The 41,863-nt window shown below is 53.4% G+C and carries 52 protein-coding genes, 1 tRNA gene and 2 rRNA genes; 40 read left to right on the top strand and 15 right to left on the bottom strand.

Annotated features, from left to right (window positions below; translation table 11 throughout):
- The 20 genes from G461_RS0113025 to rplQ all read left to right on the top strand — a co-directional run.
- A 23S ribosomal RNA gene (locus G461_RS0113025) occupies positions 1 to 109 on the top strand; the annotation flags it as partial.
- Positions 110 to 215: 106 nt separating this feature from the next.
- Positions 216 to 331, top strand: a 5S ribosomal RNA gene (gene rrf / locus G461_RS0113030).
- A 51-nt stretch (positions 332 to 382) separates the two neighbouring features.
- Positions 383 to 458, top strand: a tRNA-Thr gene (locus G461_RS0113035).
- Between the two features lie 297 nt (positions 459 to 755).
- Positions 756 to 1,124: a 50S ribosomal protein L14 gene (gene rplN / locus G461_RS0113040; RefSeq protein WP_026959568.1), complete on the top strand. Its 369-nt coding sequence runs from the start codon at positions 756 to 758 to the stop codon at positions 1,122 to 1,124.
- A gap of 10 nt (positions 1,125 to 1,134) precedes the next feature.
- On the top strand, positions 1,135 to 1,449 hold the full coding sequence (gene rplX / locus G461_RS0113045; RefSeq protein WP_026959569.1) for a 50S ribosomal protein L24: 315 nt from the start codon (positions 1,135 to 1,137) through the stop codon (positions 1,447 to 1,449).
- A 12-nt stretch (positions 1,450 to 1,461) separates the two neighbouring features.
- Entirely contained in the window at positions 1,462 to 2,001 is a 540-nt protein-coding gene (gene rplE / locus G461_RS0113050; protein ID WP_026959570.1) for a 50S ribosomal protein L5, read from the top strand.
- An 11-nt stretch (positions 2,002 to 2,012) separates the two neighbouring features.
- Positions 2,013 to 2,318 carry a 30S ribosomal protein S14 gene (gene rpsN, locus G461_RS0113055; protein WP_026959571.1) on the top strand — a complete coding sequence of 102 codons (306 nt, stop codon included), beginning with the start codon at positions 2,013 to 2,015 and terminating at the stop codon, positions 2,316 to 2,318.
- Positions 2,319 to 2,344: 26 nt separating this feature from the next.
- Positions 2,345 to 2,737: a 30S ribosomal protein S8 gene (gene rpsH / locus G461_RS0113060; RefSeq protein WP_026959572.1), complete on the top strand. Its 393-nt coding sequence runs from the start codon at positions 2,345 to 2,347 to the stop codon at positions 2,735 to 2,737.
- A gap of 14 nt (positions 2,738 to 2,751) precedes the next feature.
- A complete protein-coding gene (gene rplF / locus G461_RS0113065) occupies positions 2,752 to 3,279 on the top strand; it encodes a 50S ribosomal protein L6 (RefSeq protein WP_026959573.1) in 528 nt (175 codons plus the stop codon).
- 9 nt (positions 3,280 to 3,288) lie between these two features.
- Entirely contained in the window at positions 3,289 to 3,639 is a 351-nt protein-coding gene (gene rplR, locus G461_RS0113070; RefSeq protein ID WP_026959574.1) for a 50S ribosomal protein L18, read from the top strand.
- Positions 3,640 to 3,649: 10 nt separating this feature from the next.
- On the top strand, positions 3,650 to 4,144 hold the full coding sequence (gene rpsE / locus G461_RS0113075) for a 30S ribosomal protein S5 (protein WP_026972175.1): 495 nt from the start codon (positions 3,650 to 3,652) through the stop codon (positions 4,142 to 4,144).
- A 6-nt stretch (positions 4,145 to 4,150) separates the two neighbouring features.
- Positions 4,151 to 4,333, top strand: a complete 183-nt coding sequence (rpmD, locus tag G461_RS0113080; protein WP_026959576.1) for a 50S ribosomal protein L30 — start codon at positions 4,151 to 4,153, stop codon at positions 4,331 to 4,333.
- A 2-nt stretch (positions 4,334 to 4,335) separates the two neighbouring features.
- Entirely contained in the window at positions 4,336 to 4,770 is a 435-nt protein-coding gene (gene rplO / locus G461_RS0113085) for a 50S ribosomal protein L15 (protein WP_026959577.1), read from the top strand.
- A gap of 8 nt (positions 4,771 to 4,778) precedes the next feature.
- Complete coding sequence (secY, locus tag G461_RS0113090; protein ID WP_026972176.1) at positions 4,779 to 6,104, top strand: preprotein translocase subunit SecY; 1,326 nt, start codon at positions 4,779 to 4,781, stop codon at positions 6,102 to 6,104.
- Between the two features lie 36 nt (positions 6,105 to 6,140).
- Positions 6,141 to 6,254 carry a 50S ribosomal protein L36 gene (gene rpmJ, locus G461_RS0113095; RefSeq protein WP_000868186.1) on the top strand — a complete coding sequence of 38 codons (114 nt, stop codon included), beginning with the start codon at positions 6,141 to 6,143 and terminating at the stop codon, positions 6,252 to 6,254.
- Between the two features lie 110 nt (positions 6,255 to 6,364).
- Positions 6,365 to 6,721, top strand: a complete 357-nt coding sequence (gene rpsM / locus G461_RS0113100; protein ID WP_026959579.1) for a 30S ribosomal protein S13 — start codon at positions 6,365 to 6,367, stop codon at positions 6,719 to 6,721.
- 12 nt (positions 6,722 to 6,733) lie between these two features.
- Positions 6,734 to 7,123, top strand: coding sequence for a 30S ribosomal protein S11 (rpsK, locus tag G461_RS0113105; protein ID WP_026959580.1), 390 nt, complete (start codon positions 6,734 to 6,736; stop codon positions 7,121 to 7,123).
- 26 nt (positions 7,124 to 7,149) lie between these two features.
- A complete protein-coding gene (gene rpsD / locus G461_RS0113110; RefSeq protein ID WP_026959581.1) occupies positions 7,150 to 7,770 on the top strand; it encodes a 30S ribosomal protein S4 in 621 nt (206 codons plus the stop codon).
- A gap of 24 nt (positions 7,771 to 7,794) precedes the next feature.
- Complete coding sequence (locus G461_RS0113115) at positions 7,795 to 8,781, top strand: DNA-directed RNA polymerase subunit alpha (RefSeq protein ID WP_026959582.1); 987 nt, start codon at positions 7,795 to 7,797, stop codon at positions 8,779 to 8,781.
- 40 nt (positions 8,782 to 8,821) lie between these two features.
- Positions 8,822 to 9,217, top strand: coding sequence for a 50S ribosomal protein L17 (gene rplQ / locus G461_RS0113120; protein ID WP_026959583.1), 396 nt, complete (start codon positions 8,822 to 8,824; stop codon positions 9,215 to 9,217).
- Between the two features lie 84 nt (positions 9,218 to 9,301).
- Here the strand turns inward: rplQ and G461_RS0113125 are convergent, their stop codons facing one another.
- Positions 9,302 to 10,558, bottom strand: coding sequence for a cyclic di-GMP phosphodiesterase (locus G461_RS0113125; protein ID WP_026972177.1), 1,257 nt, complete (start codon positions 10,556 to 10,558; stop codon positions 9,302 to 9,304).
- A gap of 144 nt (positions 10,559 to 10,702) precedes the next feature.
- Between G461_RS0113125 and metA the strand changes: the two genes are divergently transcribed.
- From metA to mgtE, 3 genes are all read left to right on the top strand, one after another.
- Positions 10,703 to 11,644 (top strand): homoserine O-acetyltransferase MetA, encoded by a 942-nt coding sequence (gene metA / locus G461_RS0113130; protein ID WP_026959585.1) that lies wholly within the window; start codon positions 10,703 to 10,705, stop codon positions 11,642 to 11,644.
- Between the two features lie 81 nt (positions 11,645 to 11,725).
- The gene (gene metH, locus G461_RS0113135; RefSeq protein WP_051333564.1) at positions 11,726 to 15,388 is read left to right on the top strand and encodes a methionine synthase; all 3,663 of its coding nucleotides are present in this window, start codon (positions 11,726 to 11,728) and stop codon (positions 15,386 to 15,388) included.
- A gap of 229 nt (positions 15,389 to 15,617) precedes the next feature.
- Positions 15,618 to 16,955, top strand: coding sequence for a magnesium transporter (gene mgtE, locus G461_RS0113140; RefSeq protein ID WP_026972179.1), 1,338 nt, complete (start codon positions 15,618 to 15,620; stop codon positions 16,953 to 16,955).
- A gap of 5 nt (positions 16,956 to 16,960) precedes the next feature.
- Here the strand turns inward: mgtE and G461_RS0113145 are convergent, their stop codons facing one another.
- Both G461_RS0113145 and G461_RS0113150 read right to left on the bottom strand, forming a co-directional pair.
- The gene (locus G461_RS0113145) at positions 16,961 to 17,308 is read right to left on the bottom strand and encodes a hypothetical protein (RefSeq protein ID WP_026959588.1); all 348 of its coding nucleotides are present in this window, start codon (positions 17,306 to 17,308) and stop codon (positions 16,961 to 16,963) included.
- 329 nt (positions 17,309 to 17,637) lie between these two features.
- The gene (locus tag G461_RS0113150) at positions 17,638 to 19,557 is read right to left on the bottom strand and encodes an ABC transporter ATP-binding protein (RefSeq protein ID WP_026972180.1); all 1,920 of its coding nucleotides are present in this window, start codon (positions 19,555 to 19,557) and stop codon (positions 17,638 to 17,640) included.
- A gap of 79 nt (positions 19,558 to 19,636) precedes the next feature.
- Between G461_RS0113150 and G461_RS0113155 the strand changes: the two genes are divergently transcribed.
- Complete coding sequence (locus tag G461_RS0113155; RefSeq protein WP_026972181.1) at positions 19,637 to 19,819, top strand: YheV family putative zinc ribbon protein; 183 nt, start codon at positions 19,637 to 19,639, stop codon at positions 19,817 to 19,819.
- Between the two features lie 30 nt (positions 19,820 to 19,849).
- Here the strand turns inward: G461_RS0113155 and G461_RS0113160 are convergent, their stop codons facing one another.
- Both G461_RS0113160 and G461_RS0113165 read right to left on the bottom strand, forming a co-directional pair.
- On the bottom strand, positions 19,850 to 20,053 hold the full coding sequence (locus G461_RS0113160) for a SlyX family protein (RefSeq protein WP_245579575.1): 204 nt from the start codon (positions 20,051 to 20,053) through the stop codon (positions 19,850 to 19,852).
- A gap of 8 nt (positions 20,054 to 20,061) precedes the next feature.
- Positions 20,062 to 21,042: a WD40 repeat domain-containing protein gene (locus tag G461_RS0113165; protein WP_051333565.1), complete on the bottom strand. Its 981-nt coding sequence runs from the start codon at positions 21,040 to 21,042 to the stop codon at positions 20,062 to 20,064.
- A gap of 126 nt (positions 21,043 to 21,168) precedes the next feature.
- On the opposite strand from G461_RS0113165, the gene bamJ reads away from it, so the two are divergent.
- On the top strand, positions 21,169 to 21,924 hold the full coding sequence (bamJ, locus tag G461_RS0113170; RefSeq protein WP_026972183.1) for a BamJ family beta-barrel-assembly machinery protein: 756 nt from the start codon (positions 21,169 to 21,171) through the stop codon (positions 21,922 to 21,924).
- A 60-nt stretch (positions 21,925 to 21,984) separates the two neighbouring features.
- Here bamJ and G461_RS0113175 read toward each other — a convergent pair whose 3' ends face one another.
- A complete protein-coding gene (locus G461_RS0113175; protein ID WP_026972184.1) occupies positions 21,985 to 22,449 on the bottom strand; it encodes an Rsd/AlgQ family anti-sigma factor in 465 nt (154 codons plus the stop codon).
- Positions 22,450 to 22,668: 219 nt separating this feature from the next.
- Between G461_RS0113175 and nudC the strand changes: the two genes are divergently transcribed.
- The 7 genes from nudC (at position 22,669) to G461_RS0113210 (ending at position 26,750) form a co-directional block, all read left to right on the top strand.
- Positions 22,669 to 23,439 (top strand): NAD(+) diphosphatase, encoded by a 771-nt coding sequence (gene nudC, locus G461_RS0113180; protein WP_245587179.1) that lies wholly within the window; start codon positions 22,669 to 22,671, stop codon positions 23,437 to 23,439.
- Positions 23,440 to 23,663: 224 nt separating this feature from the next.
- A complete protein-coding gene (hemE, locus tag G461_RS0113185) occupies positions 23,664 to 24,728 on the top strand; it encodes a uroporphyrinogen decarboxylase (protein WP_026972186.1) in 1,065 nt (354 codons plus the stop codon).
- Positions 24,729 to 24,851: 123 nt separating this feature from the next.
- A complete protein-coding gene (locus G461_RS26125; RefSeq protein WP_157360314.1) occupies positions 24,852 to 24,992 on the top strand; it encodes a hypothetical protein in 141 nt (46 codons plus the stop codon).
- A 5-nt stretch (positions 24,993 to 24,997) separates the two neighbouring features.
- Positions 24,998 to 25,786: a sulfite exporter TauE/SafE family protein gene (locus G461_RS0113195; RefSeq protein WP_026972187.1), complete on the top strand. Its 789-nt coding sequence runs from the start codon at positions 24,998 to 25,000 to the stop codon at positions 25,784 to 25,786.
- 2 nt (positions 25,787 to 25,788) lie between these two features.
- Positions 25,789 to 26,139 carry a hypothetical protein gene (locus tag G461_RS0113200; RefSeq protein ID WP_157360315.1) on the top strand — a complete coding sequence of 117 codons (351 nt, stop codon included), beginning with the start codon at positions 25,789 to 25,791 and terminating at the stop codon, positions 26,137 to 26,139.
- 28 nt (positions 26,140 to 26,167) lie between these two features.
- On the top strand, positions 26,168 to 26,335 hold the full coding sequence (locus G461_RS25920; RefSeq protein WP_084405077.1) for a PLDc N-terminal domain-containing protein: 168 nt from the start codon (positions 26,168 to 26,170) through the stop codon (positions 26,333 to 26,335).
- 178 nt (positions 26,336 to 26,513) lie between these two features.
- Positions 26,514 to 26,750 carry a TIGR02922 family protein gene (locus G461_RS0113210; protein WP_026959599.1) on the top strand — a complete coding sequence of 79 codons (237 nt, stop codon included), beginning with the start codon at positions 26,514 to 26,516 and terminating at the stop codon, positions 26,748 to 26,750.
- Here G461_RS0113210 and G461_RS0113215 read toward each other — a convergent pair whose 3' ends face one another.
- On the bottom strand, positions 26,751 to 27,686 hold the full coding sequence (locus G461_RS0113215; protein ID WP_035480291.1) for a D-2-hydroxyacid dehydrogenase: 936 nt from the start codon (positions 27,684 to 27,686) through the stop codon (positions 26,751 to 26,753). It abuts the gene before it with no gap.
- Positions 27,687 to 27,787: 101 nt separating this feature from the next.
- Here G461_RS0113215 and G461_RS0113220 point away from each other — a divergent pair, with 101 nt between their 5' ends.
- The 4 genes from G461_RS0113220 to G461_RS0113235 all read left to right on the top strand — a co-directional run bounded on the left by G461_RS0113220 (position 27,788) and on the right by G461_RS0113235 (position 29,890).
- Positions 27,788 to 28,366, top strand: coding sequence for a DUF416 family protein (locus G461_RS0113220; protein WP_026972190.1), 579 nt, complete (start codon positions 27,788 to 27,790; stop codon positions 28,364 to 28,366).
- Between the two features lie 162 nt (positions 28,367 to 28,528).
- Positions 28,529 to 28,801: a nucleoid-associated protein HU-alpha gene (gene hupA / locus G461_RS0113225; RefSeq protein ID WP_026959602.1), complete on the top strand. Its 273-nt coding sequence runs from the start codon at positions 28,529 to 28,531 to the stop codon at positions 28,799 to 28,801.
- Positions 28,802 to 28,863: 62 nt separating this feature from the next.
- Positions 28,864 to 29,529 carry a Dph6-related ATP pyrophosphatase gene (locus tag G461_RS0113230; protein ID WP_026972191.1) on the top strand — a complete coding sequence of 222 codons (666 nt, stop codon included), beginning with the start codon at positions 28,864 to 28,866 and terminating at the stop codon, positions 29,527 to 29,529.
- A complete protein-coding gene (locus G461_RS0113235) occupies positions 29,522 to 29,890 on the top strand; it encodes a sirohydrochlorin chelatase (RefSeq protein ID WP_026972192.1) in 369 nt (122 codons plus the stop codon). Before G461_RS0113230 ends, G461_RS0113235 begins: the two co-directional genes overlap by 8 nt.
- Before the next feature lie 23 nt (positions 29,891 to 29,913).
- Here the strand turns inward: G461_RS0113235 and leuA are convergent, their stop codons facing one another.
- From leuA to G461_RS0113275, 8 genes are all read right to left on the bottom strand, one after another.
- On the bottom strand, positions 29,914 to 31,581 hold the full coding sequence (gene leuA / locus G461_RS0113240) for a 2-isopropylmalate synthase (RefSeq protein WP_026972193.1): 1,668 nt from the start codon (positions 31,579 to 31,581) through the stop codon (positions 29,914 to 29,916).
- Positions 31,582 to 31,783: 202 nt separating this feature from the next.
- On the bottom strand, positions 31,784 to 32,320 hold the full coding sequence (locus G461_RS0113245; RefSeq protein ID WP_026959605.1) for a YfaZ family outer membrane protein: 537 nt from the start codon (positions 32,318 to 32,320) through the stop codon (positions 31,784 to 31,786).
- A gap of 139 nt (positions 32,321 to 32,459) precedes the next feature.
- Entirely contained in the window at positions 32,460 to 33,398 is a 939-nt protein-coding gene (locus G461_RS0113250) for a 2Fe-2S iron-sulfur cluster-binding protein (protein ID WP_026972194.1), read from the bottom strand.
- A 27-nt stretch (positions 33,399 to 33,425) separates the two neighbouring features.
- Complete coding sequence (locus G461_RS0113255; RefSeq protein ID WP_026972195.1) at positions 33,426 to 33,782, bottom strand: group I truncated hemoglobin; 357 nt, start codon at positions 33,780 to 33,782, stop codon at positions 33,426 to 33,428.
- Positions 33,783 to 33,811: 29 nt separating this feature from the next.
- Positions 33,812 to 34,114, bottom strand: coding sequence for a c-type cytochrome (locus G461_RS24240; protein WP_035480293.1), 303 nt, complete (start codon positions 34,112 to 34,114; stop codon positions 33,812 to 33,814).
- 4 nt (positions 34,115 to 34,118) lie between these two features.
- Positions 34,119 to 34,700 carry a Tll0287-like domain-containing protein gene (locus G461_RS0113265; protein WP_035480296.1) on the bottom strand — a complete coding sequence of 194 codons (582 nt, stop codon included), beginning with the start codon at positions 34,698 to 34,700 and terminating at the stop codon, positions 34,119 to 34,121.
- Positions 34,700 to 36,043 carry a cytochrome c3 family protein gene (locus G461_RS0113270; RefSeq protein WP_026972197.1) on the bottom strand — a complete coding sequence of 448 codons (1,344 nt, stop codon included), beginning with the start codon at positions 36,041 to 36,043 and terminating at the stop codon, positions 34,700 to 34,702. The genes G461_RS0113265 and G461_RS0113270 overlap by 1 nt, the downstream gene beginning before the upstream one ends.
- A 10-nt stretch (positions 36,044 to 36,053) precedes the next feature.
- A complete protein-coding gene (locus tag G461_RS0113275) occupies positions 36,054 to 38,015 on the bottom strand; it encodes an FAD-dependent oxidoreductase (protein ID WP_157360316.1) in 1,962 nt (653 codons plus the stop codon).
- Positions 38,016 to 38,288: 273 nt separating this feature from the next.
- Between G461_RS0113275 and G461_RS0113280 the strand changes: the two genes are divergently transcribed.
- The 4 genes from G461_RS0113280 to tnpA all read left to right on the top strand — a co-directional run.
- Positions 38,289 to 39,362: a TRAP transporter substrate-binding protein gene (locus G461_RS0113280; RefSeq protein ID WP_026972199.1), complete on the top strand. Its 1,074-nt coding sequence runs from the start codon at positions 38,289 to 38,291 to the stop codon at positions 39,360 to 39,362.
- A gap of 87 nt (positions 39,363 to 39,449) precedes the next feature.
- Positions 39,450 to 40,391, top strand: a complete 942-nt coding sequence (locus tag G461_RS0113285) for a LysR family transcriptional regulator (RefSeq protein ID WP_026972200.1) — start codon at positions 39,450 to 39,452, stop codon at positions 40,389 to 40,391.
- A 115-nt stretch (positions 40,392 to 40,506) separates the two neighbouring features.
- Entirely contained in the window at positions 40,507 to 41,490 is a 984-nt protein-coding gene (gene acuI, locus G461_RS0113290; RefSeq protein WP_026972201.1) for an acrylyl-CoA reductase (NADPH), read from the top strand.
- A 166-nt stretch (positions 41,491 to 41,656) separates the two neighbouring features.
- A partial coding sequence (gene tnpA / locus G461_RS25925) for an IS200/IS605 family transposase (RefSeq protein WP_157360220.1) occupies positions 41,657 to 41,863 on the top strand: 207 nt, incomplete at its 3' end.

The raw sequence follows: 41,863 nt of genomic DNA on the forward strand, positions 1-41,863 counted from the left end.
TTTAAGGTCTCTGAAGGGCCGTCGAAGACTACGACGTTGATAGGCAGGGTGTGTAAGCGTTGTGAGGCGTTGAGCTAACCTGTACTAATTACCCGTGAGGCTTAACCATACAACACCTAAGGGGTGTTGTTGTTCACCTAGACAAGAAATGCTTGTTTGAACTCCAGATTTAAAGTTTTATCCTTATCCGAATTGCTTAAAGACACCGTTTTTTGCCTGGTGGCAATAGCGTTGTGGAACCACCTGACTCCATGCCGAACTCAGAAGTGAAACGCAACTGCGCCGATGATAGTGTGGGGCTTCCCCATGTGAAAGTAGGTCACTGCCAGGCTCCCAATTTCGTGTTTACCTGTATATAGGATATAGGTGAAGACAAGAGTCCGCTGATATAGCTCAGTTGGTAGAGCGCACCCTTGGTAAGGGTGAGGTCGGCAGTTCAAATCTGCCTATCAGCACCAGTATCGAGAAAGCCCGGCTAACGCCGGGCTTTTTTGTTTGTATTTCACGCTAAATGGAGGAGGCTGCATCCCTTAGCGTGAACGGTGGAGGCCGAAATAGCACCTCTTCGCTTCGAAAGTGCTCTGTTCAAAATTGTTAAGCTACTGTTTTTTATATAAAAACAAATTAAATTAAACAAATTTTAGACAGTTCTACCATTTCCAAAATCGGGGTGGTATAATTTCGCGCCTTTTAAGGGCAGCCAGAGCTTTTGACAGCGTGTCAAAGGCAGTTTTAGTAAAAAGCGGAGCATTCAAATGATCCAAATGCAATCTACTATGGACGTAGCGGATAACTCCGGTGCGCGCCGTGTACAGTGTATTAAGGTCTTAGGTGGTTCGCACCGCCGCTACGCGCGCATTGGCGACATCGTTAAAGTTACCGTTAAGGAAGCAATTCCTCGCGGTAAAGTTAAAAAAGGTGACGTGATGAACGCAGTGGTTGTGCGCACTCGTAAAGGCGTTCGTCGTCCTGATGGTTCGGTAATTCGTTTTGACCGCAATGCAGCGGTTATCCTGAATGCCAACAACCAGCCAGTGGGAACTCGTATCTTCGGCCCAGTGACTCGTGAATTGCGTAATGAGCAGTTCATGAAGATCGTTTCTCTAGCGCCAGAAGTACTGTAAGGGGTTCATAATGGCTAACAAAATCAGAAAAGGCGATGAAGTAATCGTACTTGCAGGTAAAGACAAAGGTAAGCGCGGTAGCGTGACCAAAGTTCTTCCTACCGGCAAGGTTTTCGTTGAAGGCGTTAACTTAGTCAAGAAGCATCAAAAGCCTAACCCACACCTGGGTCAAGCTGGCGGCATCATTGAAAAAGAAGCGGCTATCGACGTATCTAACGTTGCGTTGTTCAACTCTGCCACTGGCAAAGCTGATCGCGTAGGTTTCCGATTTGAAGACGGCAAAAAAGTTCGTTTCTTCAAATCTAACAATGAACTAGTTAAGTAATTGGAGTAAACGATGGCGAAACTGCATGACCTATACAAGGAAACTGTGACGCCTGAGCTCGCTAAAGAGTTCGGTTACAAATCCATCATGCAAGTCCCTCGGATTGAGAAAATCACCCTGAACATGGGTGTTGGCGAAGCGATCAACGACAAGAAGGTTCTAGAGCACGCTATTGCAGATCTTACTGCAATCTCTGGCCAGAAGCCGTTGACCACTAAAGCCCGTAAATCTGTAGCAGGCTTCAAAATCCGTGAAGGATACCCTATTGGTTGTAAAGTAACTCTGCGCGGCGAGCGCATGTGGGAGTTCTTGGAGCGCTTGATTTCAATCGCAATCCCCCGTGTACGTGACTTCCGTGGTCTGAGCGCTAAGTCGTTCGACGGCCGTGGTAACTACAGCATGGGTGTGCGTGAGCAAATCATCTTCCCAGAAATCGACTACGACAAAGTCGATAAAGTACGTGGTCTGGATATTACCATCACCACTACTGCTCAAACTGACGAAGAAGGCCGCGCTCTGCTGGCTGCCTTTAACTTCCCATTTCGCAAGTAAGGTGAAGAGTTATGGCTAAACAATCAATGAAAGCTCGCGAAGCGAAGCGTACTAAATTAGTTGCTCGTTACGCCGAGAAGCGCGCTGCGCTTAAAACTGTTATTAACGACGTTAACTCTTCTGAAGAAGAGCGTTGGGATGCAGTGCTCAAGCTACAATCGTTGCCTCGTGATTCATCACGTAGCCGTCAGCGTAACCGTTGTAACGTAACTGGCCGTCCACACGGCTACCTACGTAAATTCGGTGTTAGCCGCATCAAACTGCGTGAAGCGATGATGCGTGGTGAGGTTCCTGGCCTTAAGAAAGCCAGTTGGTAATCCACTTTATTTCGGAGTAAACGATTATGAGCATGCAAGATCCTATTGCGGACATGTTGACTCGCATCCGCAACGGTCAAGCGGCAAGTAAGGTGTCTGTAGTTATGCCTTCGTCAAAAGTTAAAGTGGCTATTGCTAACTTGCTTAAAGAAGAAGGTTACATCACCGACTATGCCGTTTCTGGTGACACTAAGAAATCACTGGAAGTTACCCTGAAGTATTTCGAGGGTAAAAAAGTTATTGAGAAGATTGAACGTGTAAGCCGTCCTGGTCTGCGTATCTATAAAGGTGCTAAAGACCTACCTAAAGTAATGGGTGGCCTAGGCGTTGCAATCGTGTCTACTTCAAAAGGCGTTATGACCGACCGTGCAGCACGTAAAGCTGGCATGGGCGGTGAGATCGTCTGTTACGTAGCTTAATTGGAGGTAGGAAAATGTCTCGAGTAGCAAAAGCTCCCGTAGCGATTCCTGCCGGCGTTGAGGTTAACCTTAACGGCCAAGAGCTAACGGTAAAAGGTAGCAACGGTGCACTGACTCGCGTTTTCAACGACGCAGTTGTTGTAACCAAAGAAGAAAACGAACTTAAGTTCGCCGTAGTTGAAGGTGGCGCTACTGCTCAAGCAGGTACTGCACGCGCTCTTACCAACAACATGGTACTTGGTGTAACTAAAGGCTTTGAGAAGAAACTTGTACTGCAAGGTGTAGGTTACCGTGCTGCTGTTAAAGGCAAGGTAGTTGACCTGACTCTAGGTTTCTCACACCCAGTAAACTACAACCTTCCTGAAGGTGTAACTGCTGAGTGTCCTTCACAGACTGAGATCGTGCTGAAAAGTGCTGATAAGCAGTTGTTGGGTCAAGTTGCCGCTGACATTCGTGCTTACCGTCGTCCGGAGCCTTACAAAGGTAAGGGTATCCGTTACGCTGATGAGTACGTGCGTCGTAAAGAGGCTAAGAAGAAGTAAGGTAACACTATGGATAAGAAAATTGCTCGTCTACGTCGCGCGACTCGCGTACGTAAAGCTATGCAAGAGTTGGCTAAGACTCGCCTGGTGATTCACCGTACTCCGCGCCACATTTACGCGCAGGTGATCGCAGCTGACGCTTCAGTAGTTGCTACTGCATCTACTGTTGATAAAGCGATTCGCGAACAGGTTGGTACTACCAGCAATGTTGACGCTGCTAAAGCGGTAGGTAAGGCAATTGCCGAGCGTGCTGCTGAGAAAGGCGTAACCACTGTTGCATTTGACCGCTCTGGTTTTAAATACCACGGCCGTGTTGCTGCATTAGCTGATGCTGCACGCGAAGCTGGTCTTCAGTTCTAAGGGGTGACTCATGTCTAAATTTGAAGCACAAACCGGTAGTGATCTGAACGAAAAGCTTATCGCTGTAAACCGCGTTTCTAAAGTAGTTAAAGGTGGTCGTATCTTCAGCTTCACTGTAGTGGGTGACGGTAACGGTCGCGTAGGTTTTGGTTACGGTAAAGCTCGTGAAGTTCCAGCTGCTATTCAAAAAGCAATGGAAAAAGCACGCCGCAACCTGGTTAACGTTCGTCTGAACGGTAGCACTCTGCAGCACCCTATTAAGGGCCGTCACTCAGGTTCGCGTGTTTACATGCAGCCTGCCTCTGAAGGTACCGGTATTATTGCCGGTGGTGCGATGCGTGCTGTTCTGGAAGTTGCAGGCGTACAAAACGTACTGTCTAAAGCTTACGGTTCAACCAACCCAATTAACATCGTTCGCGCTACCATCGACGCTCTAGAGAATATGCATTCTCCTCAGGACGTAGCTGCTAAGCGTGGCCTAAGCGTAGAAGAAATTCTGGGGTAATAAGCCATGGCGAACAAAATTAAAGTAACTCAGACCAAAAGTGCAATCGGCCGTCTGCCTAAGCACAAAGCGACCTTAACTGGCCTTGGTCTACGTAAGATCAACCACACTGTAGAGCTGGAAGACACTCCTGCTGTACGTGGCATGATCAACAAAGTTTCTTACATGGTTAAGGTAGAGGGAGAATAATCATGCGTTTGAATACTCTTTCTCCAGCGGCTGGTTCTAAGCCTGCTGCGAAACGTGTAGGACGTGGTATCGGTTCTGGTTTGGGCAAAACCGGTGGTCGTGGTCACAAAGGTCAGAAGTCTCGTTCTGGCGGTGGCGTACGCCCAGGTTTCGAAGGCGGTCAAATGCCTTTGAAACAGCGTTTGCCTAAATTTGGTTTTACTTCTCGTAAATCACTTGTTTCTGCTGAAGTTCGCACTAGCGAGCTAGCAAAAGTGAAGGCTGACGTGGTAGATTTGAACGCTTTGAAGGAAGCTGGCATCATCTCTCGCAACATTAAGTTCGCGAAAGTTGTTCTGTCTGGCGATGTTAAAGCGGCTGTAACCCTGAAAGGCATTAAAGCCACCAAGGGTGCTATCGCAGCAATTGAAGCCGCTGGCGGTAAAATCGAGGAATAGTACAAACCATGGCTAAGAATCCAGGAATAGCATCAGCAAATGCGCAAGGTGGCTTGAGTGAACTCAAGAGCCGTTTACTCTTTGTGTTCGGAGCACTTATCGTGTTTCGAGCGGGCTCCTTCGTGCCGCTTCCTGGTATTGATGCCGCTGTACTAGCTGCGTTGTTCGAGCAACAGCAGGGCACCATCCTAGAGATGTTTAACATGTTCTCGGGTGGTGCGATGGAGCGTGCTTCCATCTTTGCACTAGGTATCATGCCGTATATCTCGGCATCGATTATCGTGCAGCTTCTGTCTGTTGTTCATCCGACTCTTGCTGAATTGAAAAAAGAAGGCGAGTCAGGGCGACGTAAACTAAACCAATACACCCGTTGGGGGACCTTAGGTCTAGCTACCGTACAAGCGTTCGGTATCGCGACTGGTCTGCCTAACATGATGGAAGGCTTGGTGGTTAATACCGGCCTCGCATTTACTTTCACTGCTATGGTAAGCCTGGTAACCGGAACAATGTTCCTGATGTGGCTGGGTGAACAAATTACCGAGCGTGGTATTGGTAACGGGATTTCGATCCTAATTTTTGCTGGTATTGTAGCGGGATTGCCTTCTGCTATTGGTCAAACAGCTGAGCAGGCTCGCCAAGGCGAACTGCATCTGTTGTTGCTGTTGTTCATCGTTGCATTGGTATTCGCGGTGACCTTCTTTGTGGTGTTTGTTGAACGTGGTCAACGTCGTATCGTCGTTAACTACGCTAAACGCCAGCAGGGTCGTAAAGTGTTTGCAGCGCAAAGTACACATTTACCACTTAAAGTGAACATGGCGGGTGTAATCCCTGCGATCTTCGCTTCAAGTATTATTCTGTTCCCTGGCACGCTTGCTCAGTGGTTCGGACAAAATGAGAGTCTCTCATTCTTGTCTGATATTTCTCTGACATTGCAGCCCGGACAGCCACTTTATGTGTTACTATACGCCGCTGCCATCATCTTCTTCTGCTTCTTCTATACTGCGTTGGTGTTTAACCCTCGCGAAACAGCAGATAACCTGAAGAAGAGTGGTGCGTTCATTCCGGGTATTCGCCCTGGTGAACAAACCTCGCGCTACATTGACAAAGTGATGACTCGATTGACCTTAGCTGGTGCTTTGTACATCACGTTTGTATGTTTAATTCCTGAGTTCATGATGATCGGAATGAACGTCCAGTTCTATTTCGGTGGCACCTCACTGCTTATCGTAGTGGTGGTTATCATGGACTTTATGGCTCAGGTCCAGACCCATTTGATGTCTCATCAATATGAGTCGGTTCTGAAAAAAGCTAACCTCAAGAGCTACGGCCGCTAGGTCCGCTCTGGTTAGTCAACAACTACGGAGATAGCAATGAAAGTTCGTGCTTCCGTTAAGAAAATCTGCCGTAACTGTAAAGTTATCAAGCGCAACGGTGTTGTGCGCGTAATTTGCAGTGAGCCAAAGCACAAACAGCGCCAAGGCTAATCTAGTAGATTTCAAGACATAGTATTTGCAAACCGGTCATCTGTTGAGTATCCTTACGGGCTTTTCGCAGATGGCCTTCGTTTTACGAAAAAATTATAGGAGTGTGCCTAATGGCCCGTATAGCCGGCATTAACATTCCTGATCAGAAACACGCAGTTATCGCATTGACTGCCATCTACGGCATCGGTAAGACCCGTTCACAAGAAATTTGTGCGGCTGCTGGTATCGCAGAAGATGTGAAGATCAGAGAACTTGACGAAACACAAATTGATAAGCTTCGTGACGAAGTAGCTAAATTCACCGTTGAAGGTGATCTACGTCGTGAAGTATCTATGAACATTAAGCGTTTGATGGACCTCGGTTGTTACCGTGGTTTGCGCCATCGTCGCAGTTTGCCCCTTCGCGGTCAGCGTACTAAAACCAACGCTCGTACCCGCAAAGGTCCACGCAAACCTATTAAGAAATAGAGGTGAGCAGAAATGGCTAAAACTCCGACTCGCGCTCGTAAACGCGTTAAAAAGCAAGTTGTCGATGGCATGGCCCACATCCATGCGTCTTTCAACAATACTATCGTGACTATCACCGACCGCCAAGGTAACGCTCTTTCTTGGGCAACTGCCGGTGGTTCAGGCTTCCGTGGTTCACGTAAATCTACTCCGTTCGCAGCTCAGGTTGCAGCAGAGCGTGCAGCTGAAGCTGCCAAAGATTACGGCGTGAAAAACGTTGAAGTATTTGTGAACGGACCTGGTCCAGGTCGTGAGTCTTCAATCCGCGCGCTTAACGCAGCGGGTTTCAAAGTGACTAACATCACTGACGTGACTCCGATCCCTCACAATGGTTGTCGTCCACCTAAGAAACGCCGCGTGTAGTTTCTGGATAGATTGGAGAAAGAATAATGGCAAGATATTTAGGTCCTAAGCTTAAACTTAGCCGTCGTGAAGGTACCGATCTTTTCCTAAAGAGCGGTGTTCGTGCGATTGATTCTAAGTGTAAGCTAGAAACTGCCCCTGGTCAGCACGGTGCGCGTAAGCCACGTCTGTCTGACTACGGTCTACAGCTTCGCGAGAAGCAAAAAGTACGTCGTTTGTACGGCATTTTGGAAAAGCAATTCCGCAACTACTACAAAGCCGCTGCTCGCCTGAAAGGCAACACCGGTGAGAACTTGCTGCAATTGCTTGAAAGCCGTCTGGATAACGTTGTTTATCGTCTAGGTTTCGGTGCTACCCGCGCTGAAGCTCGCCAGCTGGTTAGCCACAAAGCTATCCTGGTTAACGGTAAAGTGGTAAACATTCCTTCTTATAAGGTTTTACCAGAAGATGTTATCAGCGTTCGTGAAAAGTCTAAGAAGCAAGCACGTATTTCTGCTGCTCTTGAGATTGCTGCTCAACGTGAAGCGGCTAGCTGGATTGAAGTTGATGCGTCTAAAATGGAAGGTGTGTTCAAGCGCCTGCCTGAGCGCAGCGACTTGTCTGCAGACATTAACGAACAGCTGATCGTCGAGCTTTACTCTAAGTAAGGCTTAATATAAAGAGAGGACACAATGCAGGGTTCTGTAACAGAGTTTCTAAAACCACGGCTAGTTGAAATTGAACAAGTTAGCCCAACTCGTGCAAAGGTAACGTTAGAGCCTCTAGAGCGTGGCTTCGGTCATACTTTGGGTAATGCTCTTCGTCGCATTTTGCTGTCATCTATGCCTGGTTGCGCTGTAACCGAAGTAGAGATTGACGGTGTATTGCACGAGTACAGCAGCAAAGAAGGTGTACAAGAAGACATCCTTGAGATCCTTCTTAACCTGAAAGGCATCGCTGTTAAATTAGAAGGTAAGGACGAGGTCACTCTAAATCTTACTAAATCTGGCGCAGGTCCTGTTGTTGCAGGCGACATCGTCCACGACGGCGATGTCGAAATCGCTAACCCTGAACACGTTATTTGTCACCTAAGTGCCGGTGCTGACATCAGCATGCGCATTAAGGTTGAACGTGGTCGCGGTTACGTTCCAGCTTCTGTTCGCGTTCACGCCGAAGATGAAGAGCGTCCAATTGGTCGTCTGCTTGTCGATGCAGCTTACAGCCCAGTAGCGCGTATTGCCTACAACGTTGAAGCTGCTCGTGTTGAGCAACGTACTGACCTGGACAAGTTGGTTATCGATATGGAAACCAACGGCACTCTAGACCCTGAAGAAGCAATCCGTCGCTCTGCCACTATCCTGGCTGAGCAACTAGATGCCTTCGTGGATCTTCGTGATGTAAGTGAGCCTGAAGAGAAAGAAGAGAAGCCAGAGTTTGATCCAATCCTGCTTCGTCCTGTCGATGATCTCGAGTTGACTGTTCGCTCTGCTAACTGTTTGAAGGCAGAAGCGATTCACTACATTGGTGACTTGGTACAGCGTACTGAGGTTGAGCTACTTAAAACCCCTAACCTGGGTAAAAAGTCGCTTACCGAAATCAAAGACGTACTGGCGTCACGTGGACTGTCTCTGGGCATGCGCCTAGAAAACTGGCCACCTGCGAGTATTGCTGAGAAGTAAGAGTCATCGGTTTTAACGACTAAATTAGAAGGATAAGGTCATGCGCCATCGTAAGAGTGGTCGTCAATTGAACCGGAACAGCAGCCACCGTCAGGCTATGTTCCGCAATATGGCCAGTTCATTGGTTCGCCATGAAGTTATCAAGACAACACTGCCCAAAGCTAAAGAGCTTCGTCGCGTTGTTGAGCCTCTGATCACCTTGGCTAAGAATGACAGCGTAGCTAACCGTCGTCTAGCTTTTGCTCGCACCCGCGACGCAGAAGTAGTGGCTAAGCTATTTGCTGAGCTGGGCCCACGTTTCCAAGAGCGCGCCGGTGGTTACACCCGCATTCTTAAGTGTGGTTTCCGTGCTGGCGATAACGCTCCAATGGCTTACATCGAGCTGTTGGATCGTCCAGAAGTTGAAGAAGTTGCTGAAGAAGCAGCTGCTGAGTAAGCTTCTGAATGATGAAAGAACCGGGCTTCTAGCCCGGTTTTTTTATGCCTGAATTTCGTATATCGCGTTGAGAAAGCGAAGCGCTTAGAGTGCTTTACTGTGATCGTAGTAAAACGAGATACGAGTGCGGGGGTTTAGGTATTCAAATACTTCTGGCGGCAGCGCCTTCGGCTTGAGCGCCCGTTCGATAGTGATCTGAGCCGCTTCCAAATCGATGATCGGCGCTTCATTTCGGGGAATAGCAGGGTCATATACCTGCACCGCTGGAAACAACAAACGTTCCGAGTTGACCGACATTACCAAACCAATCTGACCGTTACTCAACTGAACCACACTTCCCGGAGGATAGATCCCCAGTAAGCGGATCAGCACACCAAGGTGCTGCGAGTTAAGCTGCTTCTTGCGCTGTTTGTACAGGTAGGAGATCACCGTAAACGGGATACGGGTTTGCTTAGGGTCGGGCGGATGGCAAAGTGAGTCATAGTCGTTGACCAAAGTAATCACCTGGGTAAGCGGGTCAATCTGGTCACCCTTTAGGCCCGCCGGATAGCCCGACCCATCCAGATATTCATGGTGTTGAGCGGCGATGGTCTTAACTTGTTCTGGAACTGTCTCCGAGAGATTTAAGAACTTCTCCCCGTACTTGGTATGCATCTTTAACAGATTGCTTTCTTGCTGGGTCAGCTTACCCGTCTTACGTAGGATAGGGTCGGGGATCTGCATCTTGCCCACATCATGGAATAGTCCACCAAGGCCTAGGGTTTTGATATCACGCTCAGAAAGGCCAACCGCCTTACCCAGCATCATTGCCAGAATCGAGACGTTGAGGCTGTGGTAGTAAAAGTTGTCAGCTTCTTTACCATCACCCATCAAATGAAGTACCACGTTCTCGCCATTGATCATGTCATCGGCGATGGTGGAAATCAGGGTAGTCGCGTCTTGCAGTGCGTTTAATGGTCGGCTCTTTATCTTGCTCATCACCGCACGCACCTGCGCTACGGAGCGACCGAACTCTTTCTCGATCTTTTGTAGGTTACGACGATATTGCTTGAGCTCTTCGATGCGTTGACGCTTTTCATCCCACAGCTTGTCTTCGATCTTTGCATCCGGTGTTTCTTGTGGTGCAGGAGCATCGCCGTTGGTAGGAGGCAATGGTGCTGAGGTGCTCTTATCTGGAACGACGATGACGTGCTTAAGCCCGAGGCTGCGGATGACCGCGATTTGCTCGTTGCTCTTGATCTTAAAGCTGGTGAACATAAAGGGGTGCTCGCCCCACTTCACCGGGAGCTTAACGAAAACCCCTGGCTGCAAGCGCTCAACGCTCAATTTTAACTCGGCCATACTTCCTTTTGGTGGCTGGGTAAACCCTTTGATTATGAATAAGCTACGGGTGATCTCCAAGTGATTTTTATCAGATCTAGACTTGTCGCAACAACCAACTAAAATAGACCTCTAGATGTCTAAATGGATTAGTTAGGTCAGAACATGCCAATTCGTATACCCGACCAATTGCCTGCAGCGGAAGTTCTGCGCAATGAAAATATCTTCGTCATGCCTGAGTCGCGCGCAGTTAATCAGGATATTCGCCCACTGCAGGTGGTGCTCCTCAATCTAATGCCCAAGAAGATCGAGACCGAAAACCAGCTGCTACGTTTGCTCTCTAACTCCCCCTTGCAGGTGAATGTGGAACTGCTGCGCATCGATCATCGACCGTCTAAGAACACGCCGCAGGAGCATATCGACAGCTTCTATGCCGACTTCGAGAAGATCCGTGAGCGTAACTTCGATGGGCTGATCATCACCGGTGCGCCATTGGGGCAGGTGCCGTTTGAGGATGTGTACTATTGGGAGCAAATCAAGGAGATCATCGACTGGTCGACGACCCATGTGAACTCCACCTTGTTCTTGTGTTGGGCAGCGCAAGCAGCGCTCTACCACTTGTACGGTTTGCAGCGCCAAACTCGGGAAGACAAGTTATCCGGCGTGTACTGGCATCAAACCAAGCATCGCCATAACCCGCTGGTGCGCGGATTTGATGATCGATTCCTGGCCCCGTTGTCCCGCTATGCCCATTTCGATAGCAAGCTGATCGAGCAGGAAACCGACCTGTTGGTGCTGGGCGACAGCAAACATGCCGGCAGCTACCTGTTGTGTAGCGAGGACTTCCGTCAGGTGTTTATCACCGGCCACCCGGAATATGACGCCTGCACCCTGCACAACGAATATCAACGGGACTTGGCGGAAGGAATGGAGCCCCAGCTACCGAGTAACTACTATCCCGACGACGATATCGAGCAGATGCCGTGTGCAACCTGGCGCAGCCACGGTCACCTACTTTACAGCAATTGGCTGAACTACTGCGTGTACCAGACCACGCCGTACGATCTGCAAAAACTGCAGCCTAAATCAGACAATATATTGAAATAATTTCATACAGGGGAGGCTTGGCGATTCCCTGAACAAGGCTATGCTAAACTGCCCGCTCGCAAGACCTAGAAGGAAATAAAGGTGTCACAGATCCAGCAACAACTCGCCGAACGCATTTTGATCATCGATGGCGGTATGGGAACGATGATCCAAGGCCACAAGCTGCAAGAGCAGGACTACCGTGGAGAACGCTTCGCCGATTGGCATTGTGACGTAAAGGGAAACAATGACCTGTTGTCGCTGACTCAGCCCAAGCTTATCAAAGATATCCATCGCGAGTATCTGCAAGCGGGTGCCGATATCATCGAGACCAACACCTTTAACGCCACCACCATTGCGATGGCCGATTACGATATGCAGGAACTCTCTGCTGAGATTAACCTGCAATCGGCACGCATCGCCAAACAGGTCGCGCAGGAGCTTAGCGACGCTGAGCCCCATAAGCCACGCTACGTTGCCGGTGTGTTAGGGCCTACTAACCGCACCTGTTCCATCTCGCCGGACGTTAACGATCCTGGCTACCGGAATGTCACTTTTAATGAGCTAGTTGAAGCCTACAAAGAGTCCACCAATGCCTTGATTGAAGGCGGCGCCGATCTGATTTTGATTGAAACCATCTTCGATACCCTCAACGCCAAAGCAGCGGTGTTTGCGGTTAAAACTGTGTTCGAGGAGATTGGCCGTGAGTTGCCCATTATGATCTCCGGCACCATTACCGACGCATCCGGCCGAACCCTGAGTGGCCAGACGACGGAAGCGTTTTACAACTCGCTGCGCCATGCCGAGCCACTGAGCATGGGCCTGAACTGTGCTCTCGGCCCCGATGAGCTGCGCCAGTATGTTGAAGAGATGAGCCGCATCTCCGAGGGCTTTGTTAGCGTACACCCCAACGCCGGTCTGCCTAATGCCTTCGGTGAGTATGACTTGGGCGCCGAAGAGATGGCCGCACAAATGAAGGAGTGGGCGGAATCTGGCTTCGTTAACCTGATTGGTGGCTGCTGTGGTACTACCCCTGCGCACATTAAAGCGATGGCCGATGCGGTGGCCGAACTGCCACCCCGTAAGCTGCCTGAGATTGAGGTGGCCTGTCGCCTTTCTGGTCTTGAGCCTTTGAACATTCACGATGATACGCTGTTCGTGAACGTCGGTGAGCGTAACAATGTGACCGGCTCAGCTATCTTCAAGCGCTTAATTAAAGAAGAGAACTACGACAAAGCCATCGAGATCGCCCTGCAGCAAGTGGAGAACGGCGCTCAGATCATCGATATCAACATGGATGAGGGGATGCTCGATTCAAAGGCGGCGATGGTACGCTTCTTGAACCTGATTGCCTCAGAGCCGGATATTGCCAAGGTGCCGGTGATGATCGACTCCTCCAAGTGGGACATCCTGGAAGCCGGCCTGCAATGTGTGCAGGGTAAGCCCATCGTTAACTCTATCTCGATGAAAGAGGGCGTTGAGCCGTTTATCCAGCAAGCTAAGTTGCTGCGTCGCTATGGTGCGGCGGTGATCGTGATGGCCTTCGACGAGGTGGGCCAAGCCGATACACGCGAGCGTAAGTTCGAGATCTGTAGCAAATCCTACGACATCTTGGTCAATCAAGTGGGCTTCCCACCGGAAGACATTATCTTCGACCCGAACATCTTCGCGGTTGCCACCGGGATTGATGAGCACAACAACTACGCTGTCGACTTTATCGAGGCGGTGAAAGACATTAAAGACAACCTGCCCCATGCGATGATCTCCGGCGGTGTGTCTAACGTGAGCTTCTCGTTCCGTGGTAACAACCCAGTGCGAGAAGCCATTCACGCGGTATTCCTCTACCACGCCATTAAAAACGGCATGGATATGGGGATCGTGAATGCCGGGCAGCTGGCGATCTATGAAGATATCCCGAGTGAGCTCAAAGAGAAGGTGGAAGCGGTGGTGCTGAACAGCCACGCCGATGCCACCGATGACCTGCTGGCCATCGCCGAAGACTACCGCGGCGACGGCAAGGCCCAGGAAAACACCCAAGACTTGGAATGGCGCAGCTGGCCGGTGGCCAAGCGTCTTGAGCACGCCTTGGTCAAAGGTATTACCGAGTTTATCGAGGATGATACCGAGCTGGCCCGCCAAGAAGCCGACCGTCCGCTGCACGTGATTGAAGGCCCGTTGATGGACGGCATGAATGTGGTGGGTGACTTGTTCGGCGACGGCAAGATGTTCCTGCCACAGGTGGTGAAATCGGCGCGAGTAATGAAGCGCGCGGTGGCCTACCTGCAGCCTTACATCGAAGAAGAGAAAGACGCTGACCAAAAATCCAACGGCAAGATCGTGATGGCCACCGTGAAAGGCGATGTGCACGATATCGGCAAGAACATCGTGGGCGTGGTGCTGCAGTGTAACAACTTCGAGGTGATCGATTTAGGCGTGATGGTGCCTTGCGATCAGATCCTCAAGGTGGCCAAGGAAGAAGGCGCCGATATGATTGGTCTGTCGGGCCTGATTACCCCATCGCTCGATGAAATGGTACATGTGGCCAAGGAGATGCAGCGACTGGAGATGGACTTGCCACTGCTAATCGGCGGTGCCACTACCTCTAAAGCGCACACTGCGGTGAAGATCGAGCAAAACTATCAAGAGCCGGTGGTTTACGTGCCAAACGCATCGCGGGCGGTGGGCGTCTGCCAAAGCCTGCTGTCTAAAGAGCTCAAGCCTGCCTTTGTTGAGAAGCTGCAGAAAGACTACGACATCGTGCGTGAGCAACATGCCCGTAAGCGCCCGCGCTCAGCACCCGTTACCTTGGAGCAGGCGCGCGCCAATGCCTTTGCCACCGACTGGCAGAGCTACCAGCCGCCGGTACCCAATCAGCTTGGCGTGATCCAGTTCGACGACGTGGCGATTGAAGAGATCGAGCCTTACATCGATTGGACCCCATTCTTTATGACTTGGTCGCTGGCCGGTAAGTACCCACGCATCTTGGAAGACAAGGTGGTGGGTGAAGAGGCCAAGCGCCTGTTTGCCGATGCCAAAGCGATGCTCGATAGCCTCAAGCAGAGTAAGAAGATCAAGGTATCCGGGGTCTGCGGCCTGTTCCCAGCCAATAGCGTGGGCGACGATATCCAGATCTATCAGGACGAGTCACGCGAGCAGGTAATTCAAACCAGCTGCCAGCTTCGCCAACAGACCGAAAAAACCAAAGGTGCCAATTACTGCTTGGCTGACTTTGTTGCACCAAAAGACAGTGGCGTGGCTGATTACATTGGCGCCTTTGCGGTCACTGGCGGTATCGGCGAAGACGAGATAGCCACGGCCTATAAAGAAGCGGGCGATGATTACAACGCCATCATGGTGCAGGCGGTGGCCGATCGTCTGGCCGAGGGCTTTGCTGAGTACCTGCATGCGCAGGTGCGCAAACAATTCTGGGGTTACGCCGCAGATGAAAAGCTCAACAACGACGAGCTGATCCGCGAGAAGTATCAAGGGATCCGCCCGGCTCCGGGTTATCCAGCCTGCCCCGAGCACACCGAGAAAGGCGTTATCTGGGAGCTGTTGGATGTGGAAGCGCGCATCGGTATGCAGCTTACCTCTAGCTACGCGATGTGGCCGGGGGCGGCGGTATCGGGTTGGTACTTCTCCCACCCTGAGAGTCGCTACTTTGCGGTTGCAACCATCCAACATGACCAACTGGAAGATTATGCTGTGCGTAAGGGCATGACCTTGAGCGATGCCGAGCGCTGGCTGGCGCCTAACGTAAACTAGCCTAAGCGTCTGTATTCTAATTGGTAAAAAAAGGGGAGCTGAGCTCCCCTTGCTTTTGCCCTATCTGCTTGAGATTCAACCGCTTTGGGCCTATAATCGCGGCGTTTTATTCTTAGGAAACAATAATGGACCCGGACAGTAGAAACTTTCTTAGTCTCCTTCTCATCTCAATATTTTAATCTCGCGGGTCGTCCATACTGAGTGTTGGCGCTTCCGTGTAGGAGGGTCAATGCTGACACTAGCTGAAAAACTAGAAAAGGGCTTGGTCACGCTCGACAAAGTCGAAGTGCGCGCCACGCTCGAAGATAATCACCATGCCGACGTAGGCAGCACCATTGCCGACTTCGCGGCAAAAGAAGCCCAGCAGCTTCTGGCCTTATTCTCCCTTAATGATCGCGCCGAGCTGTTCGCTTATCTTCCGCCCTATATGCAAGCCGATGTAGCGGCACTTATGTCGCGCACCAAGCTGGCTGCCTTGTTCTCTCGAATGGACGCGGATGAGCGCGCCGATTTATACAACGATCTGGATGAAAGCCACCGGGCGATGATCCTGCCGGGCCTTGCTCAGGCTGAGCGTGAAGATCTACGTCGCTTGGCCAGCTACCCAGAAGGCTCTGCCGGGGCGATCATGACCTCGGACTACGCCACCATTAAGGCCCACTGGTTGGTTAGCCGCGCCATTAAGCAACTGCGTTTGGAAGCGCCAGACAAAGAGACCATCTATCAAACCTATGTGATCGATCCGCAGCGTAAGCTGTTGGGTACCGTGTCGCTACGGGAGTTGATCCTGGCCTCACCGGATGCACTGATCGCCGACATCATGCGAACCGATGTGGTTTCGGTCCACGTAGACGAAAGCCAGGAACATGCCGCTGAACAAATCCGTCACTATGACTTGCTGGCGATGCCGGTGACCGACGAGCAAGACAGCCTGGTCGGTATTATTACCTACGATGATGCGATGGACGCTGTGGTTGAAGAGGCCACCGAGGATGCCCAGAAGAGTGCATCGGTAGGAGTGTTGGAAGAGACGGTGGACCGAGTGAGCCTGCGCGAGCTTTACCGCAAACGGATCTTCTGGTTGATACTGCTGGTATTCGGTGCGATGTTCTCAGGTGCCGGTATTGCTCATTACGAAGACACCATCTCGACCCACGTGGCCTTGGTCTTCTTCCTGCCTCTGCTGATTGGTAGCGGCGGTAACGCAGGCTCCCAGGCAGCGGCGCTGATGGTGCGGGCATTGGCCACCGGCGAGGTGGACAAAAGCGACTGGGCCAAGCTGTTTTCTCGGGAAATGCTGGTAGGCGCTGCGCTCGGTGGCACCATGGCGATCGCGGTGTTTAGCCTGGCGGTGTTCCGTGGCGGTTTTGAGGTGGGCCTGATTGTCGCCATCTCGATGATCGTGATCGTGTTGGCCAGCTCGTTGATTGGCCTGAGCCTGCCGTTTATCCTCAACAAATTCAAGATGGACCCCGCCACCGCCTCGGGGCCGCTGGTTGCAACCATCGCCGACGTGGCAGGTGTCTTGATCTACTTCGGATTGGCGAGCTCGATTCTAACGCTCTAGAGCGTTTATTCTTTGCTTTTCTTGGCAGGGGTAGGGCGTAACAGCTTTACCCCTTCGCGGATAATCATCAAGCCGATAGCCACCAGCTTGAGGCAAGCATAAAGAAATACTAGCAGTACGATGACCTTAACAAAGGTCTGAAATATCTCGAAAAACTCTTCGCCAGCAGAGGCCTGTAGCGCCTCGGTATCGGCCAGTAGCCAGGCGACAAAATCACCCATAAACGGCGCTTCGCTGGGTAGGCTAAGGATCCCCAAGGCGTGGGGGAGTACCAAGGCGATGACACCAATGCCGACCACGATCAACACCAACGACAGAGCTAAAATCCCAAGGTGTGGCTTTTGCTGTTCCATAATCCTTCCTGAAGCAATGATGAGAGAAGCCCGCTGCATGTGTACGGGCTTGCATCGGTATACCCGAACCGCCTCAAGATGCAGGATTCAGAGTAACTCAATGTCCATAGGGCGAGGCGAAAATACGCGGGAATGATGACCCATTTCGAGTGTTTTCAACGAAGAACTATGGACATTGAGTTCCTCCCAAAGGGCGAGTTTTCCAGTCCCTCATACTGCGTTACTGCTGCTTGATTTAGATCACTAGATCGGCGCAGCAGTGCCTTGCCTGAGGGACTGGAAATCTCGCTGAACAAGCATCTTGAGGCGGTTCGGGTATATTAGCCCATTTAGTCGGCGAATTGGGCAGAAAATTGCTGGTTAAGGGCATCAATTTCCTCTTCTAATTCAAACCACTGGCCTTCTGCTTGTTCGAGTTTCTGCTTGGCTTCACGCTGGCGCTCGAGGCATTGCTGTAACTGCGCCTTATTTTCCGCCTCGTAGAGGCTGCTATCCGCCAGCTGTTGTTCCACCTCTTCCAGCGCAGTTTGCCAGCGTTCCATCTCAGCTTCGGCCTTATTAAGCTGTTTGCGCAAAGGTGCGAGTGTTTGGCGATGCTCAGCTTCCAGGCGTTTTAACTCTTTGCGGGAGGGGGCCTCGTTGGCGGCTTTGCTCTCGCTGCCGCTGTTGGCGGTATTCGCTTGCGCTTGGCTTAACCAGCGCTGGTAGTCATCCAGATCGCCATTGAAGGGGCTGAGTTGCCCGTCGCTCACCAGATAAAACTCATCGGTGGTCGCGCGCAGCAGTGCCCGGTCGTGGCTGACCACCACCATCGCGCCTTCAAAGTTTTGCAGGGCCATGGTCAGCGCATGGCGCATGTCCAAATCCAGGTGGTTGGTGGGCTCATCGAGCAGCAATAGGTTGGGCTTTTGCCAGGTTATCAGCGCCAATACCAAGCGGGCTTTCTCGCCACCGCTAAACGGTGCCACCTTGTCCAGTGCTTTGTCGCCATGAAAGCCAAAGCTACCCAAGTAGTTACGCAGCTCTTGCTCGGTGTTGTCGGGGGCTAGTCGCTGTAGGTGCTGCAGTGGGCTGTCATCGAGGCGCAGGGTCTCCAGCTGATGCTGGGCGAAGTAGCCAACTTGCGCCTTGGGGTTGATATCTAGCTCACCGCCTTGCGGTGCCAGGTCTTTGGAGAGCAGCTTGATAAAGGTCGACTTACCTGCGCCATTGCGGCCCAGCAGGCCGATGCGGCTGCCTGGCACCAAGTTAAACTGCAGCTTGCTTAAGATCTGCTTATCGCCATAGCCGGCGGTCACCTCATCCATGGTCAGCAACGGCAGAGGCAGACTGTCGGGCTCGCGAAAGCTAAAGCTGAACTGGGAGTCGACGTGGGCTTCGCCAATCAGCGTCATCTTCTCCAGCGCCTTTAAGCGGCTTTGCGCTTGCTTGGCCTTGCTGGCCTTGTAGCGGAAGCGGTCGACGAACTTTTGCATATGCGCCCGCTCACGTACCTGCTTCTCATGCAGGGCTTGTTGTTGAGCCAGCTTTTCGGCGCGCTGTTTCTCAAAGTCGCTGTAGTTGCCGGTGTAATCGTTTAGAGTGGCCTGCTCGATATGTACGATCCGGCCAACGATGTTGTCGAGGAAGTCGCGGTCGTGGGAGATCAGCACCAAGGTGCCGGGGTAGCGGCGCAGCCACTGCTCCAGCCACACCACGGTGTCTAAGTCCAAGTGGTTGGTCGGTTCATCGAGTAGCAGCAGATCTGAGCGGCACAGCAGCGCTTGCGCTAGATTCAGGCGCATCCGCCAACCACCCGAAAACGAGCGCACCGGGCTGGCTTGAGCAGGCTCATCAAAGCCTAAGCCGGCCAGAAGTTCAGCGGCGCGTGCGCGGATCTGGTAGCCGCCAATGGCGTCCAGCTGGCCGTGTAGCAGTGCAATCGCTTCGCCTTCACCTTGCTGTTCGGCGCGGGCCAGCTTGGCTTGTAACTCGCAGTACTCAACGTCCCCCTCAATCACATAGTCGATTGCTGGAGTATCAAGGGCGGGTGTTTCCTGAGCCACGCTGGCGATCTGCCAGTTACTGGGGAGGTAGAGCTCGCCTCCGTCCACCTGCAGCTCATTGCGTAGTAACGAGAATAGGCTGGATTTGCCACAGCCGTTCTGACCCACCAGGCCGAGCTTTTGGCCCGGGTGAATAGTGAGGCTGGTTGAATCGAGCAGAACCTTGGTTCCGCGCTGCAGGGTGATACTACTGGCTGTAATCATTGGGGCTGGTGCTAAATTTTCGCTCTGTGCAATAATGGCGCAATCATACCTCAGAGGCGTAGTCCAAGGAACAAAGCACATGCCAAAGTACCGTTTTATCGCAGGCGCGCAGTGTCCAAAATGTCAGGAGCAGGATAGTTTGCGGGTAGTCACCGAAGGGGAACGGCGCTGGGTGGAATGTGTCTGCTGCGACTACCAAGACCATGAGCCGGAGGCAGCCAAGCAGGAAGAGTGGGGGATTATTGGGCGCTTTAAACCTTAACCTCGTTTAGAAAAACGCCCTTAGAGGCGCTTAGTAGTGCGGTGGTGGGGTCTCTTCGCTTTGTGAGGCGACGGGGCTGGAGCCGCCTTCGCGGATCTTCGCCGCTAACAGTTTGAGCTGCTGCTGCACGATATCCAGCTGCAGCTGTTGGCTCTGCAGGGCCTGATTTAGCTGCTCAATGGTATCTTCCTGGAAGGCCAGTTTGGTTTCCAGTTCTTCGATTTGACGCTGCATTTGTTCACTCATTGCTCGATGGGCCACACTTCTACAAAACCCGAGGAGCTTGCGCTCACCACCCCCTGCTTGTCAAGCAGATTGGCGCTATACACCACCGCGCTTTGCGGCCCGGCATTCTGGCTTGGCTTGACCTTCCAGTGTTGTAGTGGCTGTCCGCTGTCGACGTGCCACAGACTGAGTTTACGGGCGGCCGAACCGGTTAGTAGCCACTGGCCGTCGTTAACAAAGCGAACATGAGAGAAGATATTCTGGCGGGCAGTGAATTTTAGCTTGCTGTGTTGCTCGCCCGAGGGAATGCGCCACAGCTTGGCTTGATCGCCGCTATCTGCGGTAAATGCCAGGTTACCCTCTGGTGCCAGTGCGACCATTGAGATGCGGCCTTGATGGGGAAAGCGTTGGATGATCTGCGCGCTCTGGGTATCCCACAGCAAGGCTTGGTGGTCGTTGCCGCCGGTGAGGGCAAAACGGCCATTGGCTGACATCGCCACCGCATTGATGCGTTCGCTGTGGCCCTGAAACTCGAGTCGGCGCCCGGTGCGCAGGTCGAGGTGGATGACCTTGCCATCCCCCATGCCCAATAACACGTAACGCGCCCCTTTGGAGAGGGCGACATCACGAATGCTGGAGTCGCTAATAAGCCAGTAGCCGATGGGGTCGCCGCTGTTTACATCCCAGATACCGAAGGCGTCGCGGCTGGCGGCAATGGCAAAATCATGTCCTTCGGCAAACTTGGTGATAAACACCTGATCATCGAACTCATCGCCGAGATCCCAGCGATGGATTGGTGCTTGTTGCTCAAGATCCCACAAGCTTAGCCCACGGCTGATATCGGAAATCAGCGCCAGTTTGCCATTGTCGGAGATATCGGCGGCATAGGCGCCGTCTTTGGCGGGCTGCCACTGCACCAGCGGTTTTTGCTCACCGGTGCAGGCGCTAATCAGGAAAAAGCTGCACGAGATTAATAAAAAACGACTCAACAATCTCATATTCGTGAGAACTCTTGCTAGTTTGTGGTGACTAAATACGGTTAGTATAAGTCTTTCATTGTAAGTCATTCACTTACATAAGACTTGGGGTTCTCCCCAGGTTTCATCCCAAAATGGAGAAATTGAATGAAAAAGTATTTCGCGTTTTCACTATTGGCCGCATCTGTTGCACTGGCGGGTTGTCAGCAGCAAGCCCAAGAAGAAGTGAAGCCGGTAAGTTTGGACACGCCTGAGCAGCAACAAGCCTATGCTATTGGTGCTTCAGTTTCCCGTTACATCGGTCGCTCTCTGGAACAGCAACAAGAACTTGGCCTGGAGTTAGATAACGCGTTGGTACTACGCGGTATGCAAGATGGTTTGGATGGCGAAGTTGCAATGTCTGAAGAGCAGATGCAAGAAGCGCTACAAGCTTTGGACGCAACCCTGGCTGGTCTGGCTCAAGAGAAAGCGGCCGAAGAAGCAGCGGCAATGCTTGCCGAGAACGAGAAGTTCCTGGCTGAAAACGCCGAGCGTGAAGAAGTGAGCGTGACCGAATCTGGCCTGCAATACGAAGTATTGACCGCCGCCAAGGGCGATAAGCCAGCGGCAGAAGACATGGTGACCGTACACTATGTGGGCAGCCTACTAGATGGCACCGAGTTCGATAGCTCAATTGCCCGTGGCGAGCCTACCAGCTTCCCACTGAACCGCGTAATCCCTGGCTGGACCGAAGGCGTACAGCTGATGTCTGTAGGTTCTAAGTACAAATTCTACATCCCGTCTGAGCTGGGTTACGGCGAGATGGGCGCAGGTTCAATCCCACCAAACTCGGTATTGGTGTTCGAAGTAGAACTACTTGAGTTCGAAAAAGCCGAAGCAGTTGCCGAAACGCAGCCTGAGTAAGCGGATCTCGCAACAAAAAAGCGATGCCTCGGCATCGCTTTTTTTATGGGTGAAAACTGCTTATTCGCTAGTTTGCTGGGCTTGCTGGTAGAGAGCGTCGAGCAGCTTGTCTTCGATGGCGAAGCGCTCTTCCATGGTTTGTCCGAGCGCCGACAGGTCTCGGTCCAGGTTGGCTAGCTCTAGCTCTTGGTCATCCACCTCGGCATAGCGGTCATTGAAGGCTAGCGCAGTATCGGTGGTGGCAGTGATTTTTGAGATTAAGGCTTCGCTACTACCCGCTTCGCAACGCTCGGCGATCTGGTCATAGACCTCAAAATGGCCGGTTGAGGCGTAATCAACCAGTTGCTCACAAAAACTGACTATTTTGTCATTTTCAGGAAGGCCACGATCCGCCGACTCATAAGGTGGAAGTCCGGCAATCTCGCAGTAGGAGATAAGTAGTTCTTTGCGAGCTTCTAACCAGTTATCAATCACTTGACTGGCCCCGCCCCATTTGGCTTTGGCTTGCTCTAATCGGGTTAACATAAGCGGCATCCTCAACCGTCTTCTTTACCTCTAATAAGTAAATAAAAAGCGCACAGGGGTCAACTGCTATTTGGTCTAATTTCCCGATAACTTTGAGTTTAAGCGCTTTCTACGGCGCTTTGAGGCTAACTCGATATGATGTCAATAGTTGCACTCTTGTTACCTATCACGCATCCTGTGTTGCAGATGGCGACCCAGATTGTTAAGGGAGATTCAGCTTTGGGATTCGGTTGGTGGTTTTTTACCTGTGGTGACAAGGTGTTAGTGATTCCACAAGGGCAAGGCTTGCCCTTTGGTGAGGTGCAAGAGCTACCATTTCCAGCGTTGGATTTCGATACTGCAGAAGAGTTTGCTGAGTATCAAGGCGAGCCTTGCCGGCGGATGGAGCTGGCCGAGCCCATCGATATGGGGATCGGCGAGTGGCTGACGCTACGTGAGTCGATGTTCCGTTTGGAGCCGGGCCTGTTTGACTTGGTTGGACGGGCCCAGCAGATCGAGCTGTTTCTGAATACCCATCGCTTTTGTGGTCGCTGCGCCGAGCCCATGCAGCGGGTCGATTGGGAGCTGGCGGTGGCCTGCCCAGAGTGTGGTTTTCGCGCCTACCCGCGTATCTCCCCCAGTATCATCGTGTTGGTTACCAAGGGCGATGAAGTGCTGTTAGCCAGCCATCGTCGCCATAAACATGGTTTTTATACCGCGGTGGCGGGCTTTGTCGAGGCCGGTGAAACGCTAGAGAATGCGGTGGTGCGTGAGGTGGAGGAAGAGACCGGGATCCGCTGTCACAAGCTGCGGTATTGGAAGAGCCAGCCTTGGGCCTTTCCCCATTCGTTGATGGCGGCGTATTTCGCTGAGTATCAGGAAGGGGATATTGAGGCTGACCGGCGCGAGCTATTAGATGCGCGTTGGTTTAAGCGCGATAAGCTGCCGGACTTGCCACCCCATGGCACCATTGCCCGGGCAATGATTGAGCGCTGGCGAGAGGGCAAATAAAAAGGCCCGTCGGTAAACCGGCGGGCCAGAAACAGATTGGGCTCTTATTACTGCCTTCTTGTAAAGCGGGCGGAGAGCGCTGGAATTTGTATCAAATGCGCCAAGGGGCAGCAAACACTTGCTTTCTCTGGGGGCAAAATTTGTGACTGGCTTCTAAGTTAGTCGTAACGATAGACGATTTACTGCTCAAGTGAGCGGTAAGAGGAATAGGAATCAAGGAATTCATGACTGAGCTGAAAAACGACAGCTACCTTCGCGCGCTACTTAAGCAGCCTGTTGACTACACCCCGGTATGGATGATGCGTCAAGCCGGGCGCTACCTTCCAGAGTACCGTGAGGTGCGCTCGCAAGCGGGCGACTTTATGAGTCTTTGCCGCAACCCCGAGCTGGCTTGTGAGGTGACGCTACAGCCACTGCGCCGTTTTCCGCTGGATGCTGCAATCCTGTTCTCCGATATTCTGACCATTCCTGATGCAATGGGCTTGGGGCTGTACTTTTCTGCTGGCGAAGGTCCGCGCTTTGAGCGCCCCATCGAGAGTGCCAAGCAGGTTGAGCAGCTGCCGATCCCCGATCCCGAAGGCGAGCTGGGCTATGTGATGGATGCGGTGCGCACCATTCGTCGCGAGTTAAAAGGCGAGGTGCCGCTGATTGGCTTTTCTGGTAGCCCGTGGACGCTGGCGACCTATATGGTCGAGGGCGGAACGACCAAGTCATTTTCCAAGATCAAGGCGATGGCCTTTTCCCAGCCACAGGTGATGCATCAGCTTTTGGACAAGCTGGCCGACTCGGTCACCAGCTACCTGAATGCGCAGGTTGCCGCCGGGGCGCAATCGTTGATGATCTTCGATACCTGGGGCGGTGTGCTGAGCGAGCGCGACTATCTCGAGTTCTCGCTGCGCTACATGCAGAAAATCGTATCGGGCCTGACCCGCGAGGCCGATGGACGACGGGTGCCGGTGACGCTGTTTACCAAGAACGGTGGCCAATGGCTGGAGCATATCGCGGCGACCGGCTGTGATGCGCTGGGACTGGATTGGACCACCAATCTAGATGATGCCCGTCGCCGGGTCGGCGATAAGGTGGCGCTGCAGGGCAATATGGACCCGAGCATGCTGTATGCACCGATCTCTCGGATCGAGCAGGAAGTGGACGCCTTGTTGGCGAGATATGGTGAGGGCAGCGGTCATGTGTTTAATCTGGGCCACGGTATCCACCCGGATGTGAACCCAGAGCACGCTGGGGCCTTTATTGAGTCCGTGCACAGTTTGAGCAAAAAATATCACAAATAGTTGTTGATTTGGTTTAAGGTATGGCATAAAACTAGGGGGTCAGAATTATATCTGGCTTCCTATCGGTATTTCTCTTTACGGATGAAGTGTTAGGCAGTAGCCGTAACAGAGGAGACTTAAACCATGTTCAGCCACCTTCAATGGGGCGTAATCGCAGTGCTGTTAGTCTTAGCCATTGCAACCAGTAAGATCCGCGAATTCGGCGAGGCCGATGACCGAGGCTTCCTTCGACAGTCCATTAGTACCTATCAGTCGAGCTCCTAGTTCTTATGCTAGTCATTGCTATCTACTTGTTGGCCGGTGCCATCTCCGGGTTTCTTTCTGGCCTATTTGGTGTGGGCGGCGGTTTGGTGCTGATCCCGGTGTTCCTGGCCAGCTTTGAGGTACTCGGCGTTGAGCCGAGCGTGCACATGCACCTAGCCTTAGGCACCTCTTTATCGGCGATCGTATTTAACTCCGCCAGCGCCAGTTGGCGCCATTGGCAGCTTGGTAATCTGGATATCGGCACGGTACTGCAGCTATTAGTGGGTATCTTGCTCGGTACCATACTGGGCGGCTCGGTGGCTGCCGCGATGGACAGCGAGCTACTACGACGCGTCTTCAGTGGCTTTATCCTGGTGATTGCCGTGTACATGGCCAGTGGTTGGAAGCCCGGTAGTGGCAACTGGCAACCGGGCAAGCTTGCTCTGACTGCGGCTGGCAGCGGTATTGGCTTTATGTCGGCGCTGTTTGGGGTCGGTGGTGGCACCCTTACCGTGCCGCTGATGACCATTATGGGGCGCACCCCACAACGGGCTGTGGCCATTTCATCGGGCTGTGGTGTACCGATTGGGCTGATTGGCGCGCTCACCTATGTGGCGCATGGTTGGGATAACCCGCAGCTCCCCGCTGGCAGCCTGGGTTACGTTTATCTACCGGCACTCGCTGGCATCGTCTTGGCGAGCTGGTGGTTTACCGGGTTTGGGGCGAACCTAGCGAATCGTATCCCGCCACGTCGCCTTCGCATCGGCTTTTCGATATTCTTGCTGGTAATGTTTTTGAACATGCTGCGAGGATAGCAATGCGAGTAATACGACAGCGAGTGTTAGTCTGTAGCTTATTGACCTTCACCTTGCTGGCTTGCCAAAATACCCAGCCGGATGCCGAGCTGCGAATTGGCTACCCTGAAGTGGCAGGCTTGGGCGAGTCGCTGGTGGCGGCTAAGCAAGCCTTGTACAGTGAGCAGCCTGACTACGACTACAGCGAACTGATTGAGTATGGTCTGGACACCCGCTATGGGGTGTTTGTCAGGGCCTGGCTGGATCACGAGTTACTGATGATTGCCCAATACCAGCAACTGCGGGATGCGCCTGAGCTGGAGGCAAGAGAGCGCCAGCTACGCACACTCAAACGCGCCATCGATCTGGAATAACACTACAAAAAATTATTAAGGAAGTTGCATGTCTCTTTGGTTAGGAATGCTGATTCTTACCGTGAACTTTATCGCGATCTACAAAACCCTGCGCAGCAGCGCCGAGATTGGCCGCAAGTATCTGTGGGTGTTCTTGATCTGTTTGCTGCCGCTGCTAGGCGCGCTGTTATGGCTATTCAAAGGGCCTAAAGTTTAGTTATTAACAACTCAATAAGAAGGTTTCAGGAGCAAGCTCTGAAACTCAGTGAAATTAGCTGGTATCAACCAAACATTATGCTAAGTTTACTGGAAGGCTGAACTGAGCCGGGCCGATAGGCGGCCCTGTTGGCAGTCCACTGTGGCTGAGTTAGGCCGACCGAACACAAGGATGTGAAATGAAAGTAACCATGCTGTATTACGATGAGCAAAACCCATTACTGCTGCAACAGCAGGTACTGTCGGGCTTGAAAATGAGCGAACAGGGACGGGTTATCATTCCGGTTGGTGAAAAGCTCGGCAAGATCATCATCGCCATATTGGAAGGCGAAGTGCGGGTGCTCAACTCGCTAGGCGATCGGGCGTTCAATGCCTTTGACTTAGATGACCAAGTTTCTTATCAAGACCCCACCTGATCAATACCCCCGGTCAAACTCCACCACATGCTCCAATGCTTCATTTGTTAAGTAATGTTGAAGATTGCGCTGAAAAAGCCCTGCGATATCGGCTACCCGGCTAGGGGCAGCAATATGCGGGGTAATGGTGATGTTTGCCTGCGCCCATAGCGGGGAATCTTCCGCTAACGGTTCTTGCTCAAACACATCCAAAGTTAGCCGCGCTTGCGGGTTAGCTTGAGCAAAGCGCAGCATGGCTTGCTGATCAACCGTTGCGCCGCGCCCGACGTTAAAAAACCAAGCATGCTGGGATAGCGCATCAAACACGTGCTGGTCGATCAACTTGTCAGTTTGTTGGGTGTGAGGCAGCACCGCGACTACGATGTCGGCCTTGGCCAGCTGTTCGAGCTGGTCGTCAAAACGAAACACCTGTTCAAAGTGAGGGCGCGCGCTGCCACTGGCGCTCAGTGCAAAGCTGTGCATACCAAAATGCCGCGCAGTGCCCGCCAGATGCTGGGCAATACTGCCACTGCCGAGGGTAAACAGCGTTAGACCTTGCAGGCTGCGCCCGCCTATTGGTTGCCACTTCGCTTGCCGCTGGGCCGCTGCGTAGTGATGGTGCTGTTGAAAATGGGCGAGTAGATGGGAGAACACATACTCACTCATCAGTGGGCCGAAACTGCCACGGCTGTTGGTCAGCTGGTAGTGGCGGGGGAGCAAAGGGGCCAATAGCGCATCGACGCCGGCGAAGGTGGAGTGGCACCACCGCAGCTTGGGCATCTTGGCGACCAGTTGAGCAGCATCTTGCGGAGCGGCCAGTAAAATCTCGGCGTTCAGCCCCACCAATGAGAGTTGCTCGGGTGACTGAGCTAGTTGCCACTGTAGTGTGGGGAAATGCGGCGCCAGATGCTGGTGATAATCTGCGGCAAACTCGCTTACAATAGCCACCTTGCACATATTTGGTTCTCCCTCTTCTCCCTGCCCGCTGGTTGAACAGGATATTACGGTCTAGTCTTGATGCTGTCGAGAGCCCCCCACGATACACCCTTGGAGTTACTATGCTTGACGACACGTTCCTTGAACGCCTCTCTCAACTCAGCAAACGGCAGCAGAGTTTGTTTTGTGTTGCTATCTTGCAGCGGATGAGCCCGAACTACCTATTGTTCTGCGAATCTACCGAGTTTGCTGGCGCTGAAGGCTTTGATAAGTACCTGCGTCTGTTTTGGGAAGCCTTGCTCTACCCGAAAACCAAGTTCAATGCCCCGGTTCATCAAGAACGCTTCCAGGAGCTGATCCCCGATCCTGAGCAGTTCGACAGCTACGGGGTTTATCCAGCGTTGGATTGCTGTGTGGTGGCCGAGTGTCTGTTTGCCAGCTTATCGGAAGCCACCGGTGAGGAAGCGGAGCAGGCAAGCCAAACCTCGATGGGGGCAGTTTTGGGCTTTTTGTCGCTGCTGCACGAGGAGGAGGATGAGAGCAAATTGCTCGACGAAGAACTGGTGCTGGAAGAGCAGGCTTTTCAGCGTCAATTACTGGATGATCTAGAGCACCTAGTTGATAATTTGGATAACTTAAAGGAATTGCGGAATTTTGCTCTCAATCAAGGCGTTAGCAACCTTGGTATCAGCCTTGATTAGTCGGGCTTAACGATATGCGGCCAATTTGTGACTTTTCGCCCATAAATTGGTTAAAGCCGCGCCAAATAAGGGCTCAAGGCCAAAAAATACTTTGCGCCGCTATTTTTTTTCTCTTAAAGTGGATGCGGCTAATTTAATACTGACATAAAGGATTTATTACTTATGAACAAAACTGAGCTGATTGACGCTATTGCTGAGAAGGCTGACCTTTCTAAAGCACAAGCTAAAGCCGCCCTTGAAACGACTCTGACTGCTATCAGTGATGCACTTAAAGAAGGCGATCAAGTTCAGCTAATTGGTTTCGGTACTTTTAAAGTTAACCACCGTGCAGCTCGCACTGGCCGTAACCCACAAACTGGCGCAGAAATCCAAATCGCTGCTGCCAACGTACCAGCTTTCGTAGCCGGTAAAGCGCTTAAAGACGCTGTAAAATAATCTCGCCAGGCCCTCGTAATGAGGGCCTTTCAATACCCTCTCCCAAAAAAACAAGGATTCCCGTGCGCCGGGTTGTTGTTAGTTGGTCGTCTGGAAAAGACGCCACCCTTACCTTATTGCGCTTGCTAGAGCGCGACGATATTCACGTTGTTGGCCTATTCACTACTCATGTTGATCGTTATGTGCCATTTCAGGGTACTCCGATTGAAGTGGCTGAGTTACAGGCGAAACGCTGTGGTTTGCCACTGATTACGATCGCTCTTCCCGAGGTGTTTCCTGCCAATAAGGTCTACCAACGCTTGGTGGTGGAAGGTCTGGCAAATAGCGGCATCGAGTTCGATAGCCTCGCCTTTGGCGATATCTACTGCAATGGCATCGCCGAGTACCGCCAAGCCTATGTTGAAGCTGCCGGTTGGCAGTGTTTGTTTCCCTTGTTAGGGGAGTCCAGTGAGTCGCTGGCCAATGATTTGCTAGCGCGTGGCGTCGATACCGTGCTGATGTGCGTTGACAGTGAGCGCTTAGGGGATGAGTTCCTCGGCCGCCACTACAGCAAGGCCTTGCTTGAGGCGCTGCCTGAAGGCGTGGACTTGTGCGGTGAGGAAGGTGAGTTTCACTCTCTGGTGCTGAATGCACCTTACTTTGACCGGGCGATTGCGATCGAATTAGCCGATATTGATACACAAGGACGATTTCATATGCAGCGTTACCGGGTGGTGGATAATGACTAAGGCTTTACTGGTGGTGGCTCATGGCAGCCGCAGAGCGCAGTCAAATCAAGAGGTGCTGGGGCTGGCAGAGTCTCTGGCCCGGCAGCTAAAACAGCAGAGCAGTGATGTGGCTCTTGTTGAAGCTGCGTTTCTGGAGCTGGCGGAGCCGCTGGTACCCAGCGCAATAGAGAAACTGTATGCCCAAGGCTGTCGCGAGTTGGTGTTCTATCCACATTTTCTTGCGGCCGGTACTCACGTGGTAAACGATCTGCCGCGCTTAACCGAGCAGGCTAAGCAACGTTTTCCAGACCTTGAGGTTCACAGCGTTAGCCACTTGGGTGGCATGCCGGGTTTGGCGGGGTTTATTGTGGGTCAGCTATAGCCAACCCGCTCGCAAATAACTAGCTAGGCCGATATCGCCAGTACGTGTTGAGCTTGGTTCACCGCACTGATGCAGGCGCGCAGGCTGGCGCTGAGGATGTCGGTATCGATGGCCACACCCAGATAGCGCTTGCCTTCGATTCTCGCCTCGATGTAACACACTGCCAGCGCTTTTACCCCGCGGCTTAGCGCATGTTCGCAGTAATCGGTAATCTCAATCTCCCAGCCCAACTGCTGACGTAGCCCTTGATGCAAGGCATCCAGTGCCCCTTCGCCTTGGCCATGCACCAGGGTTTGCTGCCCGGCTTCTTTGATCACCGCTTTAAGCTGGTGCTGGTCGTCGCGCTGCACCACATCGAACTGCTCCAAGCTGTAGTGACCCGCTTGCAGGTAGTGTTTGCGGAACAGCTGCCAGATCCGCTCGGAGTTGATCTCCTCGCCACTGTCTTCGGCATCGGCCTGCACCTGTTGGCTGAACTCGATCAGTGCCCAACGCGGCAGCTTGATGCCGTAGTCGCGCTCTAAGATATAGGCAACCCCACCCTTACCACTCTGGCTGTTGATGCGGATCACCTCTTGGTAGTCTCGGCCCAGATCAGTTGGGTCGATGGGCAGGTAGGCCACATCCCAATGGGCATCGCTGCTTTGCTGGTCGAGGCATTTCTTGATGGCGTCCTGATGGCTGCCAGAGAAAGCGGTGAACACCAGCTCGCCCACGTAAGGGTGGCGAGGGTGGACCTTCAGCTGGGTGCAATCTTCTACCACCTGAACAATCTCATCCACGTTGGCTAATTCAAGTTGCGGGTCGATGCCCTGGCTGTACAGGTTCATCGCCATGGTGACGATGTCCATGTTGCCGGTACGCTCGCCGTTACCCAGCAAGGTACCTTCAACCCGGTCGGCACCGGCTAACAGCCCTAATTCAGCGGCGGCAATGCCACAGCCGCGGTCGTTATGGGTATGCTGGCTGATAACCACGTGCTCGCGTTGAGCGATATGCTGGCAGAACCATTCAATCTGATCGGCGTAGACGTTGGGCGTCGACATCTCCACGGTCGCGGGCAGGTTCAGAATGGTCGGATGGGCCGACAAGCCTTGCCACTCTGCGACTACCGCATTACAGATGGCAACCGCGAACTCCAACTCGGTGCCGGTAAAGCTCTCGGGCGAGTACTGGAACTGCCAATCGGTGTCGGGGTTGGCCTCGGCGTGCTGCTTGATCCAACGTGCGCCTTGCAGGGCGATGTCGATGATTCCGTCTTGGTCTAAGCCGAACACCTTGTTGCGCTGCACCGGCGAGGTGGAGTTATACAGGTGGACGATAGCCTGCTTGCAGCCTTTGAGTGACTCAAAGGTTTTGTCGATCAAGGCCTCGCGCGCCTGCACCAGCACCTGGATAGTGACATCTTCGGGGATCTGCTGCTCTTCAATCAACCAGCGGACAAAGTCGTAGTCCGGCTTGGAAGCGGCTGGAAAACCGACTTCAATCTCTTTAAAGCCCAGTTTAACCAATAGCTTAAACAGTCGTTGTTTTTGCTCCACAGACATCGGTTCGATCAGTGCCTGGTTGCCATCGCGAAGATCAACGCTACACCAGCGCGGTGCTTGCTCGATTTGCTTTTCCGGCCAAGTCCGCTGAGCGATCTGCACCTGAGGAAAAGGGCGATATTTGCCGTGGTTGAACTGTGACATGGAGCGTTCCCTATATTTCAACGTCGTTTAGTAGTGATGATTGAAATTATAAGAAGCAAGAAGGGGCTATTGTGTGCAAAGATAGCGCATATGCCGATTATATGTGCAATAACTCTCTCGCTATCGCCACTATTCGAGCAATTGTTGCTTAGCTACAAAAAAGCCAGGCGCGATGGCCTGGCTCTTGGGTGTTAGCTGCGGCTTAGAAGCGGAAGCGGGCACCCAGGTAAACGCGGTTGTCGAACTTAAGATGATCGGCGCGCTCGTAGTTGAAGCGGCTTAGCTTGTAACCGGTGTACAGGTCCAGGTTGTCCATCATCGCGTAAGAGGCTTTTACGTCCCAATCGTAGTAGCTGTCGATGCTGCTGCTTAGCAATACTGACGGCGCGTAGTGCGCGCTGGTGGCAACGCTTACTTTCGGTGCGATGAAGGTTGAGTAGTTCACACCAAAGGCTGCGCCATTGGCGTTGTCGCCGTGCCGGGCATCCAGACCAACGTACTTCATGCCCACACCAAAGTTGTGCTGATCGACGGTTTTGATCGCGCGTAGCCCGGCATTGATTAGGTTGCCGTGACGTTCGTTGTAGGTGTAATCAGCGAAAAACTGCGCGTTTGGCCCAAGCTGAGCCACCAGACCGGTAGCAACCGAGCGGTTGTTCAACTCAAGGCTAAGTTGTGAAGCATTCGCCGCGCCAGACAGAGCAACGGCGCCGGCGATCATCAGAGCGCGTTTAAACATGGGTACCTCTAAATAATTATATGGGGTTATCGATTTATCGCAGCATAACAAGCCGCTAAATCGTTAGATTCGGGGATAATAACCTAACAGTGGGGGATCGGGCAATAATTGCCCAGTTTCATCTCGTGAAGCTGCGGGTTTATCTCGCGGCGGTAAAGCGATCGCAGTGGATGCGATTCATGGCAGCTCCCGCCAAGAAGCATTGCTTACGCATCTTTTGCACGAAGCTGTCGGCGCCGCAGATAAACAGCTCCTTAGAGGCCAGATCGCTGAGCTGTTGCGTGACATAGCGGTAGATATCCTCGCCATCTTGTTGGCTGCAGGGGTGATAGCTGAGCTGCGGATACTGCTGGCTCAGAGTGCTTAAATAGTCATGCAGATAGATATCTTGCCGCTGGCGCGCCCCCAGCACGATATCGATGTGGCCTTGGTGTTGTTGGCTCAACGCTTCACGCAAGATCCCATAAAGCGGCGAGGCGCCGGTGCCAATGCCAACCAGCAGCAAGTCTTGCTCGGGGGCCTGCGGGTTATAGCTGCATTCGCCAAAGGGGCCGGTGACGGTGATTTGATCGCCCACCTGCAACTGTTCCAACAGATAAGGGCTGAGCTGGCCGTCGGCAAGGGTTTTGATCTGCAGCTCCAGATGCTGATGCTGGCCGGGGCTGCTGGCCAGTGAATAGCTACGGGTGCAGTCGTTGGCGTGCAGGTTGATAAACTGGCCAGCCTGATAATCGAAGGGGCGGCTGAGGCTTAAGCCCAGTACTTGTTGCGAGAGCTGCTGCTTGCCCAGCACGGTTACCGAGTAGTGTGCACTGCGTTGTTCAGCGGGCATTACGTGAAGCCCTGCGTCGCTTGGGCACTGGCAGCTGAGCACATAACCGCGCTGCTTTTGCTGCGGGCTAAGCCCTTGCTGGGCCTTGGCCGGGATCTCCCCTTCCACCACCTGCATCAGACAGCTTTGGCATTGGCCACTGCGACAGCCATGGTCGATGCCATGGCCGTGGCGCAGCAGGGTATCCAGTACGCTCTCATCTTGCTGGCTTTCGTGGGCGTGTTGCTGGTAGTAGATGTGAGCCATGCTGGATCCCTCCTGGTGCCGGTTTACTTAACGGTTTAACACGTCGTCTTTCACTGTGTCGGCGATGGCTGCCACTTCACCGATCTTCTCTTCGCTAACACCGAGTTCGGTGAGGGTGGCAGCCAGATTCTCCACCACCGCGATATAGTGCTCCTCGGTGAGGTTCATGTGCTTATGGGCCTCACGCATATCCTTGCCGGTGTAGCCATTGGGGCCACCAAAGGCCATGGTCAGGAAGGCCTTTTGCTTCTTCGCTTGGTTGTCCATATCCACGGTATCGAAGAAATGGCTGATCCGGTCATCCATCAATACCTTGCGATAGAAGATATCGACGGCGGCATCGACGGCTTCCTGGCCGCCTAGTTGGTCAAATAGTGATGTCATACTCTGCTCCTTGTACTTAGTAGTCGTTATCAGTCGGGAAGTTGCTTCAGCATATAGCGAATCACTTGCTCGATCTGCTGGTCATTGAGCTGGCTGCCGCCACGGGCGGGCATCAAGCCGTAACCCTCGATGGCGTGTTTGGCTAGCGTCTCAAGACCTTGCTGTTGTCTGCTCTGCCACATCTTACTATTGCCGACAATCGGGGCTCCATTGATCCCTTGGGCGTGGCAGGTTTTGCAGTTCTGTTGGTAGTCGACGGCGGCCTGTTCTAGCGCGTCATCGCCGCAAGCGATGAGCGCGCCGGCCAGCACGCTTAGGCTGACAAGTCTCATAGGCCTATCCCAGTGGCACTCGGATCACCACACCGCCCATCACCTCACCCACCTTAAAGTCGGTTTTGGGCGAGTCGGGATGTTCGTTATGGCAGTTCGAGCAAGCATCGGACACCGCCACGTCTGGGTAGACTGCCGTGAAGTAATCCACCCCACCCAGCGACTCGGTGCCATAGAAGTTCTCACCGGGGTTGTCTGAGATGAACTGTAGCCCTTCTTTCTCCATCTCGGTGCGCGGTGCGTTCTGGCTGTTCACTGGCCATAGTGACTGCAATGAGTAGGTGAAATCATCGGTCAGCTCTGCCACCCCTTCGGCGCCCGCGCGGAACATCTGAGCGGGCAGTGGGGTGCCATCTTCCAGATCCTTCCAGTGCTCATCTGGGCTGATCACCCCAGCACCTGCTGGGCCAAGGCGTTTGACCACCAACTTGGTGTAGTTGGTGCGGTCAGATTTCATCACTGCAAACAGTGAGTCGGTGTAGATCTTGGGTTCGATACCGACCGCTTCATCGCCACAGGCAACGATACTCAGGCAACCGGCAAGAGTGAGGGCTGTTAGCCCCAGGCGTTGTGTTTGGTACTCCATTACTCATCATCCTTTGTTGTGTGTTTTGGAAAGTCTCCAAGCGCCCAATCTATCGATACCACATGCTTGCTGGGCTGTGTGCTGAAGTTGTTGCGGATTAGCTGGGGGTCTGCCAAGGCGTCGATGGCAAAGCCGACACCATGGCACTGGCTGCAGACCGGTCGGATCATCTTCTCGTTGGGTCGCAGATTATCGTTTTGGTTATGCTGAACGCTGACAATCATCTGCCCATTACGCTTTTGCTCGATGCGCGGTAGGTGGCAGCTGGCGCAGCTGACCGCTTGCTCGGCCGGGATATCGCCCGCCTGCGCTTGCAGCCATAGCTGGCCATGGGGCGAGTCGAGAAAGTGCTGGCTGTGAGAGTCATTGTGGCAATCCAAGCAGGCCTCTACGGCAGCCGCTTGGCGGTCCTGGCGATGTACTTCATGGCAGCTGCCACAGCTCAGTTCGCTGTCAGCCGCCTCGGCGTGAAAGTCTAAGCTGGATTGGGCGGGGGTCATGGGGCTTAAGCCCGCCTTAAGGCGCATGCCGTGTTTGCCGGCGAAGAAGCCCTGCTGCTCTTGCTGGTGGCAGTTGGCGCAGACCTGCATCTCGGGTGTCTCTTGCCAGGCGGTTTCCGACTCTGGCTGGTGACAGGCACTGCAGCTAACCTCGGCGTTGGCATGGGCGCTGGCTAGCCAGTCGGCAGTATGCGCCGGGTGGCGCTCCATCATCTGGGCATCGCTCAAGGTCGGTGTAAAAGCTGCTAAGTTGGCGGCCATCAAACTGGCGTGATTAGTGATAGGCAGGCTGGGGTTGCTGAGCAGCGCAGGCTCGCCAGCATGCTTAATCAGGAAGTCTTGATACAAGGCTCGGTTATCGTGGTAGTTATGGCAGCCGGCGCTGGCACAGCTGTCGAAGGCGAGATCCTGATGGCTGGGGCGCTCTTCGGCGATATCTTGGTGGCACTCAAAACAGAAATCGGCCGGTAAGGTCAGGCCCATGCTCAAGGTCTGCTCCTGTTGGTGCTCCAGGTGGCAGGAGCTGCAGTAGCGGGCATCGATAATCGCCAGGCGATCGGCATTGCGCGGGTCAGTAAACTTCGATTTCGGGTGCGAGTCATGAGCGGCCTCGAGCTCGGCCCCGTGGCAAGACATACAAGCATCTTGCAGCACTTCCGGCCCACCAAAGGCCGAGCTGTGGCAGCTCTCACAGGCGAGTTCTATCTGGTAGTGACCATGACTCGCGGCCCCAACAATAAACGCCTGCCGGGCCTCTGGCTTGGGGCCGACCAGGCTCCAGGCGTAGTAACTGGCAATAGCAATCGATATGGCTGACCAGAGCAACCAAAGGGTTCGTTTCACATTTGGTTCCTCAGAAGTAGTACACGCTAAGCACATGCACCGCCAACAGGATTGGCAGTGGCCAGCTAATCAAGATATGTAGCCAGCTCCACCATTGGCGCAGGCCCTTTGCTTGGCGCAGCGGTAGCTGGTGGGATTGGGCAACGCTTAATCCGGTCAGCGAGCCCAGCAGCAATACCGCCAAAAAGTTCAGTACCAGAAAGCGATTCAGGTTGCTGCCCAGATGCAGCCCGGTATGGGCGACCAAGATGGCGACACAGACAACCCCAATCAGGCCGTGGGCGAGTCGCCAGTAGTTAAAGTCGCCGGGCAGTTTGAACTTGAAGCGCTTGCGTAGCGACAGGCCAAGCCCTAGCAAGGTCAGCCCGAGTAGGGTGAAGCCGCTGACTTGCTTGTAGAAGCCATCGTTCCAGATCTTGTCCAAGCGCCAGTTTTGTTGCACTGATTCTGGCGGTTGCAGTCCGGGCACCAGCAGCATCAGTAGTGCGATACAGCAAGCCAGCAGGCTGGCGAGCGTCAAGGTGTTTGAGCCTTGCTCCTTTTCCAATCTGGCGGCTTGATTGTCTGGGGTAAGCAGCTGAGTGAGCAGCGGCTTGCAGCTGCCGCACACGGTGGCGGCTTGTGTTTGCTGTTGCAGCTGCTCGATGCTGCAAGCGCCCGCGCTGATGGCAGTACTTAATTGGCCGCGCGATACCCGGTTGCACTGACAGATCAGCGCTTGCTCCGGCCAATGCTGCGGGCTGTCTTGTTGCTCTGGCCATAAACGACCGTGATTGGCAAAGCGCAGCCCTTGCCACCAACGCAGCGGACGTTGCTCTAGTATCGCTTCGCGGATCTGGCGGAACTCCGGCCACTCGCCGATGCCGATGGCGGCGGTGATCCGCCCGTTGTGCAGCACCACCTTGCGATAGTGCTTGCTGTCTTCAAAGGTCAGCACCTTGGCCAGCGTCGATGCCGCAGCGCTATGGATATCCCCGATACTGCAGACCTGCTCGCCCACCACCTTTAGGCGGCTGACATTGAGAGAGCCTCGGTACTCGGCTGAGCCTCCTGCCAGCGTGTCGGCCACGATGGCAGCTTGCTCTAAGCCCGGCTCCACCAAGCCAAAGCATTGGCCTTCAAACTCACAGCACTCGCCGATGGCAAAGATATCCGGATCGCTGGTGGTCAGCTGGCGATCCACCAAGATCCCTTTAGCCACCTTCAGCAGGGCCTGCTTGGCCAGCTGATGGTTGATACGGATGCCGCTGCACAGCACCACGGTATCCACCTCGAGGTGCTGCTGGCGGTGCAGGTGTACCTGCTCAACCCGGCCGAGGCCACTGATCTCGCGCACCCCAGCATTTTCGATAACCGTGATCCCCAAAGCCTCCACACTGGCTCTCAGGCGCGCGGCTGCTTTATGATCGAGCTGGCGATTCATCAGCCATGGCCCTTGCTGGATGATGGTGACTTGGGTGTTGTTGCGCCGAAGTGCGCGCGCAGCTTCCAGGCCGAGTAAGCCGCCGCCGACTACCGCAATGTGCCTAGCCCGGGCTAAGCGCGCTTGTAGCCGCTCGGTATCACGTAGGCTGCGAAACACCAGCACCCCGTCGAGATCGGTGCCGTTGATTTGCGGGACATGCGGCTTGGCGCCAGTGGCCAGAATGAGCTTGTCATAGTGATAGTGTTGGCCTTGCTGATCGGTGAGCCGTTTGAGGCTGCGGTCAATCTCGACGATGTGGGCTTGGATATGCTGAAAGTTGGGGTGCCGCTCGCCACCCAGAGGTTGATAGAAGATCTGTTCGACGCCGACCTCGTGGGCCAATAATGCCGAGAGTTGTACCCGGTTATAACTGCTCTCATTGCCAATCAAACTGAGTGTGGCATCGGGTTGGCGCTTTAGTATCTCTTCGGCGGCACGAAAGCCCGCCGGGCCAGCTCCGATGATCACGATCTTCGGGGCCTGCTCCATCCTTGCTTGGGTTATCACTGTTCTTCCTTGAGCAGCTAACGCAGTGCGTATGGTTAACTGCGCTCAGGCAAATGCAGTGCCAAAAATGTGATAAAAATCTCAAATGCTTGTGATTGCTGGCTTGAGCGTCGATCGTAAATACCCACAACGAATATAACCCTATAAAAACCAAGGATTACTTTGGTGCAGTAAATGCTGCTAAAGCCTCATTGGGGGGAGACCAATGTTTTTGCTAGGCTGAATAAGTCACAAAAACAAGATGTTAAAAATGTACCCTACCAAGGAAGGTTTATGATCCTACGTTCCCTGCGCAAGCAGACCCTGCTTGCAAGCCTGTTTTGCCTTATCTGCAGCTTCGGCCTCAGCGCCAAAACCTATCAGCTTCGCCTTGCCGAAACCTGGCCCAGCAAACTGCCGTTACTCGATGATAGCGTGCAGCGCTTTGCTCAGATGGCCGAACAGATGTCGGGTGGCCGGCTGCAGATAAAGGTGGATTCGGCCAACAAACATAAGGCGCCACTGGGGATCTTCGATCTGGTCAAAAGTGGCCAGTACGATCTCGGGCACAGCGCCAGCTACTACTACAAGGGCAAGGTGCCTAACACCCTGTACTTCACCACCATGCCCTTTGGCATGACGGCGATGGAGCAGCACGCCTGGTACTACTATGGCGGTGGCCAGGAGCTGATGCAGGAAGTGTACGCCCCCCACGGCCTTCTGACTTTCCCCGGCGGCAATACTGGGGTGCAGATGGGCGGCTGGTTCCGCGAAGAGATCACCAGCGTCGAGGACTTACAGAACCTGAAGATGCGTATCCCCGGTTTTGCCGGTGAGTTGTTAGCTGAGGTTGGCGCGACGCCGGTGAACATTCCGCCTGCCGAGCTGTATATGGCCTTGGAGCGCAACACCATCGATGCCTTAGAGTGGGTGGGGCCTTCCATGGACCTGCGCATGGGCTTCCATAAGATTGCCAAGTTTTACTACACCGGCTGGCACGAGCCCGGCTCGGAGAATATGTTCTTGGTCAATCGCGCTAAGTTCGACACCCTGCCTGATGATCTGCAGGCGATCTTGATTACCGCCATGCGGGTGACCGCCTTTGACATGTACGTGCAAGCCACGGCCATGTCTACTGAGAATTGGAGTCAGATGCGCGAACAGTTCCCAGACATTCAGGTTCGCAGTTTCCCACCCGAGGTGCTGGTGGCGCTTAAGCAGGCCAACGATGCCTTACTGGCCGAGCACGCGGCGAATGACCCCTTAGCGAAGCGGATCATCGAGTCGCAGCAGCAGTATCTGGAGAAGGCGCGCGCCTATACCCTGATCTCTGACTATGGCTATCTGGAGACCACCAAGGATCTGTAGTTAGTCTCAATTAACATTGAGTGTGCGAAAACAGCACCAAAGCGGTGTAAGGTAAGCCTGTTTTGTCAGTCTTAAATCTGGAGTGATATGGATCTCGAGTCGCTGTATCGGCACGACCTCAACCTGTTGGTCGCCTTGGTGATATTACTGGAGGAGCGCTCGGTCAACCGAGCGGCGCTGCGGCTAAAGTTAAGTCAGTCGGCCACCAGTCGTTTGCTTGGGCGCTTGCGCCAACTGTTGGACGACCCGTTGTTTATTCGCCAGGGGCATCAGTTGGTGCCCACCGAGCGTGCGCTGCAGCTGGTGCAACAGCTGCAAGGGCCGTTGTCGGGTCTGGGAGAGCTACTCAGCGAGCAAAGCTTTCAGCCGCAGACCTGCCATCGCCGCTTTAGTATTGCTGCCACCGACTACGCCACCCAAACCATCTTGCCGTTTGCCTTGCCGAGGGTGTACCGCGAGGCGCCTAATATCGCGCTGGAGTTTACCCCGGTTCAACACGAGGCGCTGCCGGCTCAGTTGGGGCCTGGTGGAGCGGATATGGCGATCTGTCGGCCCACGCAAGTCTATTCTGGGTTGCAGTCTGCCAAGCTTGGCCTGGTGAGTGTGTTTTGCTTGGTCTCGCCGAGCCATCCCTTGGCCAACAGCACGATGAGCCTGCAGGACTACCTGAGCTATCCGCATGCCTTAATCGCTATCAGTGATGGGGTCAAAGCGCTGCTTGATGAGGCCTTAAGCGCTCATCCTGAGCGGCGGGTGGTGATCCGAGCCTATCACCTGGAGGCGGCGTTAGCGCTACTGGAGCAGTTGCCGTTGATTATTACCGTGCCTGCCGATCTGGCGTACTTGGTGGCGGAGCGCTATCAGTTGAAGGTGCACTCGCTACCGTTCGAGTTTCAGCCCTTCGACTATTCGCTGCTGTGGCATCCGCGGGTGGAGCATAGCCCGGAGCAAAGCTGGCTAAGAGATCTCTTGGTTCAGGAATGCGGTAAGTTAATTGATGAGCGGATCCGGGTGATGGGATTGGCTTAAATGCGTTTGGCGCATGTTGTTGTTGATAACTATTCATTTGAATCATTCGCGCTGGGCGACTAGGATTTGCCCCAACAAAACACGCTAACACTGTGTGACAACAAGTGAGGAAAACATGTTTAAAGCTCTGGTACTAGAACAGTCTGATAGCCATGCACCAAAGGTATCGATTCAGCAAGTAGACGAAGCCCAGCTACCGGAAGGAGATGTGCGGGTTACCGTGGATTACTCATCGCTGAACTTTAAAGACGGCCTCGCGATCACCGGCAAGGGCAAGATCGTGCGCTCTTGGCCAATGGTACCGGGGATCGATTTTGTTGGCAGTGTTGAGCAATCGGAGGATCCACGCTATCAGGTGGGTGACAAAGTGGTATTGACCGGTTGGGGTGTGGGCGAAGGCCACTGGGGTGGCATGGCCGAGAAAGCCCAAGTAAAAGGTGACTGGCTGGTACCGCTGACCGACGGCATGAGCGAAGCCCAGTCGATGATGGTGGGCACTGCTGGCCTGACCGCCATGTTGTGTGTACTGGCCTTGCAAGAAGGCGACGTTACTCCAGAGAGCGGCACGGTATTGGTAACTGGCGCCAGCGGTGGAGTGGGCTCGGTGGCGGTCACCCTGCTGGCCAAGTTGGGCTACCAAGTAGCGGCATTGACCGGTCGAGTGGAGCAAAATGCCGAGCTGTTAAAAGAGCTGGGCGCGTCAGAGGTGGTGGACCGTGCAACCCTGAGCGAGCCGGGTCGACCATTGGACAAGCAGCGTTGGGCGGGCGCAGTCGATACCGTTGGTGGCGATATCCTGGCGAACATTCTGGCACAAACCAACTATGGCGGCACCGTCGCGGCCTGTGGCCTGGCGGCCAGCTTCAAACTGCCTTCTACAGTAATGCCGTTTATCTTGCGTAACGTACGCCTACAAGGGGTGGACTCGGTCTCTTGCCCACGCGAGCGTCGCATCGAAGCGTGGAAGCAGCTACAAGCACTGCTACCCGAGAGCTACTACCAGAGCGCATGTAAAGAGGTGAGCCTGGACGAGGTGGCTGAGCAGGCCGAAGCGATTACCCAAGGTCAGGTAACCGGCCGGGTGATTATTAAGCCTTAGCAGCTCGCTTTGGATCTAAAAAACGCTTGGCATGCCAAGCGTTTTTTGTTTTCGGCCCTAAACCACCTACTTCAGTAGGTGGTTATCATCCGGTGAGGCTTTGCCTGAAGACCCGCTCATGCTAAATGCGCCTTTGATTTTTAGCGAAGTCAAAAGGACAAATAACATGAGCAGATACAAGCAAGCATCACACGTATTTTGGCGGTGTCAATATCACATAGTTTGGACGCCCAAGTACCGATTTAGGATATTGAGAAATAATGTAGGGAAAGAAGTCTATCGGTGTATTCAAGTTTACTGTGCTCAGTTGGGATGTGAGGTCGTCGAGCTCAGCGTCCAAAGTGACCACGTACACTTGATTGTAAAGGTTCCG

The organism is Aliagarivorans marinus DSM 23064 (assembly GCF_000429485.1).
Taxonomy (GTDB): domain Bacteria; phylum Pseudomonadota; class Gammaproteobacteria; order Enterobacterales; family Celerinatantimonadaceae; genus Aliagarivorans; species Aliagarivorans marinus.

What these genes read in the sequence shown, in the direction of transcription:
- G461_RS0113195 (WP_026972187.1), top strand. Translation starts at nt 24,998, where the DNA reads ATGCTAGTCATTGCTATCTACTTGTTGGCCGGTGCCATCTCCGGGTTT.
- rplF (WP_026959573.1), top strand. Translation starts at nt 2,752, where the DNA reads ATGTCTCGAGTAGCAAAAGCTCCCGTAGCGATTCCTGCCGGCGTTGAG.
- rpmD (WP_026959576.1), top strand. Translation starts at nt 4,151, where the DNA reads ATGGCGAACAAAATTAAAGTAACTCAGACCAAAAGTGCAATCGGCCGT.
- G461_RS0113250 (WP_026972194.1), bottom strand. Translation starts at nt 33,398, where the DNA reads ATGGCTCACATCTACTACCAGCAACACGCCCACGAAAGCCAGCAAGAT.
- G461_RS0113210 (WP_026959599.1), top strand. Translation starts at nt 26,514, where the DNA reads ATGAAAGTAACCATGCTGTATTACGATGAGCAAAACCCATTACTGCTG.
- G461_RS25920 (WP_084405077.1), top strand. Translation starts at nt 26,168, where the DNA reads ATGTCTCTTTGGTTAGGAATGCTGATTCTTACCGTGAACTTTATCGCG.
- G461_RS0113160 (WP_245579575.1), bottom strand. Translation starts at nt 20,053, where the DNA reads ATGCAGCGTCAAATCGAAGAACTGGAAACCAAACTGGCCTTCCAGGAA.
- rplE (WP_026959570.1), top strand. Translation starts at nt 1,462, where the DNA reads ATGGCGAAACTGCATGACCTATACAAGGAAACTGTGACGCCTGAGCTC.
- G461_RS0113245 (WP_026959605.1), bottom strand. Translation starts at nt 32,320, where the DNA reads ATGTTTAAACGCGCTCTGATGATCGCCGGCGCCGTTGCTCTGTCTGGC.
- G461_RS0113280 (WP_026972199.1), top strand. Translation starts at nt 38,289, where the DNA reads ATGATCCTACGTTCCCTGCGCAAGCAGACCCTGCTTGCAAGCCTGTTT.
- G461_RS0113200 (WP_157360315.1), top strand. Translation starts at nt 25,789, where the DNA reads ATGCGAGTAATACGACAGCGAGTGTTAGTCTGTAGCTTATTGACCTTC.
- G461_RS0113235 (WP_026972192.1), top strand. Translation starts at nt 29,522, where the DNA reads ATGACTAAGGCTTTACTGGTGGTGGCTCATGGCAGCCGCAGAGCGCAG.
- bamJ (WP_026972183.1), top strand. Translation starts at nt 21,169, where the DNA reads ATGAAAAAGTATTTCGCGTTTTCACTATTGGCCGCATCTGTTGCACTG.
- rplN (WP_026959568.1), top strand. Translation starts at nt 756, where the DNA reads ATGATCCAAATGCAATCTACTATGGACGTAGCGGATAACTCCGGTGCG.
- acuI (WP_026972201.1), top strand. Translation starts at nt 40,507, where the DNA reads ATGTTTAAAGCTCTGGTACTAGAACAGTCTGATAGCCATGCACCAAAG.
- rplO (WP_026959577.1), top strand. Translation starts at nt 4,336, where the DNA reads ATGCGTTTGAATACTCTTTCTCCAGCGGCTGGTTCTAAGCCTGCTGCG.
- G461_RS24240 (WP_035480293.1), bottom strand. Translation starts at nt 34,114, where the DNA reads ATGAGACTTGTCAGCCTAAGCGTGCTGGCCGGCGCGCTCATCGCTTGC.
- G461_RS0113175 (WP_026972184.1), bottom strand. Translation starts at nt 22,449, where the DNA reads ATGTTAACCCGATTAGAGCAAGCCAAAGCCAAATGGGGCGGGGCCAGT.
- G461_RS0113115 (WP_026959582.1), top strand. Translation starts at nt 7,795, where the DNA reads ATGCAGGGTTCTGTAACAGAGTTTCTAAAACCACGGCTAGTTGAAATT.
- rplX (WP_026959569.1), top strand. Translation starts at nt 1,135, where the DNA reads ATGGCTAACAAAATCAGAAAAGGCGATGAAGTAATCGTACTTGCAGGT.
- secY (WP_026972176.1), top strand. Translation starts at nt 4,779, where the DNA reads ATGGCTAAGAATCCAGGAATAGCATCAGCAAATGCGCAAGGTGGCTTG.
- G461_RS0113145 (WP_026959588.1), bottom strand. Translation starts at nt 17,308, where the DNA reads ATGGAACAGCAAAAGCCACACCTTGGGATTTTAGCTCTGTCGTTGGTG.
- rpsK (WP_026959580.1), top strand. Translation starts at nt 6,734, where the DNA reads ATGGCTAAAACTCCGACTCGCGCTCGTAAACGCGTTAAAAAGCAAGTT.
- G461_RS0113150 (WP_026972180.1), bottom strand. Translation starts at nt 19,557, where the DNA reads ATGATTACAGCCAGTAGTATCACCCTGCAGCGCGGAACCAAGGTTCTG.
- G461_RS0113125 (WP_026972177.1), bottom strand. Translation starts at nt 10,558, where the DNA reads ATGGCCGAGTTAAAATTGAGCGTTGAGCGCTTGCAGCCAGGGGTTTTC.
- metA (WP_026959585.1), top strand. Translation starts at nt 10,703, where the DNA reads ATGCCAATTCGTATACCCGACCAATTGCCTGCAGCGGAAGTTCTGCGC.
- G461_RS0113255 (WP_026972195.1), bottom strand. Translation starts at nt 33,782, where the DNA reads ATGACATCACTATTTGACCAACTAGGCGGCCAGGAAGCCGTCGATGCC.
- rpsM (WP_026959579.1), top strand. Translation starts at nt 6,365, where the DNA reads ATGGCCCGTATAGCCGGCATTAACATTCCTGATCAGAAACACGCAGTT.
- G461_RS0113220 (WP_026972190.1), top strand. Translation starts at nt 27,788, where the DNA reads ATGCTTGACGACACGTTCCTTGAACGCCTCTCTCAACTCAGCAAACGG.
- mgtE (WP_026972179.1), top strand. Translation starts at nt 15,618, where the DNA reads ATGCTGACACTAGCTGAAAAACTAGAAAAGGGCTTGGTCACGCTCGAC.
- G461_RS0113265 (WP_035480296.1), bottom strand. Translation starts at nt 34,700, where the DNA reads ATGGAGTACCAAACACAACGCCTGGGGCTAACAGCCCTCACTCTTGCC.
- G461_RS0113155 (WP_026972181.1), top strand. Translation starts at nt 19,637, where the DNA reads ATGCCAAAGTACCGTTTTATCGCAGGCGCGCAGTGTCCAAAATGTCAG.
- rpsN (WP_026959571.1), top strand. Translation starts at nt 2,013, where the DNA reads ATGGCTAAACAATCAATGAAAGCTCGCGAAGCGAAGCGTACTAAATTA.
- hemE (WP_026972186.1), top strand. Translation starts at nt 23,664, where the DNA reads ATGACTGAGCTGAAAAACGACAGCTACCTTCGCGCGCTACTTAAGCAG.
- hupA (WP_026959602.1), top strand. Translation starts at nt 28,529, where the DNA reads ATGAACAAAACTGAGCTGATTGACGCTATTGCTGAGAAGGCTGACCTT.
- rplR (WP_026959574.1), top strand. Translation starts at nt 3,289, where the DNA reads ATGGATAAGAAAATTGCTCGTCTACGTCGCGCGACTCGCGTACGTAAA.
- G461_RS0113215 (WP_035480291.1), bottom strand. Translation starts at nt 27,686, where the DNA reads ATGTGCAAGGTGGCTATTGTAAGCGAGTTTGCCGCAGATTATCACCAG.
- leuA (WP_026972193.1), bottom strand. Translation starts at nt 31,581, where the DNA reads ATGTCACAGTTCAACCACGGCAAATATCGCCCTTTTCCTCAGGTGCAG.
- rpsE (WP_026972175.1), top strand. Translation starts at nt 3,650, where the DNA reads ATGTCTAAATTTGAAGCACAAACCGGTAGTGATCTGAACGAAAAGCTT.
- G461_RS0113165 (WP_051333565.1), bottom strand. Translation starts at nt 21,042, where the DNA reads ATGAGATTGTTGAGTCGTTTTTTATTAATCTCGTGCAGCTTTTTCCTG.
- G461_RS0113285 (WP_026972200.1), top strand. Translation starts at nt 39,450, where the DNA reads ATGGATCTCGAGTCGCTGTATCGGCACGACCTCAACCTGTTGGTCGCC.
- rplQ (WP_026959583.1), top strand. Translation starts at nt 8,822, where the DNA reads ATGCGCCATCGTAAGAGTGGTCGTCAATTGAACCGGAACAGCAGCCAC.
- rpmJ (WP_000868186.1), top strand. Translation starts at nt 6,141, where the DNA reads ATGAAAGTTCGTGCTTCCGTTAAGAAAATCTGCCGTAACTGTAAAGTT.
- G461_RS26125 (WP_157360314.1), top strand. Translation starts at nt 24,852, where the DNA reads ATGTTCAGCCACCTTCAATGGGGCGTAATCGCAGTGCTGTTAGTCTTA.
- rpsH (WP_026959572.1), top strand. Translation starts at nt 2,345, where the DNA reads ATGAGCATGCAAGATCCTATTGCGGACATGTTGACTCGCATCCGCAAC.
- rpsD (WP_026959581.1), top strand. Translation starts at nt 7,150, where the DNA reads ATGGCAAGATATTTAGGTCCTAAGCTTAAACTTAGCCGTCGTGAAGGT.